Raw genomic sequence first — 56570 nt, 5'->3', positions numbered from 1 at the left:
TACTGGCTGGACGCGATCGTGGCCACCGCCATGCTGGGCGCCGCGCTCGCGGTCATCCACCGCCCGCAGCGCACGGTCAGCACGGCCGGGCGGGCCGGCGAACAGCTCGCGCCCGCCGCCGACGACCACGTCCTGGTCGGAGCGGGCCGATGACCGCCACCCTCGTCGCCGTCGCCCTGTCGCTGGTCTCCGCCGTCGCCTACGCGGCCGCGGCGGTGGCCCAGGAGCGGCTCGCCGCCCGCAGCGCCGACACCGGTGTGCTGCGGCTGCTGGGCGCGGGCGCCTGGTGGGCGTCGGTCGGGCTGAACGCCGGCGCGGCCCTGCTGCACGTCGTGGCCCTCAAGTACGGCACGCTCACCGTCGTACAACCTCTTGGTGCGCTCACGCTCGTCGCCGCGGTGCCGATGGGAGCGCGGGTGGCCGGACGGAAGGTCACCGCGACCGAGTGGCGCGGCACGGCGCTCACGCTGGCCGGACTGGCCGCGCTTCTGGTCACCGCGTCCGGGTCGTCGCCCGACCAGGTCCTGACCCTGACCGAGGCGCTCACGGTGGCGGGTACGACGGCCGCGCTGATCGGTCTGCTGTCCCGTCCGGGCGCCAAGCCGGGCCTGCGCCACGCCACCGCGTCCGGATTCGCCTCGGGCGTGGCCTCGGCCCTCACCCAGACGGTGACGGTGGCCGCGACCGACCGCTCGGGACCGGCACTCAGCCTCCAGGTCGTCCTGGTCGCGGTCCTGGTGGCCGCCTTCGCGGTCGGCGGACTGCTCCTGTCGCAGACGGCGTACAAGGGCGGCCTCGGCGCCCCGCTCGCGGTGGTGACCCTGTCCAACCCGCTGGCCGCCGCGGCGATCGGCCTCACCCTGCTCGGACAGGGCCTGCGCGGCGGCGCGGCGGGAGTGCTGCTGGCCCTCGCGGGCGGGGCGGTCGCGTCGTGGGGTGTCGTACTGCTGACGCGGGTGACACCCCCCGCCGTCGTGGACGGGATCGACGAGGAACACCCGGTGGCCGCGGTGCTGGCCCTCAAGCCGGAAACGGCGACCCCGGAACCGGCGTTGGTGCCCCGGCAGCCGTCCGACCCGGGGCACCTCACGCCGCTCTGATCACTCCAGGGGGCTCGGCCCACCGGCCGCGGCGGGCGTTCGGCCCACCGGCTCACGCTCGCACTCGGGCGAGGGCGAGGGCGAGGGCGACAGCGACGGCGTGCCGGCCCAGCGGCGCAGGGCGGCTTCGAGGCCGGTGGCGTCGGTGCCGTCGGAGGCCCAGGCCACCACTCCGTCGGGGCGCACCAGCATCCCGGTCGGGGTCCGGTGGTCGTCGGTCGTCCCAGCGGATGTAGCGGGGCTGTCGGTCACCGTGGTCACCCGGCCCGTCCAGCCCGCGGCGAGGTCGGCGAACCCGCCCTCCGCCGTGCGGTCCAGCAGCAGGAAGCCGCCGCCGTGGCCGTGGTCGGCCAGGCGGGAGCCGTCGGCCAGCCACAGGTCGGGGACATGGCGCCCGATCAGCGGATGGTCGCCGGGGAGGTCGATGCGCTGTGTGACGCCGGAGATCTTCTTGACCGCGTGGGTGGCGCCGTCGCGGGTGGCCAGCAGATCGGCGACGACCTCCCGGAGCGCGGCCGACTTGGCGTCCCCGCGCAGCACTCCGATCTGGGCCCGCGTCCAGTCCAGCACCCAGGCACCGAGGGGTCGGCGCTCGGCGTCGTAGGTGTCGAGCAGTTCTTCGGACGCCCGGCCGGCGATGACCGCGCCGAGCTTCCAGCCGAGGTTCATCGCGTCGCCGAAGCCGAGGTTGAGCCCCTGGCCGCCGAACGGCGAGTGCACGTGCGCGGCGTCGCCGGCCAGCAGTACCCGGCCCGAGCGGTAGGCCGCGGCCTGGCGGGCGTTGTCGGACCAGCGGGTCGCGGGGCCGTGCAGCGCGGTGAGCGTGACGTCCGTGCCCGAGACCCGGCGCAGACTGCTCTGCACCTCCTCCAGAGTGAGCGGCGCGTGCCTGTCCGCGGGCGGGGCCTCGAACTCCACGGTGACGATCCGGCCGGGCTGCGGCCCGTAGCGGTACGCGCCCCGGCTCGACCAGGTCCAGCCGTCCGCGAGCCGCTCCGGGTCGGCGATGTCGGCGACCGCCAGCTGCCCGGTGAGTTCGGGGTCGGTGCCCGGGAAGTCGATGCCCGCGAGGCGGCGCACGGTACTGCGTCCGCCGTCACAGCCGACCAGCCAACCGGTGTGCACCGGGCCGGCGGTGATGCCCACGAGGACGCCGTCGCCGGTGTCCTCGAGCGAGGTGACCTCCACACCTCGACACACCGGGACGCCGAGTCGTACGGCGTGGTCGGCCAGCAGCGCCTCCAGCTCGCGCTGCGGCACCATGCGCGCCCCGTCGACGGTGGTGTGTGCGGCGAGGTCGGCATCGGACCAGTCCACGAGGCCGGGTTCGAGGACCAGGCCCGCGAAGTGTCCGGTGAACCGTGACACGGGCGCCGTCCGGTCGCCACCGCCACCGCCACCGCCACCGCCACCGAACGATCCCACCTTTTCGAGGATCTCCCGCTGCACCTGTTCGGCGGCGGGCAGCAGGCCGCGGCGGTCGAGTGCCTCGGCCGTCGGGACGTTGATCGACCCCGCCTTCATCGACCGGTCCGGCTCGGCCAGCCGTTCGAGCACCTGCACGGTCGCCCCGGCCAGCGCCAGCTCCGCGGCGAGCATCAGACCCACCGGTCCGGCTCCGACGACGGTCACATCCATGTACGGGTTCATGTTGGCGTTCACGAACACTGTTCTACTTACGAACACTGTTCGCGTCAAGTTATGATGTGCCCGTGAACCCGAGAGAGCGACGCGCGGCGCGCCACCTGCCCCCGAGCCCCGAGACCGGAACGGACCCCAGGCCGCGGCGCCGCACAGCTCCCATCACCGTGGACCAGGTCGTCGAGACCGCGCTCGACGTCATCGCCGGTGAGGGCTACGAGGCGCTGACCATGCGGCGGCTCGCGGGCGCGCTCGACACCGGGCCCGCCTCGCTCTACGCGCACGTGGTGAACAAGGCCGACCTCGACGAACTGCTCATAGGGCGGCTGTGCGCCGGGCTGGACCTTCCCGAGTCCGACCCGGCGGCCTGGCGGGAGCAGATCCGTGGCGTGTGCGGCCAACTGCGCGACCAGTACCTGAAGTACCCCGGCGTCTCCCGGGCCGCGCTCGCCATGGCGCCGACCGACCGGGAGACCCTGCGCGTCAGCGAGGGAATGCTGGCGATCCTGCTGGCCGGCGGCGTCGCCCCGCAGGCCGCCGCGTGGGCCGTCGACGCCCTTCTCCTGTACGTGGCCGCCTACTGCCTGGAGAGGTCCATCGCGCACCGGCGCTCAGCGGACGACGACACCGAATGGGTCGTAGACCGCGAAGAGTTGCTGCGCCGGTTCGCCGCGCTGCCCGCCGAGACCTTCCCGCACACCACCCGCCACGCCGCCGAACTCACCGCCGGCGAGGGCCACGACCGCTTCGACTTCACCCTCGGCCTGATGGTCGACGGCCTCGCGCGTCGCTAGCGCTCGAGACCGCGCCGGAATGCGAACGGCCGACCGCGCACAAGCGCGACCGGCCGACGTCGAACCCGGGGAACGTACTAGCCCAGGCCGCGCGAGTCCTGCTTCAGAGCCGTGTCGACCGTCAGCGCGGTCGCCACGACGAGGCTCAGCAGCGGTTCGGGCAGCTGGAAGTGGATCTGGAGGACGTAGTTGTCCGCCGTGGTGAACATCGTCTTGGCGAGGCCCTCCCACGTCTTCGTGATCCGCGCGACCTCGTTCTCCGCGTGGTCGACGATCGCGAAGTTCCACGCCCGCCAGTTCTCCGCCTTGATGGCCCCGACCTGCTGGCCGTTGACGTTCATCGCGAAGTTGATCTTCCCGATCATGTTCTGCTGGACGATCTCACCGACCGGCGAGCCGTCCGGACGGGACACGACCACCCGGGACTTGAGGAACTTCGCGGGCCGGGTCAGCAGCAACTGCGGCTGCCCGTACGCGTCCCGGATCTCCAGCCGGTGCGTCATGAACTGGTCGAGGCTGGAGACGAACCGGAGCACCTTCTTCAGCGCGCTCTGTCCGACCTCGGTGACCGAGCCGATCTGGTTGCCGTTCTGATCCATGACCTTGTACTCGTTGGTCAGCTCGATCAGCTTGGCCTTCTGGTTGACCACCAGGACCGGCTCGGTGAACAGGCTGCCGCCGCCGGGGCCGCTGGGCGCGACCCCGGCCTGCTGCTGCACCTGGTGCTGAACCCGCTGGTCGGGCCCGGCGGGCTGCTGGGGCACCTGCTGCTGGGCACCTGCCTGCTGTTGGCTGCTGTTGGTGTGCTCGGTCCACTGGGCGCCGTCCCAGTAGCGAAGGGTCTGCGGCGCTCCGTGCGGATCCGGGTACCAACCTGCAGGAGTGTTCGATTGCGTGGTCACCGGGGCACACTACCCCGCTTCCCCAGTCGACCCACCAGTCCCGGCAACACCGTATGAATCAGCCTTTACCCTGCGATGATCGCCGGGTCGCTGACACCCGCCCGCCCGTTCTCGACATGTCCGGCGAATCGCCGCAGGAACGAGGCGTCGGCCTCCGACGTGACGGTGAGGTCGTACCAGCGACGGCTCTTGGCGAGGTCGACCGTGTGCCTGACCGTCGCTCCGGCACGCACCGTGATGGTCTGCGGCTTGCAGCCGTAGCCACCCTTCAGCCTCAACCGCACCGTCCCGGAGCCCTTGTTGGTGAAGGTGAGCTCGACGTCGTCGCCGTGGTGGCGGGCGGTGACCTCGGGACCGGCGGTCTTGTTCGGGCCCTTGAAGACGCGCAGGAACCCGTTGGGGCCGTGCACGGTCAGGTCGTACGAGCCGTTCGAGTACGCCGAGTTCCAGGTGTCCGCGACGGACTTGCCGGCCTCGGTGGTGTAACTCCAGGGGCCGTCGGTGCGGTTGGCGGAGGTGACCAGGAAGGCGGCGCCCGCCTTCGCCCCCGAGGCGAAGGTGAGCGTGAACTTCCCGGCGGCCGCGTCGACCGAACCGTCCACGTACGGGGCGTACTTGAGCGGGCGGGCCGGGCGCAGGCCGCGCTCCTGCTTGGGCAGCACCGGGTTGGCGGGCGGCGTCGGCTTGTAGTCGGGGTGGCGGTCCCTGTCCGGCGGCTGGTAGCCGTCGGTGTCGGGCAGGGCGACCGGCCGGGTGTCCTTGCGGGAGAAGTCGAAGGCGGCGGTCAGGTCGCCGCAGACGGCGCGCCGCCAGGGCGAGATGTTCGGCTCGTGGACGCCGAAGCGGGCCTCCATGAACCGGATGATGGAGGTGTGGTCGAGCGTCTCGGAGCAGACGTAACCGCCCTTGCTCCAGGGCGAGACGACGAGCATCGGCACGCGCTGGCCGAGGCCGTAGGGACCGGCCGGGTGGCTGCTGTCGCCCTTGAACAGGTCGAGCGTCGGGTCGACCGTGGACTTGCCCTGCGCGGCGGAGCCGGCCGGGAACGGCGGGATCAGGTGGTCGAAGAAGCCGTCGTTCTCGTCGTAGGTGATGAACAGCGCCGTCTTGGCCCACACCTTCGGGTCCGAGGTCAGCGCGTCGAGCACCTGGGCGACGTACCAAGCACCGTAGTTGGCGGGCCAGTTGGGGTGCTCGGTGAAGGCCTCGGGGGCGACGACCCAGGAGATCCGCGGCAGCTCGCCGCCCTTGACGTCGGCCTTGAGCTGGTCGAAGAAGCCCTCGCCCTTGGTGGCGTCGGTGCCGGTGCGGGCCTTGTCGTACAGCGGGTCGCCGGGCTTGGCGTCGCGGTACTGGTTGAAGTAGAGCAGCGAGTTGTCGCCGTAGTTGCCACGGTAGGCGTCGTTGATCCAGCCCCAGCCGCCGGCCGCGTCCAGGCCGTCGCCGACGTCCTGGTAGATCTTCCAGGAGACGCCCGCCTTCTCCAGCCGCTCGGGGTACGTGGTCCAGCCGTAGCCCACCTCGTCGTTGCCGAGGACCGGCCCGCCGCCCTGGCCGTCGTTGCCCGTGTAACCGGTCCACATGTAGTAGCGGTTCGGGTCGGTGGAACCGATGAACGAGCAGTGGTACGCGTCGCAGATGGTGAAGGAGTCGGCGAGCGCGTAGTGGAACGGGATGTCCTCGCGGGTCAGGTACGCCATCGTCGTGGAGCCCTTGTTGGGGACCCACTTGTCGTACTTCGCCCCGTTGAACGCGGCGTGTCCGTCGTTCCAGCCGTGCGGGAGGTCCTGGATGAAGGCCATGCCCAGGTCGTCCGCGTCGGGGTGGAAGGGGAGGATGTCCTTGGTGCCGTCCGACTGGTACCAGACCGGCTTTCCGTCCTGCCGGGTCACCACCGGGCGCGGGTCGCCGAAGCCGCGGACGCCCCGGAGCGTGCCGAAGTAGTGGTCGAACGAACGGTTCTCCTGCATCAGGACGACGATGTGCTCGACGTCCTCGATGGATCCCGTGCGGTGGTTCGCCGGGAGCGCGGCGGCGCGCTCGATGCTGTTGCTCAGCGCGGTGAAGGCGGTGGTCGCGCCCGCGAGTTGGAGGAATCTGCGCCGGTTGACTTCGGGCATGGGTTGCTGCCTCTCATCCTTGGGTGCGGATGGCCGGAACGTGACGGAATCTGCGCGGTGCGAGTGTTCCAAGAGCAGCAAACGTCAGGGAAGGGTGCGGTGGCGTCCATGTGAAAGTCGCAGGTACGTGGGGTGTGCGACGGTGGGTGTGACGTGCCGGTCGGGCGGGGTGCGGGGCGTCGGCGACGGCAACTCGGCATCGGACAGCCGGACTTCGACGTCCGCCCCGGTCCTCCCGCCCGGGGAGGTTCGGGGCGAACGCCTCAGGCGTCCGCCACCCGGGGTTCCGGTGGCTTGCGTGCCGCCACCGTCTCGCGGAGCCGTCTGCGGGCGGCGCTCGGGGCCCCCGCGGTCTCCAAGGCCTCGGTGAGGGCGCCCGCGACCGGGGGGACGTCGAGCACCAGAGGGCGGGCCAGCGGGGCCTCGGTGGACAGGCCGGTGCGGATGTGTTCGGGCAGGAGCACGTGGTCGTTCTGGAGTGTGCCGCCGCCCAGGACTACCGGGGTGGGGGTGCGCAGCAGGCGGAGCCGGCGCAGCAGGGCGGTCACCATGGCGACGATCTCGTCGCCGAGGCGCTCGACGATGCCCCGTGCCACGGCGTCCCCCTCGGCGGCGCTCGCGAAGACCAGCGGGGCCAGGCCGTGCAGTGCGATGACCGGGATGTCGCCGCCGCTGACGGCCAGCGCGACCGACTCCACGCTGTCCAGGCCGAAGTGGGCCGGCAGGTCCTGCCGCAGTCGGGTCGCCGGGCCCCTGCCGTCGCCGGCGCGGACGGCGGCGCCCAGCCCCGCCCGGGCCACGGCGAGGCCGCCGCCCCAGTCGCCGGTGATGTCACCGAGGGAGAGGAACCGGGCCGAGCGGCCGCCCGGGTGGACGGCCGCCGCGTTGATGCCGGCGCCCGACACCACCGCCACGCCCCAGCCGTCCGGCGCGCCGGCCCGCAGCACGGCGAGGGTGTCGTTGCGCACGACGGTCCGCGCGGCCACGCCGAGCTGGGTCAACTGCCTTAGCGCCAGCCGCTCTTGGGCCCGGCGGTCGACATTGGCGAGGAAGTACGCGCCGACCGCGACCCGGGTCGTCCCGGGCAGGCCGGCCTCCGCCAGGGCACGCCGGGCGAGGCGGGCGAGGCGATCGGTGGTGGCCTCCATGCCCTCGGTGTGCGGGCGGGTACCGGCGCCGCGCACCCAGGACAGCAGCCGTCCTTCGGTGTCCGCGAGGACGAGGTCGGTCTTGGAGTTCCCGCCGTCCACGCCCACCACGAGGTCAGGCATCGGCGGCCTCGCTCGCGAAGAACCGGGGCAGATGGCGGCGGTTGGCCTCCAGCAGGGCGTCGAGGAGCTCCGCCGCGAGCCCCCATTCGCGCACGAGGGGGTTGGCCACCAGCGCCCGTCGGGCCACCTTGCGGTCCCCGGTCAGCGCGGCCTCGATCGTCAGCGTCTCGTACGCCGTGACCGCCTGGACCAGCCCCAGCATCTCGGGCGGCAGGGGCGGTACGGGGACGGGTCGGGGGCCCGCGGTGTCGACGTCGGCCCCCACCTCGACCACGGCCTCGTCCGGCAGTCCGGGCAGCAGTCCGCCGTTGCGGACGTTGACGTAGTGGTGGGCGCCGTCTCCGGTGAGCAGGCTCGTGACCAGGGCGGCCGCGGCCTCGCTGTAGTAGGCCCCGCCCCGCCGCTCCAGCAGGCCGGGCTTGTGGTCGAGGGCGGGGTCGGCGTAGAGCGTGAGCAACTCCCGCTCGATGGCGAGGACCTGCTCCGCCCGGTGATTGCCCGCCTGCTGGGTCCGGATCTCCTCGTCGGTGCAGTAGAAGTAGTGGAGGTAGTACGAGGGGATGGCCCCGAGATCGCGCAACGCACCGGCGGGGAGGCGGACTTGGGCGGCGATCTCGTCGAGGGCGTCTGAGCCCAGGAGTTCCGGCAGGCGGTCCGTCCCGTCGACCGTGACCGAGCGGATCCAGGACAGGTGGTTGAGGCCGGCGTGGCCGAGCCGTACCCGTTCGGGATCGGTGCCGAGGCGGGCGGCCAGCTGCCGCTGGAACTTGATCGCCACGTTGCACAGGCCGACCGCGCGGTGTCCGGCGTCCAGCAGGGCGCGGGTGACGATGCCGACCGGGTTGGTGAAGTCGACGATCCAGGCGCCGGGTTGGGCCCGGCGCCGTACCTCCTCCGCGATGTCGAGCACCACCGGCACCGTGCGCAGGGCCTTGGCGAAGCCGCCGGGGCCGGTGGTCTCCTGGCCGAGCAGGCCGAACCTTCCCGGCAGGGTCTCGTCGACCAGCCGGGCGGCCTGGCCGCCCACCCGGAGCTGGACGAGGACCGCGGCGGCTCCGTCCACGGCTTCGCCGAGGTCGGTCGTCGTGGTCAGGCGGCCGGCAAAGCCCTGGCGGGCGAGGATACGGCGGGCCAAGTCGCCGATGACGGAGAGGCGTTCGGCATCGATGTCCTGGAGGACGAGTTCGTCGACCGGCAGCACGTCGGTGCGCCGGGCGAAGCCCTCGATGAGTTCGGGCGTGTAGGTACTGCCACCGCCGACAACGGTGATCTTCATCGTGCTCCCATGAGATGTGGGGGGTCAGCCCTTGACGCCGGTCAGCGCGATGCCCTCGACGAAGACCTTCTGGGCCAGGAAGAACAGCACCAGGACCGGCAGCAGGAACATCAGCGAGGCGGCCATCTGGAGCTGGTAGGCGTTCTGGTGCCCGTTCTTGGCGAGCTGGCTGAGGGCCACCGCGAGGGTCTGGCCGGTGTCGCTGTTGCCCGTGTAGAGCAGCGGGTTGTAGAAGTCGTTCCAGGCGTAGAGGAAGGCGAACAGGCCGACGGCGGCGATCGCCGGGCGGGCCATCGGGATCAACACCCGCCACAGGATGCGCAGTTCGCCCGCGCCGTCCACCCGGGCCGCCTCGGTGAACTCCTCCGGGATGGTGAGGAAGAACTGGCGCAGCAGGAAGATGCTGAACGCGTCACCGAAGAAGGACGGCACGATGAGCGGCTTGAGGGTGCCCACCCAGCCGGCGTGCGCGTACATGACGTACAGCGGCAGGCTGGTGACCTGGGCCGGGATCATCATCGCGGCGAGGACGACCAGGAAGACCGCCTCCCGGCCACGCCACTTCAGCCGGGCCAGCGCGTACGCCACGGGCACGGAGGAGACGACGACGCCGATCGTGGACAGTCCGGCGTACAGCATGGTGTTGAGGAGGTCGCGGCCGAACGGCATGGCCTTGAAGACCTCGCCGAAGTTGCCGAACTCCCAGGGCGAGGGCCACAACGAGCCGGTACCGGCCTGGTGTTGGGTCATGAACGCGGTGAGCACGCCGATCGTCAGCGGGAGCAGGAAGCAGAGCGCGACGGCGATGGCGGGCGCGTGTTCGGCGACGAGGTACAGGGCGCGGCGCCCGGCGCGCGGCTTGGTGAGGGTCACGGTGCTCATCGGCCACCGCCCGAGTAGTGCACGAAGCGGCACGAGGCGCGGATGAAGACCACCGTCGCCGCGAAGATGACCAGGAACAGCAGCCAGGCCATGGCCGAGGCGTAGCCGGTCTTGAAGTAGGCGAAGCCCTGCCGGTACAGCTCGGTCGAGTAGAACAGCAGCGAGTTGGCCGGGTAACCGATCAGGTCGTTGCTGGAGGAGGTGGCGTTGGCGGAGCTGGAGGCGACGAAGGCCTCGGTGAAGTACTGGAACGTGTAGATCATGCCGGTGAGCAGCGCGAAGAAGATCACCGGGGAGATCGCCGGGAGGGTGACGCTGCGGAACTTCTGGAGTGTGCCCGCGCCGTCGAGTTCGGCGGCCTCGTACAGCTCGCGCGGTACGTCGAGCATGGCGGCGGAGAAGATGACCATGACGTTGCCGCTCGCCCACAGGGCCATCAGGACGAGGCTGGGCTTGGACCAGGCGGGGTCCGAGAACCAGCCGGGGCCGTTGATTCCGACCCAGGCGAGGAGTCGGTTGAGCGGGCCGACCGGGTTGAGCAGCACGATGAACGACAGGGCCGCGGCCACCACCGGCACCATCGACGGCAGGAAGAACAGCGTGCGGTAGACGGCCCGGCCGCGCTTGACGCGGATGATCACCCAGGCGGTGAGCATGGCCCAGGCGGTGCGCAGCGGCACCATGACGACGACCATCCACAGGGTGTTGCGCACGGCCACCCAGAAGGTGTCGGACTGGCTGAAGAGGGCGCGGTAGTTGCGCAGTCCGACGAACCGCACCGGGCGGTAGGAGCCGGCCTGGAAGTCGGTGAGGGAGTAGTAGAGGGTGGCGATCACCGGGTAGAGCACGAAGACGCAGAACCCGATGACGAACGGGGACAGGAAGGCGAGGACGACCCACCAGCGGGCCTTGCTCGGGCGGCGCCGCCCGCCCCGGGCGGTGCGCGTGCGCGCGGTGCCCGGGGCCTCGCCGACGGGGGCGAGTACGGTCGTCATCTCTACTGCCCGCTCTGGGAGTTGAGGTCGTCGATCTTCTTCCCGACGCCGGCGAGCCCGCTCGCGGCGCTCTTCACCTTGCCCTGCTCGTAGTCGAGGAGGAACGCCCGCCAGGTGTCCATGTCCTCGATGCCCGCCGGGGTGAGCGTCTTGTAGGTGGAGTTCTCGTTCTCGAAGACGTCGACGAACGGCTTCCAGTGCGGGTCGTCCCGCTTGTCCCAGGCCTTGAGCGCAGCGAACGTGGTCGGGATGTTGTAGACCGTGTCCGCGAGGGTGTTCAGGAACGTGGTGTCGGTGGTGAGCTGCTGGAGCGCGAAGAACGCCTCCTGCTTGTGCTTCGAGCCCGCCGACAGGTAGGCGACGGTGCCGAGGGTGCTGCCGGCGCCGTACGTGGCCGACGAGTTGTCCAGCACCGGCATCGGGACGACGCCGTAGTCGAAGTCCTTCTTCTCCGAGGCGATCTCGCCGACGTGCCACTCGCCGTCGTACTCCATGGCCGCGGCTCCGGTCAGCAGCGGGTTGCCGGCGTCGTCGGCGTGCGGCTGGTAACGGCCCACGAACTTCTGGACGTTGGCCTCGCCGTAGTAGTCGATGAGGTCCTGGTCCCACTTCAGCAGCTGCTGCCACTTGGCGTCCGAGGCGAAGGTGGTCTTGCCGTCCTTGCCGTAGAACTCGGTGCCGCTGTGCGCGCCGGTGAAGAGATACCGGTTGACGTCGTAGTCGGAGCGGGGCACGAAGCCGTAGGTCTTGATCGAGCCGTCGGCGTTCTTGACGGTCAACTTCTTGGCGTCGGCCGTCAGTTCGGCGAGGGTGGTGGGCGGCTTGGTGATGCCGGCCGCCTTGAACATCTGCTTGTTGTAGTAGAGCGCGAAGGCGTCGGTCAGCAGCGGCAGTGCGCACTGCTTGCCCTGGTAACGGGTGTAGGCGAGGGTCGCGGCCGGGAAGGTCTTCGCCGTGTCGATCTTGGCGGAGGACAGGTAGGGGCCGATGTCGGCGACCGTGCCGTTGTAGCAGAACTTCGCCACGTTGTCGGGCGCGGAGCTGATGAAGACGTCGGGCGGATCGCCCGCGGCGACCGCCTTGGCGTAGGCGGCGTCGTCCTTGTTGGGGACGAACTTCACGGTCAGCCAGGGGTACTTGGTGTGCAGCCGGTTCAGGGTCGCCCTGAACGCGGCCACCTCGTTCGGGAGGTGGTTGAAGGTCCAGACGGTGACGGTGGTGGGCGCGTGCGAGGCGCCCGCGGATATGGCGGTGTCGGGTTCTGACGACGAGGGTCCGGTGGATGTGCAGCCGGCCAGCAGCAGCACTCCGGCGGCCGTGACGGACACAGCCCCGGCGACGGGCCCGGTGATAGGTTTGAACACTGATCGTCCTTCCTCGGAGACGGGATTCCCTGGGTGACGGATCGGTCGTCGGTCGACGGGCACGGCAATGCCCGGCGACCTGGAGCGGCGGCGCTGTCCGGCAAGACGGCGTCGCCGCGGTTGTTCCTCAGGACAGGGCCGAGGGCTCGTCCTGCGGCACGGGAGTGGTGGCGGCGGCGAAGGCGGCCTCGCGGGCCAGCTCCGCCGACCTGGTGGTCGCCCCGGTGAGTACGGCGTCCTGGCCGAGCCCGGAGGCGACGATCGGCGGCCGGAACGTACTGAAGTCGGCCAGATGGCGGGCGACCGGTTCGAGCAGCAGGTCGCCGTTGGCGCCGATGGCGCCGCCCAGCACGATGAGCGCCGGGTCGATGAGGGGGACGACGCAGGCCACCACGTAGGCGACGCTGCGCGCGGTGTCGTCCACGATCTCCAGCGCGCCCGGGTCGCCGGCGCGAGCGAGCTCGAAGACCGAACGGGGGCTGCCGTCACCGGGCAGTCCGAGCCGGGCCGCCTCGGCGCTGATGTAGCGGGCGCCGAGGTGCTCCTGCACGAGGTCCCTGCGCTCTCCGGCCGGCGCGATCATCCGGTCGCTGGGGAGGTAGCCGGCCTCACCGGCGACGCCCGTGGCGCCCCGGCGGACCCGTCCGTCCACCACGAGTCCGAGACCGAGTCCGACGCCGAGACTGACCAGCACGAAGTCGTCGGTGTCGGCGCCGCGGCCGTGGGTGCGCTCGGCGAGCGCGGCGAGGTTGACGTCGTTCTCCAGGAGCAGCGGCGCGGGGATCGCCCGGCCGAGTGCCTCGCCGAGCCCCTCTCCCGCGTCGGGCAGGCCCGTGGTGTACGACAGTTGGCGTCCGTCCGGGCCGACGGCGGCCGGCAGCCCGGCGACGACCTGGGTGATCTCGTCGAGCCGCCGCCCGACCTGCCCGGCCAGCCCGACGCACATGTCGAGGACCTGCCCGACGAAGGCCGCGGTGCCCTGTTCCCCGTGCTGCTCCGACTCGACCCGCGCCCGCACCCGGCCCGTGACGTCGGCGACCGCGGCCCGGATCCTGCGGTGCCCGACGTCCACACCGATCGCGAAGGCACAGTCGGCGTTGACCCGGTACTGCGCCGGCGCCGGGCCCTTGCGGCCGGTCGCGGGGCCGACCTCGGTGATCACCCCGCGCTCCAGCAGCAGCCCGACGGCGGCGGCCACGGTGGGCCGCGACAACGGGATCCGCCCCGCCAGGTCGGTGGTCGTGACGGGGCCCGCCTCGTCGATCGCCTCCAGCACGGCACGACCGTTGAGCGAACGCAGCAATCGCTGGGGGCCTGCTGGATATCGGCGGGTCACGGTGGCCTCTTCTCACTGTCGGCGCACTGTAAGAAAGAAAGTTGCTTATTTATACGCGGGCACCTGGCCGGAATCAACCCTCCGGAGCCCTGCCGCCTGACGGAACAGCCCTTGTCTCCCTGTGGCCGCCGTCACGAATCTGAGTGCAACCACGGCAAGCGGGGCGAGGGCGTCGACGACGGACGGGCCGGGGTTGGTCTCCTTGCCGCGCTCCAGGCGTGTGTAGTAGTCGATGCTGACCCCGGCGAGGGTGGCCAGTTCCTCCCTGCGCAGGCCAGGAGTGCGCCGCAGGCCTGGCCCGACCGGCACGGATGGAACCAGAGGGGCCCTGTCACGCCCCGGAACACCGCTCCCCTGCACAGCACGGCCTGCCGCCCGGGGCGTGCGGCGCGCACGCTGGACACCGTTCCGGAAGACCGCCTCTGTCCCAGGAGAACCCGTGTCCAGTCCCGCCGCGCCCACCCGGCGATCACCTTCCACGGACGCCGACCGTGCTAGCGGTACAGGTGCCCGGTGGGCGCTGGCGGCCGCGCTGCTCGGCTTCTTCGTGATGACGCTCGACGCGTTGATCGTCAATGTCGCCCTGCCCGAGATCGGCCGGGATTTCGACAGCGGTATCACCGGGCTGCAGTGGGTGGTCGACGGCTACACGCTGATGTTCGCCGCGCTGCTCCTGTCGGCGGGATCCGTGACCGACCGGATCGGCGCGCGCCAGGCGTTCGGGGCGGGGCTCGTCGTGTTCACCGTCGCATCGGCGGCCTGCGGCTTCGCCCCGAACCTGGGGGTACTGGTCGGGGCACGGCTGGTGCAGGGCGCGGGCGCCGCGGTGATCGTGCCGGCTTCGCTGGCTCTGCTCCGCGAGGCGTTCCCGGACTCCGCGCGGCGGGCCCGGGCGATCTCCATCTGGGCGATGGGCGGTTCGGTGGGCGGCGCGGCCGGACCGGTGCTGGGCGGTCTGCTGAGTGAGATCAGCTGGCGGATGATCTTCTTCGTCAATCTGCCGGTCGGCCTGCTGGCCCTGTTCCTACTCAGCCGCACGCGCCGCTCCCCGCGCCGCGCGGACACCCCGTTCGACTGGACCGGGCAGCTCAGCGCGGTGGCGGCGATGGGCGGGCTGACGTTCGCCGCGATCGAGACCGGCGCGGTCGGCCTGGCCGCGCCCCGGGTGCTGTTGGCCCTGCTGGTGGCTGTCGTCGCGGGTGCGGTCTTCTTCATCTCCCAGGCTCGTGGTCGGAACCCGATGGTGCCGCTGTCGCTGCTCCGCGAACGCACCATGGCGATCTCGGCGTCGATCGGCTTCGCCCTCAACGTCGGCTTCTACGGCATGATCTTCCTGCTCAGTCTCTACCTTCAGCAGGAGCAGGGGCTGTCGCCGCTGGCCACCGGGCTCGCCTTCCTGCCGATGACCCTGCTGACCGCCTTCGTCAGCCCCACGGCTGCCTGGTCGGCTCGGAAGTTCGGCCCGCGTGTGCCCATCATCACCGGGCAGCTAGCCATGGCCACGGGCCTCGTGTTGTTGTGCGTCCCGCAGGCTTCGGCGCCCACCTGGCTGATGGTGCTGCTAATGATCCCGGTCGGCACGGGCGGCGGTCTCGCCGTCCCGGCGGTGACCTCCCTGCTCCTCGATCGCGTCCCGGCCGAGCGCGCCGGTACCGCCAGCGGTGTCCTGAACACCGCCCGCCAGGTCGGCGGGGCTCTGGCCGTGGCCGTGTTCGGCGCCCTGGTGGCCCAGCACGCGACCTTCTTTCACGGCCTGCGCACCAGCCTCCTGACCGCCGCCGCCCTGGTCCTCGTCACCACCGCGGCCAGTCTGCTGCTCAGGCCCGCCCGGCAGCGGTGACCACCCACCGGACCTCACGCAAGGAGCCCCCCCCATGGGCACCACGACGAACTGGACATCGCCTCCCTGCACCCCAGCGACGTGCTGAGCAGCCGGCGCACCATCTGGGCGGTCCGTCTCGGCGACACCATCCACGTCCGCTCCGTCCACGGCTCCGGCTCCGGCTCCGGCTCCGACTGGTACCGCGGCACCCGCGCCCGCCAAGAGGGCCGTATCGAGGCGGGCGGTTTAGCCAAGGACGTCGCCTTCCTCGACGTCGCCGACGAGGCCGATGCGGACGAGATCAACGATGCCGTAGACGCCGCGTACATCATCCAGGCCATCACCAGCGAAGAGGCGAATTCGACGACCATGCAGCTCGTTCCCCGCTGACCACACCCCCCTCCTCCCCCAGGGGAGAACCGTGCTTACCGCAAACGCATTCGCCGCCACCTCCGCGACCGAACCGCTCACTCCGACTACGATCGAGCGGCGTGAAGTCGGCCCGCGGGACGTCCTCATCGACATCGAGTACTGCGGTATCTGCCACTCCGACATCCACCACGCCCGCGACGACTGGGGCGGACAGGTCTATCCGGTCGTTCCGGGGCACGAGATCGCCGGAGTGGCTGCCGCGAGTGCGAGTACTGCCTGGCCGGACGCGAGCAGTACTGCGTCCAGGGCGGCGGCACCCTCACCTTCGGCGACACCGACAAGTACGGCCAGGTCACCCAGGGCGGCTGTGCCAGCCGTATGACGGTGGACGAGGACTTCGTCCTGAACCTGCCCGACAACATCGGTCTCACCAACGCCGCGCCGCTGTTGTGCGCGGGCATCACCACGTACTCGCCGCTCAAGCGGTTCGGCGCCGGCCCTGGCAAGAAGGTCGCCGTCCTCTCGCAGTCGCTGAAGAACCAGGGACGACGGCAGGAAGCCGGGCGCCGACCACTGTCACGCCACCAGCGAGCCGGAGACCTTCGAGGAGCTGGCCGGCACCCTGGTCAGCGTAGGTGCCCCGGCCGAGCCGCTGTCGGTCAACGTCTTGTCCCTGCTGAGGAAGGGCCGCACCTTCGCTGGTTCCCTCATCGGCGGCCTGCCGGAGACCCAACGAGGCGTACGACCGCGTCCTCGCCTCCGACGTCCGCTACCGCTTCGTCATCGACACCACGACGCCGGCCTGATCCACGGCCCGCGCCCCGAAAACACCCCGTACGGGGGCCGGCTCCCCCGCAACGCCCCCGTACGGGGCCCCACCTCCCTCTCGCACACGGACGCACCATGACCACCATCGCCATCATCGGAGCCGCCGTCGCCCACCGCTTCGGCCGCGCGGGCCACGAGGTCGCCCTCATCGCCCGCGACCAGGCCCGTCTCGATGCCCTCGCCGCCGCCCTCGGCGCCGAGGGCATCACAGCGCGCGGCTTCGCCGCCGACGTGCACGACACCAAGTCGCTCCAGGCCGCGCTCGACTCGGTGCACGCCACGCTCGGACCGGTCGAGATCCTTCAGTACAGCCCCGTCCCGCGTGGCGACTTCATGCGGCCGGTCCTGGAGACGACGCCGACGGACCTGACCGGTCCCGTGGAGTTCTCGCTCTACGGGCCGGTCACCGCCGTGCAGCAGGTGCTGCACGGCATGCGTGGCCTCGGCCGCGGCACGATCCTGTTCGTCAACGGCGGCAGCGCGGTCGTCCCGCACCCCGAGCGAGCCGGCACGTCGATCGCTTTCGCCGCTCAGAGCGCGTACGGCCGGATGCTGCACGACACCCTCGCCGCCGGGGGCATTCATGTCGGCCGGCTCGTCATTCCCGGTGCAATCGTCCCGGGCCACCATCGCAAGGATCCGAACGTGCTGGCGGAGACGTTGTGGTCGATGCACGTCGACCGGCACGGCTTCCGCCACTTCGCCGACGACCTGGACTCCTGACCACAACCGAACACTCCTGAACCGACAGGGAGAATCACCGTGCTCGGCCTCGAACTGATCGTGGTCCTGGGGCTTGCCCTCCTGCTGGGGGAGGGCATCGGACACCGGCTGCGCGTCGCACCGCCCGTGCTGCTGCTCGTCATCGGTGCTCTGCTGGGCTTCGTCCCCGCGCTGCATGAGGTCCAACTGCCGCCCGAGGCCGTCCTGTTGCTGTTCCTGTCGGCGTTGCTGTACTGGGAGAGCATCACTACCTCGCCCGCGGTGGTCCGCTGGGCTCGCCGCGCTCGCGGAGGCGGCCGTAGAAGTCCATGGGGCCCAGCCGGACGGCCCGCAGCTGGCCGTCGATGCTCACCGCGGCCGGTCCCGAGCGTTCCAGGGGGTGCAGGCCGACGGGCTCGTCGGGGGCGGTGACGACCGAGCGGTCGAAGGCCATGTGCGGGGCGACCGGCGTGAAGGAGAGTGCCTCCGCGCGCGGCGAGACGACGGGTCCGCCGGCGGCGAAGCTGTAGGCCGTCGAGCCGGTCGGGGTGGCGACGACGAGCGCGTCGGCCGAGTAGGAGGCCAGGAGCCGGCCGGAGACGTAGACGCCGACGGACACCTGCCGGTCCCTCACCAGCTTCTCCAGGACGATGTCGTTGAGCACGGTCACGTCCAGCGGGATGCCCCGGTCCTTGTCGACCTCGCAGTCCGGCCGCACCCGCGGAGGCGACAGGAGCGGACCGCGGCCGTACTCGATGAGGGACTCCATGCCCGACGGGACCTCCAACCGGCGCGAGGCACGCAGGGCAAGGAGCATGCGGGTGTCGATGTCGAACCGGTCCTCGCGCACCGCGTCCAGTGCCGAGCGCACCGCGGAGGCCGACACCTCCGTCAGGAAACCCACCCGGCCCAGGTCGATACCCAGGACCAGGGCGTCGTTCGCGGCGGCCAGCCGGGCGCCGCGCAGGAAAGTGCCGTCGCCGCCGAGGGTGACCACGAGGTCGGGGTCGCCCGCGGCCTCGACCTCCTCACGGGCGCTGCGCCGCCCGCCGTCGTGCCACACGCCGATGTCCGCGCACCGCTCGCCGCGTTCCTCGCACCACGCGCGCACGTGACCGGCCGCTTCCACGGCCTCCGGGCGTCCGCCGTGCACGACCAGGCCCAGCCCGGGTCACTGTCACATCCGCCTCCGGACGGTCTCGGTCACCAGGTGGTGGCCTTGGTGCGCAGCACGACCCACGTGTCGCTGCGGCGGGCGTAGTCGGTGGCGAGTTGCAGCCGCCAGTCCCACCGGGTGCCGTACACGGTGGCGTCCGTGACGGTCCGGACGACCAGGTGTGCCGTGTCGCCGTCGACGTCGAGGGTCGTGCTCTTCTCGTCGATGGTGTGGTAGACGAACTGGCCTTGTCTCATCTGTGCCAGCCATTCGGCCTTCGGCTGCACGTACCCCGTCATGTGGGTGAGGGTGGATTCGTCGTCGAGCAGGGCGTCGAGGGCCGAGGTGTCGCCCTCGTGCATGGCCTTCAGAAAGGCGCGGTGGGCGTCGAGGATCTCCTCGCGGGCGGACGGGTCTGCTGTGGGCCGCACGATGGCTCCAGGGGTGGGTTCCGGCTTGGTGTGTGGGGCTGTCACCGGCCGAGGAGGCGCATGCCGGCCTCGTCGTGGTGGTCACCGGCGGCCGCGGGCAGGTTGTCGAGCTTCTCGATCTGCTCGGCGGTCAGCACGATGCCGTCGGCGGCGGTGTTCTCCTCGACCCGCTCGACCCGCTTGGTGCCGGGGATGGGAGCGATGTCGTCGCCCTGGGCGAGCAGCCAGGCCAGGGCGATCTGCGCGGGTGTTCCGCCGGCTTCGTCGGCTACGGCCCTGACCTCGTCGGCCAGGCGCAGGTTGCGCTGGAAGTTCTCACCGGTGAAGCGGGGGTTGTTCTTGCGCCAGTCGGTGTCGTCGAAGTCGTCGGTGGAGCGGATCTGGCCGGTGAGGAAGCCGTGGCCCAGCGGTGAGTAGGGCACGAAGCCGATGCCGAGCTCGCGCAGGAGCGGCAGCACCTCCGGCTCCGGATCACGGGTCCACAGGGAGTACTCCGACTGCAGAGCCGCCACTGGGTGGACGGCGTGCGCACGGCGGATGCTGTCCACGCCCGCCTCGGACAGCCCGATGTGGCGGATCTTGCCCTCGGCGACCAGTTCCGCGAGGGCTCCGACGGTGTCCTCGATCGGCGTGTCCGGGTCGACACGGTGCTGATAGTAGAGATCGATGCAGTCCGTGCCGAGGCGCTTGAGCGAGCCTTCGACGGCGATGCGGATGTTCGCCGGACTGCTGTCGATGCCGCCCTCACGACCGGTGTGCGACAGGAAGCCGAACTTCGTGGCCAGTACGACACCTTCGCGGCGGCCCTTCAGCGCGCGGCCGACGAGTTCCTCGTTGGCGTACGGACCGTAGACCTCGGCGGTGTCGATCAAGGTGACGCCCAGGTCGAGAGCCCGGTGGATCGTGCGGATCGACTCCGCGTCATCGGTGCCGGCCCCCGTGTAGGCGTGAGACATCGACATCGCGCCCAGACCGATGCGGGAGACCTCCAGGTCTCCCAGCTTGATGCGCTTCATCGTTCGCTCCTTGTCCTTCGGATTTCCGGGCCGTCTGTCAGCCTGCTGCTGATCCGCAAGGCCTGGCAGACCGCGCTGTGCCGGGGAGCGGCGTTCCAGGGTGTGACAGGGCCCCTCTGACGGCCTTCACCCTGGTCACACGGCTGCCAGACTGGATCGCATGGCACGTGAGCAGCGCAGCGGCAAGAACGGTGGCAGTGAGCTGGGGCACTTTCTGCGGGCCCGCCGCGCCCGGGTCACCCCCGCCGACGTGGACCTCCCGGAGGGGGCGGGCCTGCGCCGTACGCCGGGCCTGCGCCGGGAGGAACTCGCCACCCTGGCCGGGGTGAGCATCGACTACTACACCCGGCTGGAGCGCGGCCGGGAGACCAACCCCAGCCCCTCGGTCGTCGACGCGCTCGCCTCCGCTCTGCTGCTGGAGGAGGCCGAGCTCCTGCACCTGCGCGAGCTCGCCGCGTGCGCCGCACGGGGCAGAGGGGCGGAGCAGTCGGCGGCGGTGCTCGGGCAGACCGTGGACGCGGGCCTGCAACTGCTTCTGGAGGGCATGCGCCCGTATCCCGCGCACATCGTCAGCCGCACCATGGACCTGCTCGCGACCAACCCCGGCGGGCTGCGGCTGCTGGCCGGTCTGGAGGATTGGCCGGAGGGGCGGCGCAACATCGTGCGCTACGTCTTCCTGCACCCCACCGCCCGTGTCCTGTTCGAGGACTGGGAGAACCAGATCCGCGGCTGCGTCGCCCGCCTGCGCGCCCTCTCGGGCGTCGAACCGGACGCCCCCGACCTCACCGGCCTCGTCGACGAACTCCTCGCCAAGAGCCCGGACTTCGTCCGCCTGTGGGAGCGGTACGACGTGAAGGGCCACCACCACGGCACCAAGACGTTCCATCACCCCGAGGCCGGAACCTTCGCTTTCAGCTACCACTCGCTCCAGCCCGAGGGATGCTTCGGCCAACGCCTGGTCGCGTATCACGCCGCGCCAGGGACACCGGAGTACGACGTGATGCTCCGGCTGGACAAGGAGCCGGTCCTCACGACTTGACGAGGACCTTCAGGGCCTCGCGGTCGGCCATGGCCCGGTAGCCGTCAGGGACTTCATCGATGCCCACGGTGCGGTCGAAGACGCGGCCCGGTTCGATCCGGCCCTCCAGGATGTCGGGCAGCAGTTCCTCGATGTAGGCGCGCGCCGGGGCGACACCGCCGGTGAGGGTGATGTTGTTCATGAACTCCGGGAAGCCCAGCGGGACTTCGGGATACTGCGGGGCGCCGACCCGGCTGATGGTGCCGCCGGGGCGGACCGTGCCGATCGACATGTGCAGGGCGGGCAGGGTGCCGACGCATTCGAGGACCGTGTGCGTGCCGTGGCCGCCGGTCAGTTCGCGCACGCGCTCGACGCCTTCGTCGCCGCGCTCGGCCACGACGTCGGTGGCGCCGAAGTCCCTGCCGAGGTCGGTGCGGTCCTTGTGCCGGCCCATGAGGATGATCCGCTCGGCGCCGAGCCGTTTGGCCGCGAGGACGGCGGACAGGCCGACCGCGCCGTCGCCGACGACGGTGACGGTCGTGCGGGGGCCGACGCCGGCGGTGACCGCACAGTGATGGCCGGTGCAGAGGACGTCGGACAGAGTCAGAAGGGACGGCAGCAGGGCGGAGTCCTCGCCGACCGGCAGCTTGACCAGTGTGCCCTGGGCCTGCGGGACGCGTACCGCTTCGCCCTGGCCGCCGTCGACTCCGTCGCGCGCCCACTGCCCGCCGTGCAGACACGACGTGTGCAGGCCCTCGCGGCAGAACTCACAGGTGTTGTCGGCCCAGACGAACGGTGCGACCACCACATCGCCCGCCTTGAGGGCCGAGACGCCGGAGCCGGTCTCCTCGACGACGCCGAGGAACTCGTGGCCCATGCGCTGGCCGTGGTCGGTCGCGGGCATCGACCCGTAGGGCCACAGGTCGCTGCCGCAGACGCAGGAGCGCAGGACACGCACGATCGCGTCGGTCGGCTGGTGGATCTTCGGGTCGGGGACGTTCTCGACGCGGACGTCGCCGGCGCCGTACATGAGGGTTGCTCGCATGGTCTGTTTCCCTGTTCGGGTGGTCGCGGAGGGTGTCAGCGGGTGCGGCTGCGCGGTGCTCCGTACTCCGCGTCGTCGACCTTCTCCAGCCAGGTGGTCTCCGGGCCGCCGTCGGGTCCGGTGCCCTCCCACAAGGCCAGGTGGGTCATGAAGCGGTCGGAGGTGGCGCCGTGCCAGTGCTCCTCACCTGGCGGGGTGTGGATCGTGTCACCGGGGTGTGCCTCGATGACGGTGCCGTCCCGGGTTCCGATCAGTGCGACGCCGGAGACGATGTGCAGGGTCTGGCCCGTGGCGTGGGAGTGCCAGTCGGTGCGGGCGCACGGGGAGAAGCGCACCATGTTGGCGCGCATCCGGGACGGTTCCTCGCCCGCGTACAGGACGTCGAACCAGACGTCGCCGGTGAACCAGTCGGCGGGAGCCTTGGTGGTGGGCTGGTGCTTGAGGAGTTCCATGGTTCTCTTTCCGGGTGTTCCGTTTCCGGGATGCGGGGCGTGCGCCAGGCCGGGTGGCCCGGCTTCTCGACGATGGCCTTGAGCTGGGTGATCCCGCTCAGGGCACGGGGCCATCCGGCGTAGAACGGACGAGGCGGCCGTCACCGTCCGGGCGGCGTCGCAAGGGCATCCAGGTCGTCGCGGACCCGCTGAGGCTCCCGCTCCAGCGGCATGTTGGCCTCGTCGCGGACCGCGTCCAGGGCGCCGGGCGCGTCCTCGTCCAGCGCGGCGAACAGCGGGGTCGGGTCGCCGGGGGCGGGGCCCTGTTCCGCGACGAGTTCGAAGGTGCGGCGCACCGCCTCCGGAGTAGCGACGGCCGCCACCAGCACCTGGGCGATCCGGTGGCGCGAGACGGCACCGTCGGCGGGACCGCCGGAGCGCCGCGTGTCGCCCTGCAGGAAGACCGGGCGCTGCTCGTCGGGGTCGTTCATGTCGAACCAGCCCGGCCGCACGACCGTGTAGGGCAGGCCGCTCGCCCGGACCAGGCGTTCGGAGCGGCGCTTCCACTCGAGCAGATGGTTGTACGCGCTGCTGCGGGCGGTGACGCCGATGGCGGTCATCAGCACGATGTGAGGCTTCTGCCCGTCCAGGGCTGCCAGGACGTTGCGGACTCCGCCGTAGTCGACTGTCTCCGGCGCGGACATGGAGCCGTGCGTGAGCACGATGGCGTCGACATCGGCCACGGCCCCGGGCAGCGTGTCGGGCTGCGTGATGTCGCCCACGGCGAGCTGTACCTCGGCGGGGAGCACGCGCCGGGCTTTGCCAATGTCGCGTACCAGGGCGCGGGTGGTGTGTCCCCGCGCGATGGCCTCGGCTACGACGAGGCGTCCGATGCTGCCGGTCGCGCCGACCACCAGCACGGTCATGGGTGCAGTCGTCATGGTCTTTCCTTGTTCGAAAGGGTGCGGGAAGGGGTTCGGGTTCGTGGCCGGTCAGGGGAGCGTCAGTTCTCCGGTGCGCAGCGCCGCGGTTACGCCGCCGTCCATGAGGAGGTCGGCGCCGGTGATGAAGCCGGCCTGGCGGCCGAGGAGGAAGGCGGCCGCGTCGGCGACCTCGTCGGGGGTGCCGAAGCGTCCGGCGGACGACACCTTGCGTACCTGCTCGAACCACTCCTGCCGGGGCCCGGACAGCTCGTCCAGGGCGAGCGGCGTGATGATGACGCCGGGGCTGACGGCGTTGACGCGGGCTCCTCGCCTGCCCCAGGCGACGGCGGCGGTCTGCACGCGCAGCGAGTTGGCCCGCTTGGAGAGCGCGTAGGCGTGGACGGTGGAGCCGACCTGGTCGGGCTGGAGGAACGGCAGCTCCAGCAGGCTCGCGGTGTCGGTGGTGGCGAGGGCGTGCTCGATCTCGGGCGGGTAGGGGCTCTCCCGGTGGCCGGCCATGCTGGCGATCACGATGCCGGCCCCGCCCGGGGCGACGACGCGGGCGAACGCGTCCAGCACCATCGCGGTGCCGACCAGGTCGACGTGCAGGATCCGCTCGATGCTTGCCTGGGTGGGGGAAACGCCGGCGGTGTGCACCACCTGGGTGACCGGCCCCAGGGCGGCGGCCGCGGCGGCAAGGGCCTCCACGGCATCGCGGTCGGAGACGTCGGTGACGCGGGTGGTCACGTCGTGTCCCTCGCCGCGCAGGCGTTCGGCGGCCGCCCCGGCCGCCTTGTCGCTGTAGTCGGCGAGCAGCACGGTACGGCCGGCACCGACGCGACGCGCGATGGCGAGGCCGATGCTTCCGGAACCGATGACGACGACTACTTCCCTCGTGTCCTCGCTCATGTCTCCAACCCCTTCGCTCTGCGCTGTCGCGCCCGCTGACGGGTGCGGCGAGTGCACCGCGGGCGCCGTCCGGTGCGCGTGCTCACAGATGTCATGGACGTGGTCTCGACGACGGCGAATTCTGTCGGCGAGCTGCTTTCACCACCGGGATCCAGCCTGCGGCAGGGGCATGCGGAGTGGCAGGCCGTGCCGTGCCGGGGAGCGCCGTTCGGGGGAGCGACAGGGCCCCTCATTCGCCTCCCGCGCAGGTCACGGCGTGCTGACACTGGAGGACATGACACGTGAGCACTCCGCCGGCGGTGGCACCGAGCTCGGGCGGTTCCTGCGTGCCCGCCGCACTCGGCTGACGCCCGCCGAGGCCGGGCTCGCGGCAGGCTCCGGGCCGCGGCGCACGCCCGGGCTGCGCCGCGAAGAGCTGGCCACTCTCGCCGGAATCAGCATCGACTACTACACCCGCCTCGAACGCGGCAAGGAGACCCGGCCCAGCCCGTCCGTCGTCGACTCCCTAGCCCGCGCCCTGCAGCTGGACGACGCCGAGCACGAGCACCTGCGCACCCTCGCGAGCAAGGCCGCCCGCAGCGTCCCCGAACCCAGGACCACTCCGTCACGGGCAGTGCGGCCGGGCGTCAAACTGCTGCTGGAGGGCATCCGGCCCTACCCCGCGCACATCGTCAGCCGCACCACCGACGTGCTCGCGCACAATCCGGGCGGACTGCGCCTGCTGGCCGGGATGGAGCAGTGGCCGGTCAAGGACCGCAACATCGCCCGGTACGTCTTCCTCCACCCCGCGGCCCACGACCTGTTCGACGACTGGGGCAACCAGGTCCGCGGCTGCGTCGCCCGCCTCCGCGCCCTCGCGGGCACCGACCCCGACGCTCCCGACCTCACCCGCCTGGCCGGTGAACTCCTCGTCAAGAGCCCGGACTTCGCCCGCCTGTGGGAACGCTACGACGTCAAGGCCCCTGCACACGGCCGCAAGACGTTCCACCACCCCGAGGTCGGGGACCTCACCCTCGGCTACCAGTCCATGGAGCTCGAAGGCACCCCCGGCCACCGCCTCATCGCCTACTTCGCCGAACCGAACACGCCCGAGTACGACGCCCTGGTCCTGCTGGACATGCTCGGCTCCGAGCCGTCACCGGCCCGCGCCACGTCCGCACACGAGCCTTCCCGCAGGTCATGCCCTTGATCCGGGCGGCCTGACACACTGTGCGTATGGCACGTGAGCGGCACGACGGCAACGGGGGCACGGCACTGGGAACGTTCCTACGGGCCCACCGTGCCCGGGTGACTCCGGCGGACGTCGGACTGCCGACCGGGCGGGGAGTACGGCGCACGCCCGGGCTGCGCCGCGAGGAGCTGGCCACGCTCGCAGGAGTCAGCGTGGACTACTACGTCCGTCTGGAGCGCGGCAAGGAGTCCAACCCGAGCCCCTCCGTCGTCGACGCGCTCGCCCGCGCGCTCCGGCTGCACCCAGCCGAACACGACCACCTGCGTGTCCTCGTCGCCCGCGCGGCAGGCGCCTCGGCACTGGACCCTCCGGCCTCGGGCACGGAGTCGGTCCTGCCGGGGATCGAACTGCTCCTGGAGAAGCTGAGGCCCTTCCCGGCCTACGTCCTCACCCGCACCATGGACGTCCTCGCCTGCACCCCGTCCGGACTGCGGCTGTTCCACGGGCTGGCGGACTGGCCGGTGCAGAAGCGCAACGTGGTGCGCTACGTCTTCCTGCACCCGGCGGCACCCAAGCTGTTCGACGACTGGCACGACCAGATCCGCGCCGCCGTCGGCCGCCTGCGCTCGCTGCACAGCCTGGAGCCCGACGCCCCCGGCCTGGCTGCGCTCGTCGACGAACTGCTGGGTGCGAGCGCGGAGTTCACCGACTTGTGGGAGCGGTACGACGTGCGGTTGCACACCCACGGCAGCAAGACCTTCCACCACCCCGACGTCGGCGACCTCACCCCCGGCTACCAGAAGATGCAGATCGAAGGCACCCGCACCCAACGGCTCGTCGTCTACTACGCCGAGCCCGGCACCCCCGACCACGACAAGCTGGTCCTCCTGGACATGGCAGGGGGCGACCAGAAGGCGGCGCCTTCCGGCGAGGGCAGGCGCGAGGGGACGCGCTGAGCCCGGGAGCGCGGCTCCTGGCAGTGACACGGCCCCCCTGCCATGTAGCGCCCCCTGATCTTCCGCTGTCAGACTGAAATCCGGCGGTCGGCCAAGAGAGCAAGCACCCAATCGAGTCGCTTGTTCCAGCCGCCGCAATCCGGCCCTCGGCGCCCGTCAGGGCGCCCCTCGCCGAGTCTCCCGCATGCCACTTCACGGCTCCTGCCTGCCCTTCAGGCTGGGCAGGTGTCGGCAACGCAAGGAATCTCCATGTCTGCCAGCTCGATCCCCCTGAAGAGAAGAATCCGCACGGCCGCGATCGCGACCGCGGCCTCGGCGGTCCTCGTGTCCGTCCCCTCCGCCGTAGCCGCCGCCACTCCGACACCTCAGCCGCAGCGCGTCATCACCGACGTGAGGACCGTGGCCGCGTTCGACTACGCCGCCGGTGAGATCCCGGAGAACATCACCGTCAACCCGGACCGTTCCGTGACGCTGTCGATGATCGGTGCCGCCGCCGGCAAGGCGCCCGCGCTGGTACGCGTCTCGCCCTCCGGCCACCGCACCGTCCTCGCCACCTCCGCCCAGGGCGACGGCATCACCGGCAACATCCGCGGCAAGGACGGCACGGTCTACTACAACGTCTGGTCCTCCAGCGCGGCGCGCGCCGGGGTCTGGAAGATCGCGCCCGGCAAGAGCCCCGTGCGTCTCGCGGCGCTGCCCACCGACGGGCTCCCCAACGGCATGGCCCTCGACGCCTCCGGACGCACGATCTACGTCGCCGACAGCCTCAAGAGCACCGTGTGGGCCGTACCCGTCGCGGGCGGACCGGCGAAGGCCTGGCTGACCAACCCGGCCCTGGCCCCCGTCACCTCCGAGGCCGTGCCCTTCGGCGCCAACGGCCTGCGCTTCCACAAGGGAGCCGTCTGGGTCTCCAACCTCGCCCAGGACAGCCTGCTGCGCATCCCGGTCACCGGGAACGGCAAGCCCGGCAGCATCCGTGTCGTCACCAGGAACATCGACGGTGTGGACGACTTCAGCTTCCTGAGCGACCGCTCCGACGTGGTCTTCGCCGCGCAGAACGCCCCCGACAAGGTGTCCGTGGTCTATCCGGGCGGCACGGTGAAGACGGTACTGACCGGCGCCGACGGCCTGGCCTCCCCCAGCGCCACCGCTGTCAGTGACGGCCGCCTGTACGTCACCGACGGCGGCCTGAACGCCCCGCACGACGCTCAGCTGCAGCGCGGAAAGATCAACGCATCCGCGCTGTACCCCCACGCGAGCTCGTGATCCGGCTCTGACCGGGGGCGTCGGCCGACGCCCCCGGCAGGCGCGCTCCCGCACTCAGGTGCGCACCGTGTGGCGCAACTCCGCGAACCACCAGGTCTCGACGGCCGCGAGCACCGCGAGGATGACGACCACACCCGTCAGGGCGGCCAACGGAGGCAGGGCGGCCGCCGCCGGTGTCCAAGCGGCCATCACGACCAGGGCCACCAAGCGGAACGGCCCCCACGCGTTCACCGCCAGCCGCCCGAACAGCAGCAACCCGGCCAGGTAGAGCGCCACTCCCCCACACAGCGCGCCGGCCGAGAACCATCCGAGCCCGTGACCGCTGTCCGAATGACCGACGACCCCTTCGATACCCAGCGCGGTGAGGACGACGCCCGCGACGACCGGGAAGTGCCCGACGCCGTAGGCACCGGCCGCGAGAGCCAACCGGGCCTCCGTGGCCGCCTCGTGCAGTCGGCGCCGCGCCACCAAGGTCACCACGTCGAAGTACAGCCACCACATCGCCATGGCCGCCCCCACCCCCAGGGCGGCCACCGCCAGCAGCGACAGACTGACCGGCAACTCGGCGGCGCCCACGCCCAGGGCGGTCAGCGACTCGCCGATGGCGATGATGACGAACAACTCGTACCGCTCGGCGAAGTACTCGGCGCTGTGGATACGCCAACTGCCCCTGCGGGACGTCGCGTACACGACCCCCCAGTCCACCGCGATCGCCGCGGCGAACAGCGTCGTCTGCACTCCCCCTCCGACAGCCGCGCCCGCCAGCAGCAGGCCTGCCCCGGCAAGCACCGGCGGCCAGGAGAGGACGACCTGCCGCACCAGTGCCCGGTCCTCGCGGGCGAGCAGGCCGTAGACCACCAGGTGCACGCAGCGCACGAACAGATACGCGCTGGCCAGTACGAGGGGACCATCCAGGCCGCCGGGCGCGTCGTGCCACGCCTCCGGGACGGCGAGCGCCACGACGAAGATCCCGGCCATCGCCAGCCCCATGCCGGCACGCAGGATCCCCAGATCGGCCCGGGCCTGGTTGCCGAGCCAGGCGTACGCCGACCACGACCACCACAGCAGCGCCAGCAGCAACAGCCCCTGCAGTACGCCCATACCGCTGTGCGCGTGCGCCATGAAGGCGGTGACCTGGGTGAGCGCGAAGACGTACACCAAGTCGAAGAACAACTCGAAAGTCGTCACCCGCTGATCCGTGGTCAACGCGTGTACCACCGTCGACGGTCTGTGCTGCCGTCGCTGCTCGTCCGGTCCGGCCACGGTCCTCATCTCTCCTTCGCACCCGTCGGTGCTTCAAAGGGCGCGCGGGGACAACCGCTCTTCAGCCTGGATCAAGGCTGCTGATCCCGCGCGTCGGATGGCAGGCCGCACCGTGCCGGGGAGTGGTGTTCAGGGGTGCGACAGGGCCCCCCTTCTGGCTGGCAGGCAGGTCACCCGGCTCACAGACTGGATTGCATGACTGATCCACGGCAGCGCAGCACACTCACCCTCAACAACGGCGTCACTCTGCCGGTCCTCGGCTTCGGCGTCTTCCAGAGCCCCGCGGAGGAAACGGCCGCGGCGGTGGAGACGGCACTTCGCACCGGGTACCGGCACATCGACACGGCGGCGGCCTACTTCAACGAGCGCCAGGTCGGTGAAGGTCTGCGCCGCTCCGGGGTGGACCGCGCCGAGGTGTTCATCGAGACCAAGGTCTGGGTCACGGACTACGGCTACGACGAGACGCTGCACGCCTTCGAGAAGAGCACCCGCAAGCTCGGGGTGGACCAGCTCGACCTGCTGCTCCTGCACCAGCCGGTACCGGAGCGGTTCGAGACCACGGTGGCCGCGTACAACGCGCTGGAGAAGCTCTACGAGGAGGGGAAGGTCCGCGCGATCGGCGTCAGCAACTTCATGCCGCACCACCTCTCGGAACTGGTGGAGCGCGCCAGCGTCGTCCCGGCCGTGAACCAGGTCGAGCTGCACCCCTACTTCACCCAGCCCGAGGTCCAGAAGGCCGACGCCGAGCACGGCGTCCTCACCCAGGCGTGGTCCCCCATCGGCGGGATCACTTTCTACTGGGACAAGGACGGCACCGGACGCAGCACGCTCCAGGACCCGACCGTCCAGACGATCGCGCAGGCCCACAACAAGACGCCCGCGCAGGTGCTGTTGCGCTGGCACATCCAGCAGGGCCGCAGCACCATCCCCAAGTCCACCAACCCGGCCCGGATCGCCGAGAACTTCGACGTGTTCGACTTCCAGTTGAGCTCCGACGAACTCGCCTCCCTGGACGCACTCGACACCGGCGTCCGCGGCGGCCCGGACCCCAACGTCACCAGCCCCGAGCGGTTCAAGGTCGTCATCCCCGAGGACTGACAAGGGAGTTGGAACACCAGCTGAATGCGCCCAGGCCTGCGGTGACCGCCGTACGTGCCGGGGAGCGCCGTTCCAGGGAGTGACAGGGCCCCTCGCAGGCCCCCTTCGCAGGTCAGGAGGTGGTCACACTGGATTCCATGAGACGTGAGCACGCCGCCGCGAGCGGGGGCACCGACCTGGGGCGCTTCCTGCGCGCCCGCCGCGCCGAGCTCGATCCCGCCGAGGCCGGCCTGGTGGTGCAGCCCGGGCGGCGGCGCACGCCGGGGCTGCGCCGCGAGGAACTGGCGACCCTGGCGGGCATCAGCATCGACTACTACACCCGTCTGGAGCAGGGCCGGGAGACACGGCCCAGTCCGGCCGTGGTCGACGCTCTGGCCCGGGCACTGCAGCTGGAGCAGGCGGAACACGAGCACCTGCGCAGCCTCGCCGAGCGCGCCGCCCGCCGCGGTGCCGAGACGCAGACGGCTCCCTCCCGCGCGGTACGGCGGGGCGTCCAGCTCCTGCTGGAGAACCTGCGGCCGGGTCCCGCGTACGTCGTCAGCCGCGCCAATGACCTCCTGGCCTGTAATCCGAGCGGGCTGCGCCTGCTGGCCGGTATCGAGGACTGGCCCGCCGACCAGCGGAACCTCACGCGCTACGTCTTCCTCCACCCCGCCGCCCAGGATCTCTTCGCCGAGGACTGGGACAACCAGATCCGCGGCGGCGTGGCGCAGTTGCGCGCCCTGGCCGGCACCCACCCCGACGCCCCGGACCTGACCCGGCTGATCGGTGAACTGCTCCTCAAGAGCCCCGAGTTCGCCCGCATGTGGGACCGGTACGAGGTCAGGGTCCGCACACACGGCCGCAAGACCTTCCACCACCCCGAGGTCGGAGCCCTCACGCTCGGTTTCCAGAACATGGAGCTGGAAGGAACACCGGGCCATCGCCTGCTCGTGTACTACGCCGAACAGGGCACCCCGGACCATGACGCGCTCGTCCTGCTCGACATGGCCGCCCAGGAGCGTTCCGCCGCGCCCCGAGGAGCACAACCGGGCCAGGGCGACCCGGCATCTCCAACCCTCTGACCTAGGCGGACATCCAATGGGGGGCCGTGGTACACCCCGGAGCAGCGCTCCCCGGATCAGTGCGGCCTGGAACACGCGATGGGCATTGCGCAGGCAGACAGTCCCGCACCTCGGCGGCAGACCTGCCCCCTTCTCCCCCGCACGACCAGCACCAATGGAGACACCGTGCCCACCGTCAACGCCTACGGCGCCGCATCCGTGGCCGAACCGCTCGTCCCGATGACCATCGACCGTCGAGAGGTCGGCCCGCACGACGTCCTGATCGAGATCGCCTACTGCGGAATCTGCCACTCGGACATCCACTTCGCCCGCGGCGAATTCGGCGGCATCCCCACCCCCCTCGTCCCCGGCCACGAGATCGTCGGCACGGTCACGCAGGTCGGCCCGGAGGTCACCAAGCACGCCGTCGGTGACCGCGTGGGGGTGGGCTGCATGGCCGACTCCTGCCGCGAGTGCGCCAACTGCCAGCAGGGCGAGGAGCAGTACTGCCTCAACGGCCACACCCTCGTGTTCGGCAGCGCCGGCCGGGACGGCCGGATCACCCAGGGCGGCTACTCCACCCACATCGTGGTGACCGAGGACTTCGTCCTGCAGATCCCCGACGGCCTCCCGCTCGACGCCGCCGCACCCCTGCTGTGCGCCGGCATCACCACGCACTCGCCACTGCGCCACTGGGGCGCGGGCCCCGGCAAGAAGGTCGCAGTCGTGGGCCTGGGCGCCGACCAGTACTACGCCACCGGCGATCCCGCGACCTTCGAGAGCCTCGCCGGAAGCTTCGACATCGTCCTGAACACGATCAGCGCCAAAATCGATGTCGACGTCTACCTCTCGCTGCTCGCCCTCGACGGCGCCCTGATCAACCTGGGCGCCCCCAGCGAGCCGCTGCCGGTGAACGTGCCTTCCCTGTTCGCCAACCGGCGCTCCTATGCCGGATCACTGTTCGGCGGCATCCGTGAGACCCAGGAGATGCTCAACTTCTGCGCCGAGCACGGCATCGGCGCCGAGATCGAGCTCATCCCGGCCGAGAAGATCAACGAGGCGTTCGACCGTGTCCTCGCCTCCGATGTGCGGTACCGGTTCGTGGTGGACGCCTCCACGCTGGCCTGACCCGCGGGACGCCCCAACCAGCGCCTCAGCGGCCGGTACTTCCCTGTGCGGCCGCGACGAGATTGGGCTGGAGGCGGCGGGCGACGTCGACGAGGTCCGAGCGCACAGACACTCCTAGCCCAGCGATGCAGACACAGTGCCGCGTGTCGGCCCGAGCCCATCCCGACTATTGAGGCGCGGTGACGCCCTTCCGGACGATGTCGCCATCACCCAACGACGGGAGCCGCAGCCATGCCGCACACGACGACATTCGCCAGGAACCAGTGGGTCTGCTGCACGATCGGGTGACATCTTGGCCTGCCCCACGGTTTGGGTTCCAGCTGCGGTGGTGCTGAGTGGCGCCGCTGTCGGTTGTGGAAGACCCACCATCGCACCGACCGGGTAGGGCGGCCTGTTCGGTACACGCCTCCCTCCAGGGTAGGGAGCCTCCATGCGCGAGCAATGGTCAGCGCTGCCTTGAAACTCCAGGCTATGCGGGCTCGAACGTCGGGAATCGGGGCGGGCCGGCCAGTTCGGCCCAGACCGTCTTGCCGTGGCGGGCGTGGCGTGTGCCCCAGCGTTCGGCGAGTTGGGCGACCAGGAGCAGGCCTCGGCCGCCCTCGTCGTAGGTGCGGGCGCGGCGTTGGTGCGGGGTGGTGCTACTGGCGTCAGCGACCTCGCACAGGAGGGCGCGGCTGGGAGCGCCCACCGGTCTCCGCGAGGGCTCGGGGAGGATGAGGCGCAGTTCGATGGGGGGTCTGCCGTAGCGGATGGCGTTGGTGACGAGTTCACTGACCACCAGTTCGGTGGTGAAGTCGAGTTCCTCCAGGCCCCAGGTACTCAGCTGCCGGGAGACGCTCAACCGGGCCCCGGCGACCGCGGCCGGGTCGGGTTCCAGGTCCCAACTGGCGACCTGGCGGCTTCCGAGAGCGCGTGTGCGAGCCAGAAGCAGGGCCACGTCGTCGTCCGGGCGGGTCGGCAGGAGGGTTTCGAGCACCGCGTCACAAGTGGCCTCCAGGGAGGGGGCCGGCTCGGCGAGTGCCTGGCGCAACAGAGTGAGGCCGGCGTCGATGTCGTGCTCTCGGGCTTCGAGCAGGCCGTCCGTATAGAGGGCGAGGGTGCTGCCTTCGGGCAGAACGATCTCCGCCGCTTCGAAGGGCAGGCCGCCCAGTCCGAGAGGCGGGCCCGCCGGCAGGTCGAGGAGGTCGACCGTGCCGTCCCGGCTCACCAAGACGGGCAGGACGTGCCCGGCGCGGGCGAGGGTGCAGCGGCTGCTGACAGGGTCGTAGACCGCGTAGAGGCAGGTGGCACCCGTGTCCGCGGTCGTGGTCCCCGGATCGCTGGAGGTCTCGGCGGAAAGGTGGAGGACGACGTCGTCCAGGTGTGTGAGGAGTTCGTCGGGGGCAGATCGATGTCGGCCAGGGTGCGTACGGCGGTCCGCAGCCGCCCCATGGTGGCGGCGGCGTGGATGCCGTGGCCGACCACGTCGCCGACCACGAGCGCGACCCGTGCGCCGGACAGCGGGATCACGTCGTACCAGTCCCCGCCCACGCCGATCTCCGTGCCGGCGGGCAGATAGCGGCAGGCCACGTCCACGGCCGACTGCTCCGCGGTGTGCTCTGGGAGCAGGCTGCGCTGGAGGCTGAGAGCGGTGGCGCGGGCGTGCGCGTAGCGGCGGGCGTTGTCGACGGCGACGGCGGCCCGGGCGGTGATCTCCTGGGCGAGGAGGAGGTCTTCGTCGTCGTAGTGGCCTGGAGTGCGGTGGCGGGAGAATTGCGCGAGGCCGAGGGTGATGTCACGGGCGCGTATGGGCACGATCAGTGTGGAGTGGATCGCCGCCGGGCTCGCGTTGTGATGTTTCGAGGCTTCTCCGGTGGTCAGGGCTCGGTCCGGCGGCGATCCGTCCGGGTAGGTGTGGAGCTGCTGCGGGGTGACCTCGGCCGCGGATCCGTCCTCGGGCAGCGGCTGCTCGGCGAACCGGCGCAGTACGAACGGTTTGTCCGGCGGGCCGTCGCGGCCATGGAGCACGGAGTCGAGCAGATCCACGGTGACGGCGTCGGCGAAGCGCTCGGTTGCCACTTCCGCCAGCTCCTGGGCCGTGTGGGCGACGTCCAGGCTGGTGCCGATGCGCGAGCCGGCCTCGTTCACCAGCGACAGCCGCCATCGCAGACGATGGTCCCGCTCAGCTTGGAAGGCGAGGACGCCTTGCTCGGAGGTCTGGTCCACATAGCCGGTCGTCAACGCGATCAGATTGCGGGCCGCGGCGCTGATCAGCTCGGGGTCATTCGTCAGCCGGGGCAGCTCCTCGATCAGTTCGTCCAGGGCTATTCCCTGGGCGAGCCGGTGTGCCCGGAGCATCGCGGTGACGGGAATCCCATGCTGGGCCAGTCTGCGTGCGCGATGGACGTCGGCGGCCGGTGGTTCGATACTGCCCGGGGCGATGCCGAGTTCGATGCCGGCCAGAGCGGCCACGACATGCTCGGCGATGTTCTCCGACGTCATGCGGGCGATGCCCGAGTCCTCCCACAGTTGGGGAACCTCGCTCCGCAGGCATCGCTGCACTTCGGCGACCAGCCTGTCCGCGGTGACGTCCACAGGAACGACGTTACGCCGATCGAGCAGGTCCGTATCGCCGGGTGGCACGGAAAGGGCCGGCCTCTCTCCCAGGCCTGTCGGCGACACCTCTGAAGCGTCAGCACTCGCGCCTTCAGCGCCTACGGCCGTAGACGTCCGTTCTTGCGCCCGGGGAATTTCGTCGCCGAAGGTCAGCCCTGGTGCCGTGCGACGCCCCCAAGCCCGAGGCGCGATTCTCAAACGTCTTTTCACGGTTTCGCAGCTCAGAGCTCGTGTCGCCGAAGGCGGACAGGCAGCCTCACGCAGCGCGCGGCCGACATGCAACGGCAGAGGGCTTCAACTGCCTTTGCGCAGTGCACGGGACAGCCCCAGTGCTGCCGTCCGTACGGCGGGCGCCAGCTGAGCCGGGCTGAACCGTTCGCGCGGGACGGCCACCGAGAGGGCGGCCGTCATCGTGCCGTGCGCGAAGACAGGGGCGGCGATGCAGCTGACGCCCAGGGCGGCCTCCTGCTCCTCGTAGGCGAGGCCGGAGACCCGGATCTTCTCCAGGGCCAGGCGCAGCCGTGCCGGGTCGGTGATCGAGTACGGCGTGAGGCTCGGCAGCGGCCCGGACAGGACCTCCTCGGCCAGCTCGGCATCGGAGAAGGCGAGCAGGGCCTTGCCGACGCCGGTGCAGCTCAGCGGCAGGGTGCCGCCGATACGGGAGGGCAGCGCGAGGGCCTCGTGGCCGTGGATGCGTTCCAGGTAGACCACGTCCATGCCCTCGCGAACGCCGAGGTGGACGGTCTCCCGGGTGGCCTCGAACAGGTCCTGGAGAAACGGCAGGGCCGTCTCCCGCAGATCGACCCGGTGCGGCACCAGCGAGCCCAGCTCGAACAGCTTCGCTCCGAGCCGGTACTGCGGGCCCGAACGCTCCAGCCAACCCAGCCGGACGAGGTCACCCGCGAGCCGATGGACCGTCGGTTTAGGCAGGCCGGTCCGCGCAGACAGTTCCGCCAGCCGGAACTCCTCACCGTCCGGGATAAAGCAGTCCAGGATGAACGCGGCCTTCTCCAGCATGTTGCCGCTAGTTCCGTTCCGTGTCATGGAACAGAGTTTGCTCCCAGCCAGGAGCGATGTCTATATCGGTCCCGTACCCGCACCCGCTGCTCACGAGGAGGCACCCCATGCCGAGCGAGCCCCCACAGGTGGCCAAGGCCGCCGATCTACTGGCGGAAGCCACCCGTACCGGGATCGCCTGCCCGCCGGTGCGGACGCTGATCGACGACGTCGACGAGGCCTACGCCGTGCAGCAGCTGGGCGTCCGGCGCGGACTCGACGCCGGGCGCCGGATCGTCGGCCGCAAGATCGGTCTGACGTCCCCGGCCGTGCAGCGCCAACTCGGCGTGGCCCAACCGGACTTCGGGGCACTGTTCGCGGACATGGCGGTGCCGGACGGCGGCGAGGTCCCCGCCGGGCGGCTGCTGCAGCCGAAGGTGGAGGCCGAGGTCGCCCTGGTGCTGGGCCGCGATCTGCCCGACCCCCGGTGCACGGTCGTCGACGTCCTGCGCGCGGTCGACTTCGCTCTGCCGGCGCTGGAGATCGTGGACAGCCGTATCGCGGACTGGGACATCTCCCTGGTCGACACCGTCGCCGACAACGCCTCCTGCGGCCTGTACGTCCTGGGTGCGACCCCCGTACCACTCACCGCCGTCGACCTGCGGACGGTGACGATGGGCATGACGCGGGGCGGCGAGACCGTTTCCGAGGGCTCCGGCGCCGCCTGTCTCGGCAGCCCCCTCAACGCGGCCGTGTGGCTGGCCTCCACGCTCGCCGAGCGCGGCGATCCACTGCGCGCGGGCGACCTGGTGCTGACGGGCGCGCTCGGCTCGATGGCTCCCGCGGCCGCAGGAGACGTGTTCGAGGCCCGGATCTCCGGTCTCGGTTCCGTGCGGGTCGGCTTCGCGCAGGAAGGGAGCGAGGTATGAGCACCAAGGTCGCCGTCATCGGCTCCGGCAACATCGGTACCGACCTCATGATCAAGGTCCTGCGGCTCTCAGAGAGCCTGGAGATAGCCGCCCTGGCCGGTATCGACCCGGACTCCGACGGCCTGGCCCGCGCCCGCCGCCTCAAGGTGGCCACGACCCACGAGGGCGTCGAAGGGCTGGTGAAACTGGACGAGTTCGCCGACGTCGACATCGTCTTCGACGCCACCTCGGCCGGCGCCCACCGCCACCACGATGAGGTGCTCCGCCCACTCGGCCGCACCCTCGTCGACCTCACCCCGGCCGCCATCGGCCCGTACGTCGTCCCGCCGGTCAACGGCGACGCCCACCTCGACGCCGGAAACGTCAACATGGTCACCTGCGGCGGCCAGGCCACGATCCCGATCGTCGCCGCGATCAACGCCGTCTCGCCGGTCCACTACGGCGAGATCGTCGCGTCCATCGCCTCCCGCTCGGCCGGTCCCGGCACCCGGGCGAACATCGACGAGTTCACCGAGACCACGTCGTCGGCCATCGAGCGGGTCGGCGGGGCCGCGCGCGGCAAGGCGATCATCGTCCTCAACCCGGCGGAACCCCCGCTGATCATGCGGGACACCGTGCACTGCCTCGTCTCCGAGTGCGCGACCGAGGCTGTCACGGCGTCGGTCGAGGAGATGGTCGGCCGCGTCCAGGCGTACGTGCCCGGCTACCGCCTCAAGCAGAAAGTGCAGTACGAGAAGGTCGCCGCCGACGACCCGCTGCGCACCCTGGCCAACGGTGGCGACCTCCTGAAGGTCTCCGTCTTCCTGGAGGTCGAGGGTGCCGCCCACTACCTCCCGGCCTACGCCGGAAACCTCGACATCATGACCTCGGCCGCGCTGCGCACCGCGGAACGCATGGCCGCCCACAGCAGGGAGGCAGCCAAGTGACCCGTCTGTACATCCAGGACGTCACCCTGCGGGACGGCATGCACGCCGTCCGGCACCGCTACACCACCGACCAGGCCCGCACCATCGCCGCCGCGCTCGACGCTGCCGGCGTGGCCGCCATCGAGATCGCCCACGGCGACGGCCTGGCCGGCTCCAGCATCAACTACGGCATCGGCGCGCACACCGACTGGGAGTGGATCGAGGCCGTCACCGATGTCGCCTTCCACGCCGTACCCACCACCCTGCTCCTGCCGGGAATCGGCACCCTGCACGACCTCCGCCAGGCGCACCGCCTCGGCATCCGCTCGGTACGCGTCGCCACCCACTGCACCGAGGCCGACATCTCCGCCCAACACATCGCCGCCGCACGTGAGTTGGGCATGGACGTGGCCGGGTTCCTGATGATGTCCCACATGGCCGAACCAGCCGAACTGGCCCGTCAGGCCAAGCTGATGGAGTCGTACGGCGCCCACTGCGTGTACGTCACCGACTCCGGCGGCCGTCTCACCATGGACGGCGTCCGCGACCGCTTCCGCGCCTACCGTGAAGTCCTGGACCCGGCGACGGAGTTGGGCATCCACGCCCACCACAACCTCGGGCTGGGCGTGGCCAACAGCGTGGTCGCCGTGGAGAGCGGCGCGGTCCGTGTCGACGCCTCGCTCGCGGGTCAGGGCGCCGGCGCGGGCAACTGCCCCCTGGAGGCTTTCATCGCGGTCGCCGACCTGATGGGCTGGGAGCACGCCTGCGAGCTGTTCCCGCTCATGGACGCCGCCGACGATCTCGTACGACCGCTCCAGGACCGCGAGGTACGGGTGGACCGCGAGACCCTCAGCCTCGGGTACGCGGGCGTGTACTCCAGCTTCCTGCGGCACGCCGAGACCGCCGCCGCGCGCTACGGGCTCGACACCCGCGGCATCCTCGTCGAGGTCGGCCGTCGGGGCATGGTCGGCGGCCAGGAGGACATGATCACCGACATCGCGCTGGACCTGGTGGCCCGCGCGGAGGTGTGATCCCGGGAAACAGCTCAAGGGGCCCGGTACGGGTAGGCGTACCGGGCCCGTTCGTGCATGCCACCTCGGTCAGTCGTCCCTACCTTGTTGATCGGGCTGAGCGAGCCATTCGTTGGGTTGGCTCACCCAGGGGTGCCGGGGGGTGGCTTTCAGTCGTCTGCCGCGTCTGTGACTTGCTCCGATTCGCCACCCGGCACCCCACGACGACTCGGCTGCTCATGAGGAATTGCGGCACTGATCGCTCAGTAGGGACTCGACAGCGCGGTCATCCGTGGTACCCGTACGAACACGACCCGCGGAGAAGCACGTGACAGCGACCTGGGCCGGTATCGACGCCGGGAAGACCCACCACCACTGCGTGGTGATCGATGACACCGGCAAGCGGCTGCTGTCCCGGCGCGTCGCCAACGACGAGAGTGAACTGTTCAAGCTGCTCGGGGACGTTCGCGCTCTGGGCGACGAAGCGGTTTGGGGCATTGACCTGACGGACGGCGGGGCCGCCCTGGTCATCGCGGTCCTGCTCAACCACGCCCAGCAGCTCCTCTACATCCCCGGACGGGCGGTCAACCGGGCCTCCGAGGGCTACCGGGGCGACGGCAAGACCGACGTCAAGGACGCGGCGGTCATCGCCGACCAAACCCGAATCCGGCGCGACCTCAGCAACGACCGCACCCGAACCATCAACCGGCTCCGCGGCCACCTCACCCCGGCCGCCATACACCGCCCCGGCCGACGACGCCTGGCCACCTGGCTGCGCCACCGCAAGGTCCACAGCGAGGACATGCGCCCACGTCGTGCACTCCCTGACCAGGGAGGTGATGGCCCTCAACGAGAAGATCGCGGAGACCGACAAACTCATCGAGGGCCGGTTTCGCCGCCACCGCAACACGGAAGTGATCAGCAGCATGCCCGGCATCGGCGTCCTGCTGGGCGCCCCTGTGGGCACTCCTGCGCGACGGACGGTGCTACGACCCCATACCGCCCGTCACGCCGGCCGCTTGACAACTCCATTAGGAATCGGGGATGCCCGCGCCGCTGAGCGCGGGGACCGTGTCCTCCCGGCGGGCGAGGGAGAGGCCCCCGAGGCGGAACTGCTCCAGTTTGTCGACGATCGTCTGGCCGACCGGGGTGTGGCCCCAGATGCTGATGCCCTGGTGGGTGCTGGGCTGCCAGGTGGTCTCGTCGACGATGATCGGGTTCCAGCCGACCTCCCACTCGAAGCCGGAGGGAGTGCGGGCGTAGTAGGAGAGTTCCTTGTCGTTGGTGTGCTGGCCGACGGACAGGGCCATCTCGAAGCCGAGTTCGTGGACGCGCTGGTAGCTGCGGGCCACGTCGTCCAGCGTGGCCGCCTGGATGTTGAGGTGCTGCACGCGGGTGCGGACCGGGTCGATCGGCAGGCCTCGGACAGCGGCGACGGCGATGGAGTGGTGGCGTTCGTTGACCCGCAGGAAGCGGATCCTGAGCTTGACGCCGCTGATGGTCTCGTCGATGTAGTCGGTGAGGCGGGCGTCGAAGACGGTGTTGAAGTAGCCGCGCAGCTGAGCCGGTTTGGTGGACGTGATCGCGACATGGCCCATGCCGGAGTCACCGGTGACGAAGCCCGAGGCGAGCATCCGCAGGGGCTCGGCCGACTTCACCGAGGTGGTGTAGATCTCCTGGGTGATGCCCTTGGGTCCGGGGAAGCACAACAGCCTTTCGACGCCGCGCAGTTGGGCCTCCTCGGCGCTGCCCTCGACACAGGGGACGCCGTGGGCGCGTATCCGGGCCTCGATCCGTTCGAAGGAGGCGTGGTCGTCGATGTGCCAGCCGGTGGCGACGACGTCCTCGGCGGGACCGCGCCGGAGCAGGAAGCGGCACTCCTGGTCGTCGAGGCGGAAGCGCATCAGGTCGCGGGAGACGGGGTCGTGGTGCATGCCGATGGCGTCGGTGCCGAAGCGGCACCAGTCGGCGAAGCGGTTGGTCTCGATGACGACGTAACCGAGGTGCACCGCGCCGAAGACGGAGGTGGGGGTCATCGCCGGCCCGCCAGGAAGTCGGCGCACAGGCTGTTGAAGAGGTCCGCACGCTCCCACTGCACCCAGTGCCCGGTGTTGGCGACCGTGTAGAGGTCGCAGTTGGGCAGTCGGTCGGCGAGCATCCGGCCGCCGGAGGGCCGGTTGACCTTGTCTGCCGCGCCCCACAGCACCAGGGTCGGCACCGGCAGCCGGGACAGCCGCGCGTCCCGGGTGAAGTCCATCTTCCACAGGGCCTTGAGCGACTTCGGCCGCCGCAGCGGCGGTGCCGCGACGACCTCGGGGTCGACGCTGTCCCGGTAGCGCGCGTCGATGACGCTGTCGGGGACGTCGGCGGCGTTGAAGACGAGGTACTGGCGGACGAACTTCTCCAGCTTCAGCCGCGAGGGCCCGTCCCCGTTGTAGTAGTCGAGCAGGGAGTTGAGGCCGGGCGTGGGCAGTCCGCGGGTGGTGCCGATGCCGCCGGGGCCCATGAGGACCATGCGGTCGACCCGGTCGGGGGTGTCCAGGGCGAGGCGCAGGGCACAGGAGCCGCCGTAGGAGTTGCCGACGAAGTGCGCCCTCTCCAGGCCGAGTCGGTCCAGTACGCCGCGAATGCCGACGGCGAGGGCGCCGAACGGGTCGGCGCGGTCGATGCCCTTGCTGCTGCGGCCGTAACCGGGCAGGTCGGGGACGATGACCCGGTACTCCTTGGCCAACTCGGCAATGTTGCGGGAGTAGTTGGAGACGCCCGAGGCCCCGGGGCCGCCGCCGTGCAGGAGGAGGACGGGTGTGGCGTCGGCTGGTCCGGTCTCGGCGACGAAGATCTGCCGGCCGCCGACGTCGAGGAGTGACTCATGCATGGGCGGGGTGTCGGTGTGTGTGGTCATGGTGGTCCTCACAGGGTGATCGAGGCGGTCGCGCGCGGTGCGGGGGTGAATCCGGCCGGGGGCGGCGGGAGTTGGGCCCCGGCTGGCGCGGCGGCGTAGACGTAGCCGTCCGGGCGCAGGGCGACGGCGGCCGCGCGGCGTCGGGACAGCCAGGGCAGGAGGACACCGTCGCTGTCGACGACCGCGCCCTCGGCCGGGCGTGAGCCCTCTGGAAGAACGGCCAGCGACTCGACGCCCTGGCGGGCCCAGGCGTGCTGCGGGGTGGGCGGGCCGAGGTGCAGCAGCAGCCAGCGGCTCTTGAGCACGTCGTCCAGGCGCACCCGTTCACCGTCGGCGCCGGTCACCCGGGGCTGCGGTATCTGGTGGCCGGTCGCCTTGGTGCGGGGGCGGGCCTGGAGGCCGTCGGCGTAGTGGGCGACGGGTATCCAGTTGGCGTCCTGGAGCCACTGGCTGAACCCCGGCAGGCGGTTGAGCGTCGGCATCACCGCGTCGCGGACCCGGGTGACCGCGCGCCGCCGCTCGGTGATGATCCGGCCGACGAACACCGCCCGCTTGGTGACCTCCTTGACGTGCGGTTTGCGTTCGGCCTCGTAGCTGTCGAGCACCGAGTCGGGCAGTTCGCCGCGCAGGACTGCGTCGAGCTTCCAGCACAGGTTGGCCGCGTCCCGCACGCCGGCCGCCATGCCCTGTCCGATCCACGGCGGCATGGCGTGCGCGGCGTCCCCGGCGAGGAAGACCCGGCCCACCCGGAAGCGGGCGGCGAAGCGGACGTGGTGGCTGTAGACCGTGGCCCGCAGGATCCTGATCTGGTCCCGGGCGATCCCGTATTTGGACACCATCGAGTAGATCGCGTCATCGGTGACCAGGTACTGCTCGTCGTCGCCGGGCAGGATCGGGAACTCCCAGCGGTGGTGGCCGAGCGGGGTCGGACAGTCGACCGCCGGGCGGGCCGGGTCGCAGCGGAAGCGGAGCCGGTCGTGGTCGGGCCAGGGCTTGAGCATCTCGGTGTCGATGACCACCCAGCGGTCCTCGTACGTCCGTCCCTCGTAACCGACGTTCAGCTGGGCGCGAATCAGGCTGGAGCCGCCGTCGGCCGCGATCACGTACTTCGCGCGCAGACGCCGTACCGAATCCTCGGCGTCCACCACGGTCAGCCCGACGCCGTCCGCGTCCTGCCGGAGCCGCAGGCACTCGTGCCGCAGCAGGACCTCGACGTTCGGGTAGCGGTCGACGCCCTCGCGCAGGACCTGCTCCAGGGCCGGCTGGTAGATGAACATCTGCGGCGGATGGCCGTGGCCGCGCGGACTGGGGTGCGCGCTGATGAAGGCCCGGCCGCGCGCGTCGACGAAGTCCAGCGGGCGCTCGGCCAGCATGTCCCGTTTCAGCCGGTCGGCGAGGCCGGTGCGCTGCCAGATCCGCATGACCTCCTCGTCGGTCGAGATCGCCCGCGCCCGGGAGAACACCTCCGCGTCCCGCTCCAGCACGACCACCCGGAGGCCCAGCGCGCCCAGCAGGTTCGCCGCGGTCACGCCCGTCGGCCCGTAGCCGATCACGGCCACGTCGTACACGTTGTCCGCGGCTCCGTCTCCGGCACGGATCTCACTCACCGGACCACCTCACTGTCGTCCCTGACGGCTCTGTTTCCCGCTTGCTGTATCAATCACTCCAATTGGAGTGTCCGTTACGGTAAGCTGGGCACCGAGAACGGTCAAGGGCCGGCGCGACAGGAAGGGCACCCTCATGACCAAGTCGCAGACCGCGCGCAAGAAGCGTGCGAACGGGCTGGAGTCGCGGCTGCGGATCCTCGACGCCACGGTGGAGATCGCGGGCGAGCGCGGGTACGAGGGCACGTCGATCGCGGCGGTCAGCGCCAAGTGCGGGCTGCCCGCCAGCTCGATCTACTGGCACTTCAAGGACAAGGACGACCTGATCGCCGCGGTCATCGAGCGCAGCTTCGAGACCTGGCTCGCAGCCGTCGAGCTCCCGGGGAAGGAGGCAGGAACGCCTCTGGAACGGGTCACGGCCATGGCGGCGAACGTGGCGAAGTCGCTGGTCGACGCGCCGGACTTCCTGCGCCTCGGCCTCATGCTCGCCCTGGAACGCCGCCCCACCGAACCCCGGGGCCGGACCGTGTTCCTCCAGGTCCGCGACATCGCGAGCCAGAAGATCACCGAGGTCATGCGCACACTGTTCCCGGACCTCGACGAGGCCGCCGTACGCACCCTCACCACCTACGCCGTCGCCGGCGCCGACGGCCTGTTCGTCCACCGGGAGATCAACGGCGACGCCGTCGACCTCGTGGCCATGTTCGAACTGCACGCACGCCTCGTCTACGCGGCCGCCACGCGCATGTGATCGAGTACCGCGCCGCACACGGTTCCCTCATACCGTCTGGGGAAGCTCGCCTTCCACCGCCGCGGACTCGTCCTCGCGTGCTGGGCCGTGGTGATCGCCGCGGTGGTGGCAGGCCTCGCGGTCGCCGGCGAGGACACGGACGACACGTTCACGATCCCGGGCTCGGAGTCCCAACAGGCTCTCGACACCCTCGGCCGGGTGTATCCGGCGGCCGGCGGCACCAGCGCCCAGATCGTCTTCACCGCCCCCGAGGGGCAGAAGATCACCGCGCGGAAGTATCAGGCGGGGATCGCCGCGACCCTCAAGGAGGCCGCCGACGCCCCGCAGGTGAGCGCGGTTCTCTCACCCTCCCAGACCCAGGCCGTTTCCAAGGACGGCCGTGCCGCCCTCGCCCAGGTCCAGTACTCCGCCTCCAACGCCGAGCTCAAAGACGGTTCTCTGGACGCTCTTGAGGACACAATCCGCCGGGCCGAGCAGGCCGGACTCACGGTGTCGGTTGGCGGTCAGGCCTACAACAGCACCGGCGTTGACGTCAGCGCCAAGGAGATCGTCGGTGTCGTCATCGCCCTGATCATCCTGGTGATCACGTTCGGCTCGCTGCTCGCGGCCGGGATGCCGGTGCTCACCGCCGTCATCGGCGTGGCAATCGGCGCCGGTGGACTCCTCTTGGTGAGCCACCTGACCGCGATCTCCTCCACGGCGCTGACCCTCACGATCATGCTGGGCCTCGCGGTCGGCATCGACTACACCCTGTTCATCCTGTCCCGCCACAGGGACCAGCTCAAGGCCGGCATGGCCACCGACGAATCGCCGGCCCGCGCGATCGGCACCTCGGGCAGCGCGGTCGCCTTTGCGGCGCTCACCGTGATCATCGCGATGGTCGGGCTCTGCGTCGTGGGCATCCCCTTCCTGACCGCGATGGGACTGGCCGGCGCGGGCGGTGTGGCCATCGCCGCGCTCGTCGCTCTCACCCTGCTCCCCGCGCTGCTGGGCTTCGCGGGAGACCGGCTCAGGCCCAGGCCGAAGAAGACGACGCCCGGGCGCGGCGACCCGGCCGAGCCGAAGCAGACGCTCGGCGCCCGGTGGGTGCGGGCGGTGACTCGCGTACCCGCCCTCACCGTCGTCCTCGTCACCGCGGGACTCCTGGTCGTCGCCTGGCCTGCCCGCGACCCCCAGCTCGCACTGCCCGACAACGGCAGCGCCGCGAAGTCCACCACCCAGCGCAAGACCTACGACACGATCACCGAGGAGTTCGGCCCCGGCCTCAACGGCCCACTGCTGATCCTCATGAAGACCAGCGACGCCAAAGCGACCTCCGCCAAGGAGCTGACCGCCGAGCTCAGCACCGTGCGCCAGGACCTGGCCGACACCGACGCGTCGCCCTTGCCACGGCGGCCCAGCAGCTCGACTCCGAGTACGCGCTGCTGTCCGCGATTCCGACCACCAACTCCGGGGACGAGGCCACCAGCGACCTCGTCAAGGCGCTGCGGGACAAAGAATCCTCGATCCGCTCCGACACCGGGATCTCGTTCCAGGTCACCGGCCAGACCGCCGTCAACGTCGACGTGTCCCGGAAACTCAGCGACTCGCTGCTGACCTTCGCGATCGTGGTCGTGAGCCTGTGCCTGCTGATCCTGCTGGTCGTCTTCCGTTCCCTCGTGGTCCCGGTCAAAGCGACGGTCGGCTTCCTGCTCTCCGTCGCGGCCTCCTTCGGCGCCGTGGTCGCGGTCTTCCAATGGGGCTGGGCCGCGGACGTCATCGACGTCGCACGGACCGGCCCGGGCCGGTCGTGTCCTTCCTGCCGATCATCCTCATGGCCGTGCTCTTCGGACTCGCCATGGACTACGCGGTGTTCGTCGTCTCCAGCATCCACGAGGAGTACGCCCACGGCGGTGACGCACGCCGGGCCGTCCTGAAGGGCTCGCCCCTGGCGTTTCGCGTGGTCACGGCCGCCGCGCTGATCATGGTGGCGGTCTTCGCCGGGTTCGTCACGATGCAGGACGCGATCGTGAAGCCGATCGCCTTCGCCCTGGCCTTCGGGGTTCTGGTCGACGCCTTCCTCATCCGCATGACGTTCGTGCCCGCGGTGCTCATGTGGGTGGGCCGGGCCGGCTGGTGGCTGCCCCGTCGGCTACAGAGGATCCTGCCGAACGTGGACATCGAAGGACGCGATCTGCCCGCACCGGCGACACAGCGGGACGAGACACCCGCCGAGGTCGCGCGGCGCGACTGAAGCGAGCCGGGCGCGGGGCTGTGTCGGACGTGCGGCTACCGCCGCGACGGACGACGGCACATCGCGGCGTCTCCAGCGGAGCACTCGGCACGTCCGGGGCCTGTCGAGCCAGTCACCTCGCAGGCCCCGGACGTCGTCGCGGGCCGCCCCGGCCCGGAAGGGAGGGGGAGGCCGGTGTGCGTGGCGGCCCGCGGGGAACCGGGGGAAGGGCACCCGCCACCCTCACAGGGGCTGCCCACGCCCGGCCCGTACAAGGAGACACGTCAGCCGGCGGCCACCGCCGTCGCCGCGTGTGCCACAGTGATCAGGGCCAGTACGGCAGCCGGGACCGCGCGAGCGGGCGGGTCGCCGTGGCGCAGGTGGGCCACGGCCGCTCCGGCCATGAGCAGGGCGAGGCCCGTGGCGGCGGCCACGCCCAGCGGCGTCCAGGTCAGCCCGAGGAGCAGCCCGGCGGCCCCGGCCACCTCCAGCGCGCCGACGACGCGGTAGAAGCCGACGGACATATCGAGGTGGGCCGCCGCCTGGCGCATGAACGGCACCGCGGCGATCTTCGCCAGGCCCAGCGGGAGGAAGACCAGGGACATGACGGCGGCGAGCACGGTCGTCATCCGCCGACCCTGCCCTTGCGGCGCTCGGCGCCCAGGCGGGCGAAGAGGTCGATGAGGTCGGGAGCGTCCACCACCGCCGGATTCACGACCTGCTCGACCGGAGCGCCCTGGAGCAGCCGCTTGACCGGGATCTCCAGCTTCTTGCCGGTACGGGTGTGCGGGATGCCCGGCACTTCGATGACCTCGTCGGGGACGTGACGAGGTGAGGCACCGGCACGGATGGCGTCCTTGATCGTCTCGCGCAGGGCGTCGTCCAGGGTCACACCGGCGGCGGGGACCACGAACAGCGGCATCCAGTAGCCGCCGTCCGGCTCCTCGGCGCCGATGACCAGGGCCTCGGCGATCTCGGGGAGGCGTTCGACGACGTCGTGGATGTCGGCGCTGCCCAGCCGTACGCCGTTGCGGTTCAACGTGCTGTCGGAGCGCCCGTGGACGATCACCGAGCCATGGCCCGTGACCGTGATCCAGTCGCCGTGCCGCCAGACACCCGCATAAGAGGAGAAGTAGGCGTCCCGGTAGCGGGTGCCCGCGGGGTCGTTCCAGAAGTACAGCGGCATGGAGGGCATCGGGCGGGTGACGACCAGTTCGCCCACCTGGTCGACGACCGGCATGCCCTCGGTGTCGTACGCGGCCAGCGCCACGCCCAGGTGTGGTGCGGACAGCTCCCCTGCCCAGACCGGGGTGTTCGGGGCACTGCCCGCGAAGCCCGAGACGATGTCGGTGCCGCCACTGATCGACGCCAGCAGCACCCCCTCGCCCACGTGGTCGCGGACCCACGGGTAGGCGGAGGCAGGCAGGGCGGAGCCGGTGCAGCCGACGACACGGATCGACGAGAGGTCGTGCGCGGAGGGGTCGATGCCGAACTTGGCCATGCCCAGGAGGTATTGGGGGCTGGTGCCGAAGACGGTGACCCGGTGGCGCGCAGCCAGTTCCCACAGCATGTCGAGTTTGGCGAAGGGGGCCGGGCTGCCGTCGTAGGTGCATGTCGTGGCGCCGGTCAGGAGGGTGGAGGCGACCAGGTTCCACATCATCCAGTGGGTGGTGGTGTACCAGAGCAGGCGGTCACCCGGGCCGAGATCGGAGTGCAGGCCCAGGGTCTTGAGGTGCTCCAGCAGGACGCCGCCGTGGCCGTGGACGATGCCCTTGGGCAGACCGGTGGTGCCGGAGGAGAAGACGACCCACAGGGGGTGGTCGAACGGCACGGGTGTGCAGGCGAGTTCCTCGGTTCGGGTCGAGGCGTCCTCCCAGGGGACGACCAGCGACGGGTACGGCTGCGACGGCCAGGGCAGGCCAACGTGGTCCACCAGCAGGGTCGCCTTCAACGTCGGGAGCGCGCGGGCGAGTTCGAGCACAGCGTCGCGGCGGTCGTGGGTGGTGCCGTTGAAGAGGTAGCCGTCGGCGGCGATCAGGACGGTGGGTTCGAGCTGGGCGAAGCGGTCCGCGGCGGCCTTGGGCGCGTAGTCCTGTCCGCACACCGACCAGACGGCGCCCAGGCTCGCGGCGGCCAGGAAGGAGACGATCGCGTGCGGAGTGTTGGGGAGGTAGCCCACCACCCGGTCGCCCTGGCCGACGCCCAGGTCGCGCAGGGTCGCAGCGACGGAAGCGACTTGGGCGCGCAGCCGCTCGCCGGTCACCCCGTACCCGGAGCCGGTCTCGTCGAGGGCGATGATCGCCACGTCGTCGTCCCGGACCTTGCGCAGGGCGTGGTGGGTGTAGTTGAGGGCGGCGCCGGAGAACCAGCGGGCGCCGGGCATTCGTTCCTCGGCCAGTACCTGTTCGTACGGGGTGTCGGAGTCGATGGCGAAGTAGTCCCACACCGCGCCCCAGAAGCCCTCCAGGTCGGTGGTCGACCAGCGGTGCAGGGCGGCGTAGTCGTCGGGGTCGATGCCCTGGCGTCGGGCGAACTCCGCGATGCGACTGGCGGCCGCCGTCTCCGGGTCGGGAGTGAAGAAGGGCGTGCTCGTCACGTCGTACTCCTCAACAGGCTTTTCGAGGGGGCCTGTTCGGACGGAACAGGGCTTCGTGTGGTGTGCAGCAGGGACGCCCACGCGGGGGTCGACGTGAAGTCCCGGCCGCCCGAGGGGACGACGTCCATCACGATCCGGTCGGGCCGCAGCAGGACCGCGTCCGCGCGCCCGGCGCTCAGCCAGGCGGCGAGGGTGCCGTCGTCGCCGAGGTCGGTCACCGGAATCGCCTGTACGCCGAGACCACGGAAGAGCGCGGTCAGCGAGGGGCCGGGGTCGGCGGCGGTCAGGACGGCGAAGGAGTCGCCGAGCACCTCGTCGAGACGGGTGCGCCGTCCGCCGACGCTCACCCACGGTTGTGGACAGTGCGTGCCCGCCAGGCCGCGTCGGACACCGCGCCGCACCAGCGGTCCGGCGGTCAGGGGCGGGCTGAGGTCGCGGCCGGCCCGTTCGGCCAGGCCGGGTATCCGGCAGGCGGCGGCCAGCGCCCTGCGGCGGAGCGCGGCGGCGCCGTCCTGGCCGCCGGTCATGGCCCAGCCCATCGCGACCGCGAGCCGGACCACGTGCCGGGCGTGCGGTCGGCGTTCGCTCTCGTAGGTGTCCAACAGCCCTTCCTCGCCGCCCTGTTGGAGGACCCGCGCGAGCTTCCAGGCGAGGTTGCGGGCATCCCGCAGCCCCGAGCACAGCCCCTGTCCGACGAACGGCGGGGTGAGGTGGGCCGCGTCGCCGAGCAGGAAGACCCGTCCGCTGCGCCAGCGGTCGGCGACGCGTGCCCGGAAGGTGTACTGCGTCTCACGGACGACCTCGAAGTCCCCGTCGTACGACGGGGGCAGCCACGGGGCGATCAGCTCGCGGACCGTCTCCTGGCCTTCCCACTGCCGGAACTCCCAGCGGTAGCGGGTCTCGTTCACCCGCATGAAGGTTCCCGGCCGCTGCGGGTCGCAGACCTGGTCGACGCCCTCCCAGCAGCGGACCGGGCCCGTCGTCTCGGCGTCTATGACCGTCCACTTCTCCTCGAAGTGCAGGTCCTCCCAGACACCCCCGATGGCTTCGCGGGTGAGGCTGTTGGCGCCGTCGCAGCCGAGGACCGCCTCGGCCCACAGCTCGTGCTCGCCGGTGTCGTCGCGGTAGGTCACCCGGACGGGGCCGGTGGTGTCCGGGCCGACCGCGGTGACCTCCACGCCACCGCGCAGTTCGCATTCGGGGTGCCGGGCCAGCTCGGCGCGCAGCACCTGCTCCAGCTCGGGCTGGTCGAACATGCTGGACTGCGGATAGCCGTGATGGCCTTGCCGGGAGCGCCGGAACTCGGCCATCACCCGATGCCGGGCGTCGAGGAGCCGCAGCCCGCCCGCCGGGCGGGAGATCGCGGTGAACTCCTCGCCGACGCCGGCGGCCTGGAGGATCCGGTGGATCTCGTCGTCGTTGGCGACTGCGCGCGGGAGGGGGTAGACGTCCCGGTGGCGTTCGAGGACGACGCTGCGGACGCCGTGCCGGGCCAGCAGGAGGGCGGCGGTCACGCCCACCGGTCCGGCCCCGACGATCACGACGGGCACACGTGCGGCTTCGTCGACGTTCATGTGCGGCTCACCTCGGGTGTCAGTTCGCGTCAGCGACGGGCGTGCGCTGCTCGCCGAGGTCGATCCGGCCGTCCGGGGTCGCGATCGTCGCCGTGATCACGTCCCCGGTGTGCAGGTAGTGCGGGTTCTTCGCCTGGCTCTTGAAGAAGGCGTTCCACTTCACCGCGGGCGGCAGCAGCGCGCCGATCTTCTCCACCGCCTTGGGCGGGGCCTTCAGCGCCGTGCCGCCGGGGGTGCCGGTGAGCAGCAGGTCGCCGGCGTCGAGGGTCTGGAAGCGGGCCAGCAGGGTGAGCGCCTGGGCCGGGCGGACGATCATGTCGGCGAGGGTGCGGTCCTGGCGCAGCTCGCCGTTGACGCTCAACTTCAGCCGCAGGTCGAGGAGATGGGCGAAGTCCTCCGGGTCCAGCAGCGTGAGGTGCGGGCCGGTGGGCGTGAAAGTGGGGTACGACTTGCTCTCGTAGAACTGGGTCTTGGTCAGCTGTACCTCGCGGGCGCTGACGTCGTTGGTGATCACCAGTCCGGCGACGTACGCCGGCAGGTCCCGCTCCTCGACCACGGTGCCGACGGGCAGGGGCGCGCCCATGACGAGCCCGAGTTCGATCTCGTAGTCGAGGAACCTCACGTGGGCGGGGCGCACGACGGCCTCCCCGGGGCCGCTGACCGAGCCGGACGCCTTGCGGAAGAAGGCGGGCGGGATGTCGCCCTTGAAGCCGGAATCGCGGGCGTGACTGCGGTAGTTGACCATCTGGGCGACGACCCGGCAGGGCGTGGTGACCGGCGAGAGCGCGACCAGGTCGGCGACGGGCGTGCCCGCTTCGCCGGAGGCGGCGGCCTCCCGTACGGCGGCCCGGTCGGCCAGCAGCTCGGCGGTGGTGACGGCCTTGGTCTCGACGCGGACGGCGCGCGCGTCGCGCACCACCCACCAACCGTCGGCGGTACGCAGGACGTTGGTACTCATCTCGGTGCCTTCTTCAGAGGTGCGGGTCAGGAGTTCGCGGCCTTCAGCAGACCGAAGAGTCGCGCCGGGTCCATCTCGTTGTCGCCGCGCAGGGCCTCGATGACATCGCGGACCCGTTGCGGGGAGGGGCTCGCGCCGAGGAAGTCGCGGGTGGCGGGCGGGCCCCACTGGGCCAGGCCGCTGGTCGACATGGGCGCCCAGCCGGGCTCGACGTCGCAGGAGAACAGGTCGCCGTCGGCGAAGTGCTCCAGCATGAAGTGGTCGGGATCGCGCCAGTAGTCGAAGAGCTGGCTGCCCTGGATGTGCCGACCGATGCCCCAACTGCGCTTGTAGCCGCGCTCCTTGAGGTACTCACCACCGGCGGCGATCGAGTCCAGGTCGGTGACCTGGTAGGCCGAGTGGACGTAACCCGTGCCCGGCCCCAGGTGCATGGCCAAGGTGTGGTGGTCGGCCGGCACGCCGCCCAGGTCGCAGCGGATGAACGCCATCGTCGGGCCGCGGCCGCGCTGCCCGTCGAGGAACAGGAAGTCCGACACGATCATCCCGAGGGTGTCCAGATACCAGTCCAGGGCCCGGCCGAACACGCGGGTCTCCAGGACCACATGGCCCAGCCGCTGGATACGGGACGGCTCGCGCGGTGGACGCTGGGTTGCGTTCGTACGGCGGTGATCCGTGCCGAAGTTGAGGAGCAGCGGCTGCTGTTCCGGCAGCTCGGGAAGCTGCTCGCCGCAGTGCACGACCCGCACCGGGAAGCCCGAGGGATCGAGCAGGTCGACCACCTTGCCGCCGCCGGGTACGTCGGCATCCCGTACGTCCCGGCCCGTCGCCCGGGCCAGCCGGTCGAGGTCGGCCCGCTCGGTGGCCCGGAACGCGGGGCCGATGAAGCGGGATGTACGCCCCTTGCGGATCACCATGCAGGGCGAGCCGGCGAAGGTGCCGCGCAGCCACAGCTCCCGCTCGGTGCGGGCGGCGATCCCGAACCCGAAGTCGCGGGCGAAGACCTCCGCGCGGTCCAGGTCGGGCTTCTCGAACTCCAGCCAGGCCAGGTCGGCGACCTTGATGACGGGGTTCCGGGAGCGGCCGGGGTGTTCGCCGCGCAGGGCGCCTTGCTCGCCGTGGAGGTCTTGGTGGGCCGTGATGACGTCGGCCCCGTTGACGCGGGTTTCAGACATGGTGCCCTCCGAGCAACATTGCCGTAATGAGGAAATCATCAACTGTGACAGTTCCGTCGTCAAGATGTTCGCGGCAGGAAATGATGAATTCATCAGCACTGCGACCGTCATCGTCCGTCCGGTTACACTCTGCGCATGTCTACGTCGGCCCCGCCCAGCAACCGGTTCGAGCGTCGTCGCGCGGAAACCCGCCGGGCTCTTGTGCGCGCGGCCCGGCAGATACTCGCCGAGAGCGGTGACACCAGCGCCAGCATCCAGGCGATCGCCGAGCGCGCGGACGTGGGATTCGGCTCCTTCTACAACCACTTCGACTCCAAGGCGGAGTTGTTCGAGGCGGCGGTGGTGGACGCGCTGGAGGAGTTCGGCCAGAACTTCGACGAGCGCCTGGCCGGGATCGACGACCCGGCGGAACTGGTCGCGGCCGGCTTCCGGCTCAGTGCCCGGATGGCCGATTCCCACCCGGAGCTGATGCAGGTCCTGCGCCGCCGGGGCCTGGGGCACATCCACTCGGACAACGGACTGGCCCGCCGGGCGCTGCGCGATCTCCAGGTCGGCATCGCCTCCGGCCGATTCACCACCCTCGACCCGGTGGTCGCCCTGTCGGCACTGGGCGGAACCCTGCTGTCCCTGGTGGAGCTGCGATTCGCCCGCCCCGAGGTGGACGGAGACGAGGCCGCGGTGAACCTCGCCGAGATGGTTCTGCGCATGCTCGGCCTGACACCGGACGAGGCTCACGACGTCGCCCGGCGCCCCCTCCCCGACCTCGACTGACCGCCCCGCCCTGCCCCGCCCCTACGCGCTCGACGACGAGTCCGGGCGGAAGGTGACCGAGCGGCCGGTGAAGCGGGCGTCGATCCCGTTCTCCGTCGTGGTGACCGACCGCAGATGGAGTCCCGTGGGAACGTTCTGCAGCGGAATGGGCTCGTCCAGAGCCTTGTCGATCAGCGACTTGAGCGGAGGCAGCAGTTCACCCTGCTCGGCGCGGACGTCCGTGAAGGCGATGCGGTTGCCGCTCGCCGCCGAGACGGCCGCGCTCACGGTCACGTCGCCGACGAGCGGCAGGCTGGCGGTCGCGTTGACCCGGCCCCGCTCGTCGCCCTGCGAGACCTCCACGCCGAGCGCGCTCGACACGTCTGTGTAGGACAGGAACGCCGTCGCCTCGACCTTGCCGGCGTGCGCCTCGTCGGCGCTCCCCGAGGTCTTCAGCCCGTCCATCCCGACCGTCAGCCTCGTCACCGGCAGGGGCCGGGTCGTGCCGTTCGCGGGTATGTCGTGGGCGGTGAGGTCGACGTGGTCCAGACGGCCCTCGGCCAGCTGGGTCAGCACGGGAAAGCCGCTGACGTGCACCGATGGCCGATCGGCGGTTCCCATGCCGTCCTGGAAGGCCTTGGCCGTACGGCTCTCCGCACGGGCCGCGGCGATCCGGTCGACCGCGACGGCGCCGACCAGCAATGCCGCCAGGGACGCGGCGACGATGATCAGGCGCCGCCTGGTCCGGGTCGGGGGGCTCACATACACGGAGCCGTCGCCGTAGTAGGGCTCGCCGACGTACTCCTCGTCGAGGTGGGGCTGGTACATGGTTCTCCTCTTCGGGTGGTGTTTCGGTAAGGGCGGCTAAGCGCCGTCGCCCTGGACGAGGGCCGGCTTGCGGACGCAGGAGGCGGCGCGGTCGGCGTCCACGCCCATCGCGATCAGGGCGGCGGTCGCGGTGCCGGTGCCGTCGTCGCTCCAGGCACCGCCGTTCACGCAGTCCAGAAGCCCCAGGAGGTGCCCCTCCAGCGCCCGGGTCAGCACGGCCGGCGGAACGACGGTCTGGAAGACCCCCTGCCGCTGCCCCCGGCCGATGATCGCCTCCGCCATGTCGCGTGCGGGGGCGAGGAGTTCGGCGACTCGTTCGGGCCCGAGGTCCTGGGGGGCGAGGCGGAGCAGGATGCGGTAGCGGTCGCCGACGGGCCACACGGCGAGGACGAAGCGGGCCAGTTCCATGACGGCGTTCGCCGCGGGAGCCCGCGGGGTCGCGAGCGCCTGTCGCAGCGCCTGTGCGGCGTCCTCCACCAGCCCCTCCACGAGCGCGGCTCTGCCGTTGAAGTGGCCGTAGACCGTACGGCGCACCACTCCTGCCGCCTCGGCGATGTCGCCGAGGCTGCTGTCGGGATCGCGGCCGAGTTCCTGCCGGGCCGCTTCGAGGATGCGGGCCCGCGTGAGCAGGGTTCGGCTGCGTTCCGAGGTGGCCGTGACGGGTGCGTGGGTCATGTCGGACCTCCGGTCGACGAGGGAGGGCGACTCGATATTTGCACATCGACGGGCAATAAACTAGTCTGCACATCGGCGGGCAATTAACTGCCCTGGCGTCAGGCCTCCTCTTGGCCTCGCCTGTGCCACTCCCATCGATCCGCACCCCGAAGCCACCGCTTCACCTCCTGCCGAGGAGCCTGACGATGCCGCTCTTTGTGAAGACACCCGTCGAGAAGATGACCGAGCCCTATCCGCGACGCTGGTGGGCCCTGCTGGTCCTGTGCCTGAGCCTGCTGATCGTCGTCATGGCGAACACGTCACTGATCGTGGCCGCCCCCGACATGACGAAGGACCTGGGCCTGAGCAGCAGTGACCTGCAGTGGGTCATCGACGGCTACACCGTCCCGTACGCCGCGCTGATGCTCGTGCTCGGCGCGATAGGCGACAAGTACAGCCGTCGCGGCGCCCTGGTTCTGGGTCTGCTGATCTTCATCGGCGGTTCGGTGATGGGCGGCCTGGTCGACGGGACGAGCCTGGTCATCACGGCCCGCGCGATCATGGGTGTCGGTGCCGCCGTCGTCATGCCGGCCACGCTCTCGCTGCTGGTCGCCATCTTCCCGCGCGCCGAGCGCGCCAAGGCGATCACCGCCTGGTCCGCCACCTCCGGCCTGGCCATCGCCGCCGGGCCGCTGGCCGCGGGCTGGCTGCTGGAGAACCACGCCTGGGGCTCGACCTTCCTGATGAACGTCCCCGTCGCCGTCCTCGGCGTCGTCGGCGCACTGCTGCTGGTCCCGCCGTCGAAGGCGGAGGGCATGGGCCGGATCGACTACGTCGGCGGCCTGCTGTCGATCGTGTCGGTCGGCTCCCTGGTCTACGCGACCATCGAGGGCCCGCACTTCGGCTGGGGCGTCGGCCCGATCACCGCCGCCGTGGTCGCGGGCGTGGGCCTGCTGGCCTTCGTGGCCTGGGAGTTGAAGCACCCGAACCCGATGCTGGATGTCCGCAAGTTCACCGAGCGCCCCTTCAGCGGTTCGATGCTCGCGGTGCTGTTCTTCTTCTTCGGCACCTTCGGCTCGATCTACTACTCCACCCAGTTCCTGCAGTTCGTCCTCGGCTACGACGCCCTGGAGACCGGCATCCGCCTGCTGCCCCTGGCCGGCGCGGTCTTCGTCGGCGCCGCGGTCACCGCCAAGCTGGCTCCGAAGCTGGGCGTGAAGCTGGTGGTCGGCACCGGCATGGTGATCGGCACGGCGGGCGTCTTCCTGCTCACACAGATCGAGTCGGGCTCCACTTACACCGACTTCCTGGCGCCCCTACTGCTGCTCGGCTTCGCGATCGGCCTGAGTCTGTCGCCGGCCACCGACACCATCATGGGCTCCTTCCCGGAGGACGAGCTGGGCGTCGGCGGCGGCGCCAACGACACCGCGCTGGAACTCGGCTGCGCCCTGGGCATCGCGATCCTCGGCTCCCTGCTGGCCACGTCCTACAAGGACAAGCTCACCGACATGGTCGGCGGACACCTCCCGGCCGCCGCGCTGGACACCGCCAAGGACTCGGTCGGCGGCGGCGTGGCGGTCGCCGAGCAGGTCGCCAAGAACCCCCAGGGCGGCGCCGAACAGGCCCAGACCCTGCTGGGAGCGGTGCACGAATCCTTCGCCCACGCCATCGCCCACACCAGCCTCGTCGGCGGCATCATCATGGCCGCCGGAACCCTGATCGTCATCGCCGTCCTGCCCAGCCGCAAGCACACCACGAAGCCCGGTCAGGAAGCAGCGGCCGAGACGACCGCGGAGCAGACCGAGACCGTGGGCGCCTGAGCCCCGCACACCGGAGGCCGGAACCCCGATTCCAGCCTCCTCCACCCCCAGGACG

48 protein-coding genes and 6 pseudogenes (1 of these 54 only partly in view) are annotated in these 56570 nt (G+C 70.9%); 24 read left to right on the top strand and 30 right to left on the bottom strand.

All coding sequences use genetic code 11. The annotated features are described in order from the left end of the window. Both ACQEWB_RS42060 and ACQEWB_RS42055 read left to right on the top strand, forming a co-directional pair. Positions 1-153, top strand: partial view of a phosphatase PAP2 family protein gene (locus ACQEWB_RS42060; RefSeq protein WP_432840820.1) — the end only. The gene continues 648 nt to the left of window position 1, outside the view; the window shows 153 of its 801 coding nt (coding positions 649-801); the start codon falls outside the window, past its left edge; the stop codon is at positions 151-153. After that, a complete protein-coding gene (locus tag ACQEWB_RS42055; protein WP_432840818.1) occupies positions 150-1100 on the top strand; it encodes a hypothetical protein in 951 nt (316 codons plus the stop codon). Before ACQEWB_RS42060 ends, ACQEWB_RS42055 begins: the two co-directional genes overlap by 4 nt. On the opposite strand, the gene ACQEWB_RS42050 is transcribed toward ACQEWB_RS42055, so the two are convergent. Beyond that, entirely contained in the window at positions 1101-2738 is a 1638-nt protein-coding gene (locus ACQEWB_RS42050) for an FAD-dependent monooxygenase (protein ID WP_432844297.1), read from the bottom strand. Between the two features lie 74 nt (positions 2739-2812). On the opposite strand from ACQEWB_RS42050, the gene ACQEWB_RS42045 reads away from it, so the two are divergent. Further along, positions 2813-3535, top strand: a complete 723-nt coding sequence (locus tag ACQEWB_RS42045) for a TetR/AcrR family transcriptional regulator (protein WP_432840816.1) — start codon at positions 2813-2815, stop codon at positions 3533-3535. A gap of 77 nt (positions 3536-3612) precedes the next feature. On the opposite strand, the gene ACQEWB_RS42040 is transcribed toward ACQEWB_RS42045, so the two are convergent. The 9 genes and pseudogenes from ACQEWB_RS42040 to ACQEWB_RS42000 all read right to left on the bottom strand — a co-directional run. Further along, complete coding sequence (locus tag ACQEWB_RS42040) at positions 3613-4437, bottom strand: phospholipid scramblase-related protein (protein ID WP_432840814.1); 825 nt, start codon at positions 4435-4437, stop codon at positions 3613-3615. A gap of 65 nt (positions 4438-4502) precedes the next feature. Further along, positions 4503-6557, bottom strand: coding sequence for a phosphocholine-specific phospholipase C (locus ACQEWB_RS42035; RefSeq protein ID WP_432840812.1), 2055 nt, complete (start codon positions 6555-6557; stop codon positions 4503-4505). Between the two features lie 263 nt (positions 6558-6820). Beyond that, positions 6821-7828, bottom strand: coding sequence for an N-acetylglucosamine kinase (locus ACQEWB_RS42030; RefSeq protein ID WP_432840810.1), 1008 nt, complete (start codon positions 7826-7828; stop codon positions 6821-6823). Further along, complete coding sequence (locus tag ACQEWB_RS42025; RefSeq protein WP_432840808.1) at positions 7821-9104, bottom strand: 6-phospho-beta-glucosidase; 1284 nt, start codon at positions 9102-9104, stop codon at positions 7821-7823. The genes ACQEWB_RS42030 and ACQEWB_RS42025 overlap by 8 nt, the downstream gene beginning before the upstream one ends. 24 nt (positions 9105-9128) lie before the next feature. Then, the gene (locus tag ACQEWB_RS42020) at positions 9129-9986 is read right to left on the bottom strand and encodes a carbohydrate ABC transporter permease (protein ID WP_432840806.1); all 858 of its coding nucleotides are present in this window, start codon (positions 9984-9986) and stop codon (positions 9129-9131) included. Further along, positions 9983-10981, bottom strand: coding sequence for a carbohydrate ABC transporter permease (locus tag ACQEWB_RS42015; RefSeq protein WP_432840804.1), 999 nt, complete (start codon positions 10979-10981; stop codon positions 9983-9985). The genes ACQEWB_RS42020 and ACQEWB_RS42015 overlap by 4 nt, the downstream gene beginning before the upstream one ends. Positions 10982-10983: 2 nt before the next feature. Beyond that, positions 10984-12345 carry an ABC transporter substrate-binding protein gene (locus ACQEWB_RS42010; RefSeq protein ID WP_432840802.1) on the bottom strand — a complete coding sequence of 454 codons (1362 nt, stop codon included), beginning with the start codon at positions 12343-12345 and terminating at the stop codon, positions 10984-10986. 127 nt (positions 12346-12472) lie between these two features. Continuing rightward, positions 12473-13681: an ROK family transcriptional regulator gene (locus ACQEWB_RS42005; RefSeq protein ID WP_432840800.1), complete on the bottom strand. Its 1209-nt coding sequence runs from the start codon at positions 13679-13681 to the stop codon at positions 12473-12475. 162 nt (positions 13682-13843) lie between these two features. Next, a pseudogene (locus ACQEWB_RS42000) lies at positions 13844-14161 on the bottom strand (helix-turn-helix domain-containing protein); the annotation flags it as partial. Here ACQEWB_RS42000 and ACQEWB_RS41995 point away from each other — a divergent pair. The 4 genes and pseudogenes from ACQEWB_RS41995 to ACQEWB_RS41980 all read left to right on the top strand — a co-directional run bounded on the left by ACQEWB_RS41995 (position 14121) and on the right by ACQEWB_RS41980 (position 17426). Further along, positions 14121-15521 (top strand): MFS transporter, encoded by a 1401-nt coding sequence (locus tag ACQEWB_RS41995; RefSeq protein ID WP_432840798.1) that lies wholly within the window; start codon positions 14121-14123, stop codon positions 15519-15521. The pseudogene ACQEWB_RS42000 and the gene ACQEWB_RS41995 sit on opposite strands and share 41 nt — an antisense overlap. 51 nt (positions 15522-15572) lie before the next feature. Beyond that, positions 15573-15893 (top strand): DUF2255 family protein, encoded by a 321-nt coding sequence (locus ACQEWB_RS41990; protein ID WP_432844295.1) that lies wholly within the window; start codon positions 15573-15575, stop codon positions 15891-15893. 31 nt (positions 15894-15924) lie between these two features. After that, positions 15925-16681 (top strand): annotated as a pseudogene (locus ACQEWB_RS41985) (NAD(P)-dependent alcohol dehydrogenase). Between the two features lie 97 nt (positions 16682-16778). After that, a complete protein-coding gene (locus ACQEWB_RS41980) occupies positions 16779-17426 on the top strand; it encodes an SDR family NAD(P)-dependent oxidoreductase (protein ID WP_432840796.1) in 648 nt (215 codons plus the stop codon). Positions 17427-17679: 253 nt separating this feature from the next. On the opposite strand, the pseudogene ACQEWB_RS41975 reads toward ACQEWB_RS41980, so the two are convergent. The 3 genes and pseudogenes from ACQEWB_RS41975 to ACQEWB_RS41965 form a co-directional block, all read right to left on the bottom strand. Continuing rightward, a pseudogene (locus ACQEWB_RS41975) lies at positions 17680-18586 on the bottom strand (NAD(+)/NADH kinase); the annotation flags it as partial. A gap of 22 nt (positions 18587-18608) precedes the next feature. Next, positions 18609-18992, bottom strand: coding sequence for a nuclear transport factor 2 family protein (locus ACQEWB_RS41970; protein WP_432840794.1), 384 nt, complete (start codon positions 18990-18992; stop codon positions 18609-18611). Between the two features lie 41 nt (positions 18993-19033). Further along, positions 19034-20008, bottom strand: a complete 975-nt coding sequence (locus ACQEWB_RS41965) for an aldo/keto reductase (protein ID WP_432840792.1) — start codon at positions 20006-20008, stop codon at positions 19034-19036. Between the two features lie 160 nt (positions 20009-20168). On the opposite strand from ACQEWB_RS41965, the gene ACQEWB_RS41960 reads away from it, so the two are divergent. Then, positions 20169-21047: a helix-turn-helix transcriptional regulator gene (locus ACQEWB_RS41960; RefSeq protein ID WP_432840790.1), complete on the top strand. Its 879-nt coding sequence runs from the start codon at positions 20169-20171 to the stop codon at positions 21045-21047. Here ACQEWB_RS41960 and ACQEWB_RS41955 read toward each other — a convergent pair. The 4 genes from ACQEWB_RS41955 to ACQEWB_RS41940 all read right to left on the bottom strand — a co-directional run bounded on the left by ACQEWB_RS41955 (position 21037) and on the right by ACQEWB_RS41940 (position 24334). Then, the gene (locus ACQEWB_RS41955; RefSeq protein ID WP_432840788.1) at positions 21037-22071 is read right to left on the bottom strand and encodes a zinc-dependent alcohol dehydrogenase family protein; all 1035 of its coding nucleotides are present in this window, start codon (positions 22069-22071) and stop codon (positions 21037-21039) included. The genes ACQEWB_RS41960 and ACQEWB_RS41955 overlap by 11 nt on opposite strands. 35 nt (positions 22072-22106) lie before the next feature. Beyond that, complete coding sequence (locus ACQEWB_RS41950; RefSeq protein WP_432840786.1) at positions 22107-22523, bottom strand: (R)-mandelonitrile lyase; 417 nt, start codon at positions 22521-22523, stop codon at positions 22107-22109. 140 nt (positions 22524-22663) lie between these two features. Then, entirely contained in the window at positions 22664-23443 is a 780-nt protein-coding gene (locus tag ACQEWB_RS41945; protein WP_432840784.1) for an SDR family oxidoreductase, read from the bottom strand. A 51-nt stretch (positions 23444-23494) separates the two neighbouring features. Next, positions 23495-24334, bottom strand: a complete 840-nt coding sequence (locus tag ACQEWB_RS41940) for an SDR family oxidoreductase (protein WP_432840782.1) — start codon at positions 24332-24334, stop codon at positions 23495-23497. 274 nt (positions 24335-24608) lie between these two features. Between ACQEWB_RS41940 and ACQEWB_RS41935 the strand changes: the two genes are divergently transcribed. The 3 genes from ACQEWB_RS41935 to ACQEWB_RS41925 all read left to right on the top strand — a co-directional run bounded on the left by ACQEWB_RS41935 (position 24609) and on the right by ACQEWB_RS41925 (position 27727). After that, complete coding sequence (locus ACQEWB_RS41935; protein WP_432840780.1) at positions 24609-25523, top strand: helix-turn-helix transcriptional regulator; 915 nt, start codon at positions 24609-24611, stop codon at positions 25521-25523. Between the two features lie 26 nt (positions 25524-25549). Next, positions 25550-26461, top strand: coding sequence for a helix-turn-helix domain-containing protein (locus ACQEWB_RS41930; RefSeq protein ID WP_432840778.1), 912 nt, complete (start codon positions 25550-25552; stop codon positions 26459-26461). A gap of 249 nt (positions 26462-26710) precedes the next feature. After that, positions 26711-27727, top strand: a complete 1017-nt coding sequence (locus ACQEWB_RS41925; RefSeq protein WP_432840776.1) for an SMP-30/gluconolactonase/LRE family protein — start codon at positions 26711-26713, stop codon at positions 27725-27727. A gap of 54 nt (positions 27728-27781) precedes the next feature. On the opposite strand, the gene ACQEWB_RS41920 is transcribed toward ACQEWB_RS41925, so the two are convergent. Further along, positions 27782-28990, bottom strand: coding sequence for a low temperature requirement protein A (locus ACQEWB_RS41920; protein WP_432840774.1), 1209 nt, complete (start codon positions 28988-28990; stop codon positions 27782-27784). 195 nt (positions 28991-29185) lie between these two features. On the opposite strand from ACQEWB_RS41920, the gene ACQEWB_RS41915 reads away from it, so the two are divergent. The 3 genes from ACQEWB_RS41915 to ACQEWB_RS41905 all read left to right on the top strand — a co-directional run bounded on the left by ACQEWB_RS41915 (position 29186) and on the right by ACQEWB_RS41905 (position 32259). Then, a complete protein-coding gene (locus ACQEWB_RS41915; RefSeq protein ID WP_432840772.1) occupies positions 29186-30088 on the top strand; it encodes an aldo/keto reductase in 903 nt (300 codons plus the stop codon). 137 nt (positions 30089-30225) lie between these two features. Beyond that, complete coding sequence (locus ACQEWB_RS41910; protein WP_432840770.1) at positions 30226-31152, top strand: helix-turn-helix transcriptional regulator; 927 nt, start codon at positions 30226-30228, stop codon at positions 31150-31152. Positions 31153-31371: 219 nt separating this feature from the next. Further along, on the top strand, positions 31372-32259 hold the full coding sequence (locus ACQEWB_RS41905; protein WP_432844293.1) for an NAD(P)-dependent alcohol dehydrogenase: 888 nt from the start codon (positions 31372-31374) through the stop codon (positions 32257-32259). A gap of 469 nt (positions 32260-32728) precedes the next feature. Here ACQEWB_RS41905 and ACQEWB_RS41900 read toward each other — a convergent pair. Together ACQEWB_RS41900 and ACQEWB_RS41895 are read right to left on the bottom strand one after the other, a co-directional pair. Then, positions 32729-34833, bottom strand: a pseudogene (locus tag ACQEWB_RS41900) (ATP-binding SpoIIE family protein phosphatase). A gap of 315 nt (positions 34834-35148) precedes the next feature. Beyond that, positions 35149-35871, bottom strand: coding sequence for an IclR family transcriptional regulator (locus ACQEWB_RS41895; protein ID WP_432844291.1), 723 nt, complete (start codon positions 35869-35871; stop codon positions 35149-35151). Between the two features lie 107 nt (positions 35872-35978). Between ACQEWB_RS41895 and ACQEWB_RS41890 the strand changes: the two genes are divergently transcribed. The 4 genes and pseudogenes from ACQEWB_RS41890 to ACQEWB_RS41875 all read left to right on the top strand — a co-directional run. Continuing rightward, positions 35979-36779 carry a 2-keto-4-pentenoate hydratase gene (locus ACQEWB_RS41890; protein ID WP_432840768.1) on the top strand — a complete coding sequence of 267 codons (801 nt, stop codon included), beginning with the start codon at positions 35979-35981 and terminating at the stop codon, positions 36777-36779. Then, positions 36776-37705, top strand: coding sequence for an acetaldehyde dehydrogenase (acetylating) (locus ACQEWB_RS41885; RefSeq protein WP_432840766.1), 930 nt, complete (start codon positions 36776-36778; stop codon positions 37703-37705). The genes ACQEWB_RS41890 and ACQEWB_RS41885 overlap by 4 nt, the downstream gene beginning before the upstream one ends. Continuing rightward, the gene (gene dmpG / locus ACQEWB_RS41880; protein WP_432840764.1) at positions 37702-38715 is read left to right on the top strand and encodes a 4-hydroxy-2-oxovalerate aldolase; all 1014 of its coding nucleotides are present in this window, start codon (positions 37702-37704) and stop codon (positions 38713-38715) included. The genes ACQEWB_RS41885 and dmpG overlap by 4 nt, the downstream gene beginning before the upstream one ends. A gap of 307 nt (positions 38716-39022) precedes the next feature. Continuing rightward, positions 39023-39650: pseudogene (locus tag ACQEWB_RS41875) on the top strand (IS110 family transposase); the annotation flags it as partial. Positions 39651-39725: 75 nt separating this feature from the next. Here ACQEWB_RS41875 and ACQEWB_RS41870 read toward each other — a convergent pair. From ACQEWB_RS41870 to ACQEWB_RS41860, 3 genes are read right to left on the bottom strand one after another with little or no spacing between them, the layout of a single operon-like run. Further along, positions 39726-40730: a VOC family protein gene (locus ACQEWB_RS41870; RefSeq protein WP_432840762.1), complete on the bottom strand. Its 1005-nt coding sequence runs from the start codon at positions 40728-40730 to the stop codon at positions 39726-39728. After that, on the bottom strand, positions 40727-41596 hold the full coding sequence (locus tag ACQEWB_RS41865) for an alpha/beta fold hydrolase (RefSeq protein WP_432840760.1): 870 nt from the start codon (positions 41594-41596) through the stop codon (positions 40727-40729). Before ACQEWB_RS41865 ends, ACQEWB_RS41870 begins: the two co-directional genes overlap by 4 nt. Positions 41597-41604: 8 nt before the next feature. Continuing rightward, positions 41605-43203 carry a bifunctional 3-(3-hydroxy-phenyl)propionate/3-hydroxycinnamic acid hydroxylase gene (locus ACQEWB_RS41860; RefSeq protein WP_432840758.1) on the bottom strand — a complete coding sequence of 533 codons (1599 nt, stop codon included), beginning with the start codon at positions 43201-43203 and terminating at the stop codon, positions 41605-41607. Between the two features lie 133 nt (positions 43204-43336). On the opposite strand from ACQEWB_RS41860, the gene ACQEWB_RS41855 reads away from it, so the two are divergent. The 4 genes and pseudogenes from ACQEWB_RS41855 (at position 43337) to ACQEWB_RS41840 (ending at position 46184) form a co-directional block, all read left to right on the top strand. Then, positions 43337-43951, top strand: a complete 615-nt coding sequence (locus ACQEWB_RS41855; protein ID WP_432840756.1) for a TetR/AcrR family transcriptional regulator — start codon at positions 43337-43339, stop codon at positions 43949-43951. A gap of 87 nt (positions 43952-44038) precedes the next feature. Then, a pseudogene (locus tag ACQEWB_RS41850) lies at positions 44039-45004 on the top strand (MMPL family transporter); the annotation flags it as partial. A gap of 29 nt (positions 45005-45033) precedes the next feature. After that, a complete protein-coding gene (locus ACQEWB_RS41845) occupies positions 45034-45867 on the top strand; it encodes an MMPL family transporter (protein WP_432844289.1) in 834 nt (277 codons plus the stop codon). After that, complete coding sequence (locus ACQEWB_RS41840; protein ID WP_432844287.1) at positions 45750-46184, top strand: MMPL family transporter; 435 nt, start codon at positions 45750-45752, stop codon at positions 46182-46184. The genes ACQEWB_RS41845 and ACQEWB_RS41840 overlap by 118 nt, the downstream gene beginning before the upstream one ends. Positions 46185-46447: 263 nt before the next feature. Here ACQEWB_RS41840 and ACQEWB_RS41835 read toward each other — a convergent pair whose 3' ends face one another. From ACQEWB_RS41835 to ACQEWB_RS41815, 5 genes are read right to left on the bottom strand one after another with little or no spacing between them, the layout of a single operon-like run. Continuing rightward, a complete protein-coding gene (locus ACQEWB_RS41835) occupies positions 46448-46792 on the bottom strand; it encodes a DoxX family protein (RefSeq protein WP_432840754.1) in 345 nt (114 codons plus the stop codon). Next, positions 46789-48759 carry an acetoacetate--CoA ligase gene (locus ACQEWB_RS41830; protein ID WP_432840752.1) on the bottom strand — a complete coding sequence of 657 codons (1971 nt, stop codon included), beginning with the start codon at positions 48757-48759 and terminating at the stop codon, positions 46789-46791. The genes ACQEWB_RS41835 and ACQEWB_RS41830 overlap by 4 nt, the downstream gene beginning before the upstream one ends. Further along, the gene (locus tag ACQEWB_RS41825) at positions 48756-50333 is read right to left on the bottom strand and encodes a bifunctional 3-(3-hydroxy-phenyl)propionate/3-hydroxycinnamic acid hydroxylase (RefSeq protein ID WP_432840750.1); all 1578 of its coding nucleotides are present in this window, start codon (positions 50331-50333) and stop codon (positions 48756-48758) included. The genes ACQEWB_RS41830 and ACQEWB_RS41825 overlap by 4 nt, the downstream gene beginning before the upstream one ends. Before the next feature lie 19 nt (positions 50334-50352). After that, positions 50353-51291: a fumarylacetoacetate hydrolase family protein gene (locus ACQEWB_RS41820; RefSeq protein ID WP_432840748.1), complete on the bottom strand. Its 939-nt coding sequence runs from the start codon at positions 51289-51291 to the stop codon at positions 50353-50355. Positions 51292-51317: 26 nt separating this feature from the next. Next, a complete protein-coding gene (locus tag ACQEWB_RS41815; protein WP_432840746.1) occupies positions 51318-52463 on the bottom strand; it encodes a VOC family protein in 1146 nt (381 codons plus the stop codon). A 135-nt stretch (positions 52464-52598) separates the two neighbouring features. Between ACQEWB_RS41815 and ACQEWB_RS41810 the strand changes: the two genes are divergently transcribed. After that, positions 52599-53234, top strand: a complete 636-nt coding sequence (locus ACQEWB_RS41810; protein WP_432840744.1) for a TetR/AcrR family transcriptional regulator — start codon at positions 52599-52601, stop codon at positions 53232-53234. Between the two features lie 21 nt (positions 53235-53255). On the opposite strand, the gene ACQEWB_RS41805 is transcribed toward ACQEWB_RS41810, so the two are convergent. Both ACQEWB_RS41805 and ACQEWB_RS41800 read right to left on the bottom strand, forming a co-directional pair. Beyond that, positions 53256-54041 carry an LmeA family phospholipid-binding protein gene (locus ACQEWB_RS41805; RefSeq protein WP_432840742.1) on the bottom strand — a complete coding sequence of 262 codons (786 nt, stop codon included), beginning with the start codon at positions 54039-54041 and terminating at the stop codon, positions 53256-53258. A gap of 36 nt (positions 54042-54077) precedes the next feature. Further along, entirely contained in the window at positions 54078-54716 is a 639-nt protein-coding gene (locus tag ACQEWB_RS41800; RefSeq protein ID WP_432840740.1) for a TetR/AcrR family transcriptional regulator, read from the bottom strand. A 185-nt stretch (positions 54717-54901) separates the two neighbouring features. Here ACQEWB_RS41800 and ACQEWB_RS41795 point away from each other — a divergent pair, with 185 nt between their 5' ends. Next, positions 54902-56515, top strand: a complete 1614-nt coding sequence (locus ACQEWB_RS41795; protein ID WP_432840738.1) for an MFS transporter — start codon at positions 54902-54904, stop codon at positions 56513-56515. Positions 56516-56570: the final 55 nt, after the last annotated feature.

The organism is Streptomyces sp. CA-249302, assembly GCF_050936785.1.
GTDB lineage: Bacteria > Actinomycetota > Actinomycetes > Streptomycetales > Streptomycetaceae > Streptomyces.
Note: the sequence above shows the minus strand (reverse complement) of the source record. Positions and strands in the feature narration are given on the sequence as shown.

Excerpts from the sequence above, each read along its gene's own strand:
- ACQEWB_RS41800 (WP_432840740.1), bottom strand. The coding sequence starts at position 54,716 with ATGACCCACGCACCCGTCACGGCCACCTCGGAACGCAGCCGAACCCTG.
- ACQEWB_RS41950 (WP_432840786.1), bottom strand. The coding sequence starts at position 22,523 with ATGGAACTCCTCAAGCACCAGCCCACCACCAAGGCTCCCGCCGACTGG.
- ACQEWB_RS41805 (WP_432840742.1), bottom strand. The coding sequence starts at position 54,041 with ATGTACCAGCCCCACCTCGACGAGGAGTACGTCGGCGAGCCCTACTAC.
- ACQEWB_RS41865 (WP_432840760.1), bottom strand. The coding sequence starts at position 41,596 with ATGACCACACACACCGACACCCCGCCCATGCATGAGTCACTCCTCGAC.
- ACQEWB_RS41885 (WP_432840766.1), top strand. The coding sequence starts at position 36,776 with ATGAGCACCAAGGTCGCCGTCATCGGCTCCGGCAACATCGGTACCGAC.
- ACQEWB_RS41870 (WP_432840762.1), bottom strand. The coding sequence starts at position 40,730 with ATGACCCCCACCTCCGTCTTCGGCGCGGTGCACCTCGGTTACGTCGTC.
- ACQEWB_RS41835 (WP_432840754.1), bottom strand. The coding sequence starts at position 46,792 with ATGACGACCGTGCTCGCCGCCGTCATGTCCCTGGTCTTCCTCCCGCTG.
- ACQEWB_RS41955 (WP_432840788.1), bottom strand. The coding sequence starts at position 22,071 with ATGCGAGCAACCCTCATGTACGGCGCCGGCGACGTCCGCGTCGAGAAC.
- ACQEWB_RS41960 (WP_432840790.1), top strand. The coding sequence starts at position 20,169 with ATGGCACGTGAGCAGCGCAGCGGCAAGAACGGTGGCAGTGAGCTGGGG.
- ACQEWB_RS41980 (WP_432840796.1), top strand. The coding sequence starts at position 16,779 with ATGACCACCATCGCCATCATCGGAGCCGCCGTCGCCCACCGCTTCGGC.
- ACQEWB_RS42030 (WP_432840810.1), bottom strand. The coding sequence starts at position 7,828 with ATGCCTGACCTCGTGGTGGGCGTGGACGGCGGGAACTCCAAGACCGAC.
- ACQEWB_RS41930 (WP_432840778.1), top strand. The coding sequence starts at position 25,550 with ATGGCACGTGAGCGGCACGACGGCAACGGGGGCACGGCACTGGGAACG.
- ACQEWB_RS42055 (WP_432840818.1), top strand. The coding sequence starts at position 150 with ATGACCGCCACCCTCGTCGCCGTCGCCCTGTCGCTGGTCTCCGCCGTC.
- ACQEWB_RS41935 (WP_432840780.1), top strand. The coding sequence starts at position 24,609 with ATGACACGTGAGCACTCCGCCGGCGGTGGCACCGAGCTCGGGCGGTTC.
- ACQEWB_RS41945 (WP_432840784.1), bottom strand. The coding sequence starts at position 23,443 with ATGACGACTGCACCCATGACCGTGCTGGTGGTCGGCGCGACCGGCAGC.
- ACQEWB_RS42050 (WP_432844297.1), bottom strand. The coding sequence starts at position 2,738 with ATGGATGTGACCGTCGTCGGAGCCGGACCGGTGGGTCTGATGCTCGCC.
- ACQEWB_RS41795 (WP_432840738.1), top strand. The coding sequence starts at position 54,902 with ATGCCGCTCTTTGTGAAGACACCCGTCGAGAAGATGACCGAGCCCTAT.
- ACQEWB_RS42035 (WP_432840812.1), bottom strand. The coding sequence starts at position 6,557 with ATGCCCGAAGTCAACCGGCGCAGATTCCTCCAACTCGCGGGCGCGACC.
- ACQEWB_RS41910 (WP_432840770.1), top strand. The coding sequence starts at position 30,226 with ATGAGACGTGAGCACGCCGCCGCGAGCGGGGGCACCGACCTGGGGCGC.
- ACQEWB_RS41890 (WP_432840768.1), top strand. The coding sequence starts at position 35,979 with ATGCCGAGCGAGCCCCCACAGGTGGCCAAGGCCGCCGATCTACTGGCG.
- ACQEWB_RS41855 (WP_432840756.1), top strand. The coding sequence starts at position 43,337 with ATGACCAAGTCGCAGACCGCGCGCAAGAAGCGTGCGAACGGGCTGGAG.
- ACQEWB_RS41905 (WP_432844293.1), top strand. The coding sequence starts at position 31,372 with ATGACCATCGACCGTCGAGAGGTCGGCCCGCACGACGTCCTGATCGAG.
- ACQEWB_RS41825 (WP_432840750.1), bottom strand. The coding sequence starts at position 50,333 with ATGAACGTCGACGAAGCCGCACGTGTGCCCGTCGTGATCGTCGGGGCC.
- ACQEWB_RS41925 (WP_432840776.1), top strand. The coding sequence starts at position 26,711 with ATGTCTGCCAGCTCGATCCCCCTGAAGAGAAGAATCCGCACGGCCGCG.
- ACQEWB_RS41810 (WP_432840744.1), top strand. The coding sequence starts at position 52,599 with ATGTCTACGTCGGCCCCGCCCAGCAACCGGTTCGAGCGTCGTCGCGCG.
- ACQEWB_RS41820 (WP_432840748.1), bottom strand. The coding sequence starts at position 51,291 with ATGAGTACCAACGTCCTGCGTACCGCCGACGGTTGGTGGGTGGTGCGC.
- ACQEWB_RS42025 (WP_432840808.1), bottom strand. The coding sequence starts at position 9,104 with ATGAAGATCACCGTTGTCGGCGGTGGCAGTACCTACACGCCCGAACTC.
- ACQEWB_RS41895 (WP_432844291.1), bottom strand. The coding sequence starts at position 35,871 with ATGCTGGAGAAGGCCGCGTTCATCCTGGACTGCTTTATCCCGGACGGT.
- ACQEWB_RS41815 (WP_432840746.1), bottom strand. The coding sequence starts at position 52,463 with ATGTCTGAAACCCGCGTCAACGGGGCCGACGTCATCACGGCCCACCAA.
- ACQEWB_RS41940 (WP_432840782.1), bottom strand. The coding sequence starts at position 24,334 with ATGAGCGAGGACACGAGGGAAGTAGTCGTCGTCATCGGTTCCGGAAGC.
- ACQEWB_RS42020 (WP_432840806.1), bottom strand. The coding sequence starts at position 9,986 with ATGAGCACCGTGACCCTCACCAAGCCGCGCGCCGGGCGCCGCGCCCTG.
- ACQEWB_RS41965 (WP_432840792.1), bottom strand. The coding sequence starts at position 20,008 with ATGAAGCGCATCAAGCTGGGAGACCTGGAGGTCTCCCGCATCGGTCTG.
- ACQEWB_RS41915 (WP_432840772.1), top strand. The coding sequence starts at position 29,186 with ATGACTGATCCACGGCAGCGCAGCACACTCACCCTCAACAACGGCGTC.
- ACQEWB_RS42015 (WP_432840804.1), bottom strand. The coding sequence starts at position 10,981 with ATGACGACCGTACTCGCCCCCGTCGGCGAGGCCCCGGGCACCGCGCGC.